The organism is Sphingobacterium chungjuense (assembly GCF_011316935.1).
GTDB classification, from domain to species: Bacteria; Bacteroidota; Bacteroidia; order Sphingobacteriales; family Sphingobacteriaceae; genus Sphingobacterium; species Sphingobacterium chungjuense.
In genome coordinates, this window is sequence record NZ_WLYS01000009.1 from 1 (window position 1) to 57,671 (window position 57,671).

38 protein-coding genes are annotated in these 57,671 nt (G+C 43.7%); 17 read left to right on the forward strand and 21 right to left on the reverse strand.

From position 1 onward, the window contains the following. Nucleotides 1-1,238: 1,238 nt before the first annotated feature. The 6 genes from GKO22_RS15840 to GKO22_RS15865 form a co-directional block, all read right to left on the reverse strand. Nucleotides 1,239-2,897, reverse strand: a complete 1,659-nt coding sequence (locus GKO22_RS15840; RefSeq protein ID WP_166336769.1) for a RagB/SusD family nutrient uptake outer membrane protein — start codon at nt 2,895-2,897, stop codon at nt 1,239-1,241. A gap of 12 nt (nt 2,898-2,909) precedes the next feature. Beyond that, nucleotides 2,910-5,936 (reverse strand): SusC/RagA family TonB-linked outer membrane protein, encoded by a 3,027-nt coding sequence (locus GKO22_RS15845; RefSeq protein WP_166336771.1) that lies wholly within the window; start codon nt 5,934-5,936, stop codon nt 2,910-2,912. 20 nt (nt 5,937-5,956) lie between these two features. Continuing rightward, complete coding sequence (locus tag GKO22_RS15850; RefSeq protein WP_166336773.1) at nt 5,957-7,084, reverse strand: FecR family protein; 1,128 nt, start codon at nt 7,082-7,084, stop codon at nt 5,957-5,959. 117 nt (nt 7,085-7,201) lie between these two features. Further along, the gene (locus GKO22_RS15855) at nt 7,202-7,726 is read right to left on the reverse strand and encodes a sigma-70 family RNA polymerase sigma factor (RefSeq protein ID WP_166336775.1); all 525 of its coding nucleotides are present in this window, start codon (nt 7,724-7,726) and stop codon (nt 7,202-7,204) included. A gap of 125 nt (nt 7,727-7,851) precedes the next feature. Beyond that, nucleotides 7,852-8,166 (reverse strand): hypothetical protein, encoded by a 315-nt coding sequence (locus tag GKO22_RS15860; protein WP_166336777.1) that lies wholly within the window; start codon nt 8,164-8,166, stop codon nt 7,852-7,854. Between the two features lie 54 nt (nt 8,167-8,220). Next, nucleotides 8,221-8,829 (reverse strand): hypothetical protein, encoded by a 609-nt coding sequence (locus GKO22_RS15865; RefSeq protein WP_166336779.1) that lies wholly within the window; start codon nt 8,827-8,829, stop codon nt 8,221-8,223. 318 nt (nt 8,830-9,147) lie between these two features. On the opposite strand from GKO22_RS15865, the gene GKO22_RS15870 reads away from it, so the two are divergent. The 4 genes from GKO22_RS15870 to GKO22_RS15885 all read left to right on the forward strand — a co-directional run bounded on the left by GKO22_RS15870 (nt 9,148) and on the right by GKO22_RS15885 (nt 16,303). Next, on the forward strand, nt 9,148-12,138 hold the full coding sequence (locus tag GKO22_RS15870; RefSeq protein ID WP_240920343.1) for a SusC/RagA family TonB-linked outer membrane protein: 2,991 nt from the start codon (nt 9,148-9,150) through the stop codon (nt 12,136-12,138). A 17-nt stretch (nt 12,139-12,155) separates the two neighbouring features. Next, a complete protein-coding gene (locus tag GKO22_RS15875; RefSeq protein WP_166336781.1) occupies nt 12,156-13,841 on the forward strand; it encodes a RagB/SusD family nutrient uptake outer membrane protein in 1,686 nt (561 codons plus the stop codon). 223 nt (nt 13,842-14,064) lie between these two features. Further along, nucleotides 14,065-15,690, forward strand: coding sequence for an ABC-F family ATP-binding cassette domain-containing protein (locus tag GKO22_RS15880; protein ID WP_166336783.1), 1,626 nt, complete (start codon nt 14,065-14,067; stop codon nt 15,688-15,690). Nucleotides 15,691-15,877: 187 nt separating this feature from the next. Beyond that, a complete protein-coding gene (locus GKO22_RS15885; RefSeq protein WP_166336785.1) occupies nt 15,878-16,303 on the forward strand; it encodes a GtrA family protein in 426 nt (141 codons plus the stop codon). Between the two features lie 74 nt (nt 16,304-16,377). On the opposite strand, the gene GKO22_RS15890 is transcribed toward GKO22_RS15885, so the two are convergent. The 4 genes from GKO22_RS15890 to GKO22_RS15905 all read right to left on the reverse strand — a co-directional run bounded on the left by GKO22_RS15890 (nt 16,378) and on the right by GKO22_RS15905 (nt 26,614). After that, nucleotides 16,378-19,776, reverse strand: a complete 3,399-nt coding sequence (locus tag GKO22_RS15890; protein WP_166336787.1) for a TonB-dependent receptor — start codon at nt 19,774-19,776, stop codon at nt 16,378-16,380. A 369-nt stretch (nt 19,777-20,145) separates the two neighbouring features. After that, on the reverse strand, nt 20,146-23,280 hold the full coding sequence (locus GKO22_RS15895) for a TonB-dependent receptor (RefSeq protein ID WP_166336789.1): 3,135 nt from the start codon (nt 23,278-23,280) through the stop codon (nt 20,146-20,148). A gap of 321 nt (nt 23,281-23,601) precedes the next feature. Further along, the gene (locus tag GKO22_RS15900) at nt 23,602-25,986 is read right to left on the reverse strand and encodes an endonuclease MutS2 (RefSeq protein ID WP_166336791.1); all 2,385 of its coding nucleotides are present in this window, start codon (nt 25,984-25,986) and stop codon (nt 23,602-23,604) included. A gap of 22 nt (nt 25,987-26,008) precedes the next feature. Beyond that, nucleotides 26,009-26,614 carry a DUF4296 domain-containing protein gene (locus tag GKO22_RS15905; protein ID WP_166336793.1) on the reverse strand — a complete coding sequence of 202 codons (606 nt, stop codon included), beginning with the start codon at nt 26,612-26,614 and terminating at the stop codon, nt 26,009-26,011. A gap of 75 nt (nt 26,615-26,689) precedes the next feature. Between GKO22_RS15905 and GKO22_RS15910 the strand changes: the two genes are divergently transcribed. Genes GKO22_RS15910 through GKO22_RS15925 form a run of 4 tightly spaced genes read left to right on the forward strand, consistent with a single transcriptional unit; the run spans nt 26,690 to nt 30,705 of the window. Beyond that, the gene (locus GKO22_RS15910; RefSeq protein ID WP_166336795.1) at nt 26,690-27,385 is read left to right on the forward strand and encodes a YggS family pyridoxal phosphate-dependent enzyme; all 696 of its coding nucleotides are present in this window, start codon (nt 26,690-26,692) and stop codon (nt 27,383-27,385) included. Between the two features lie 41 nt (nt 27,386-27,426). Then, nucleotides 27,427-28,248: a DUF3298 and DUF4163 domain-containing protein gene (locus tag GKO22_RS15915; RefSeq protein ID WP_166336797.1), complete on the forward strand. Its 822-nt coding sequence runs from the start codon at nt 27,427-27,429 to the stop codon at nt 28,246-28,248. A gap of 14 nt (nt 28,249-28,262) precedes the next feature. Then, nucleotides 28,263-29,531 carry an aspartate kinase gene (locus tag GKO22_RS15920; RefSeq protein ID WP_166336799.1) on the forward strand — a complete coding sequence of 423 codons (1,269 nt, stop codon included), beginning with the start codon at nt 28,263-28,265 and terminating at the stop codon, nt 29,529-29,531. After that, nucleotides 29,524-30,705 (forward strand): class I SAM-dependent methyltransferase, encoded by a 1,182-nt coding sequence (locus GKO22_RS15925; protein ID WP_166336801.1) that lies wholly within the window; start codon nt 29,524-29,526, stop codon nt 30,703-30,705. Before GKO22_RS15920 ends, GKO22_RS15925 begins: the two co-directional genes overlap by 8 nt. A gap of 29 nt (nt 30,706-30,734) precedes the next feature. On the opposite strand, the gene GKO22_RS15930 is transcribed toward GKO22_RS15925, so the two are convergent. Continuing rightward, nucleotides 30,735-31,679, reverse strand: coding sequence for a sugar phosphate isomerase/epimerase family protein (locus GKO22_RS15930; RefSeq protein ID WP_206367932.1), 945 nt, complete (start codon nt 31,677-31,679; stop codon nt 30,735-30,737). Between the two features lie 108 nt (nt 31,680-31,787). Here GKO22_RS15930 and GKO22_RS15935 point away from each other — a divergent pair, with 108 nt between their 5' ends. The 3 genes from GKO22_RS15935 (at nt 31,788) to GKO22_RS15945 (ending at nt 33,815) form a co-directional block, all read left to right on the forward strand. Beyond that, nucleotides 31,788-32,459 carry a DUF1349 domain-containing protein gene (locus tag GKO22_RS15935; RefSeq protein WP_166336803.1) on the forward strand — a complete coding sequence of 224 codons (672 nt, stop codon included), beginning with the start codon at nt 31,788-31,790 and terminating at the stop codon, nt 32,457-32,459. A gap of 104 nt (nt 32,460-32,563) precedes the next feature. Continuing rightward, the gene (locus GKO22_RS15940) at nt 32,564-33,568 is read left to right on the forward strand and encodes an LLM class flavin-dependent oxidoreductase (RefSeq protein ID WP_166336805.1); all 1,005 of its coding nucleotides are present in this window, start codon (nt 32,564-32,566) and stop codon (nt 33,566-33,568) included. A 1-nt stretch (nt 33,569) separates the two neighbouring features. Beyond that, nucleotides 33,570-33,815, forward strand: a complete 246-nt coding sequence (locus tag GKO22_RS15945) for a hypothetical protein (protein ID WP_166336806.1) — start codon at nt 33,570-33,572, stop codon at nt 33,813-33,815. A 187-nt stretch (nt 33,816-34,002) separates the two neighbouring features. Here GKO22_RS15945 and GKO22_RS15950 read toward each other — a convergent pair whose 3' ends face one another. Beyond that, a complete protein-coding gene (locus GKO22_RS15950; protein WP_166336808.1) occupies nt 34,003-34,686 on the reverse strand; it encodes a Sir2 family NAD-dependent protein deacetylase in 684 nt (227 codons plus the stop codon). A gap of 147 nt (nt 34,687-34,833) precedes the next feature. Here GKO22_RS15950 and GKO22_RS15955 point away from each other — a divergent pair, with 147 nt between their 5' ends. Together GKO22_RS15955 and GKO22_RS15960 are read left to right on the forward strand one after the other, a co-directional pair. Further along, nucleotides 34,834-35,406 (forward strand): Crp/Fnr family transcriptional regulator, encoded by a 573-nt coding sequence (locus tag GKO22_RS15955; RefSeq protein ID WP_166336810.1) that lies wholly within the window; start codon nt 34,834-34,836, stop codon nt 35,404-35,406. Between the two features lie 78 nt (nt 35,407-35,484). Continuing rightward, nucleotides 35,485-35,874 carry a RidA family protein gene (locus GKO22_RS15960; protein ID WP_166336812.1) on the forward strand — a complete coding sequence of 130 codons (390 nt, stop codon included), beginning with the start codon at nt 35,485-35,487 and terminating at the stop codon, nt 35,872-35,874. 36 nt (nt 35,875-35,910) lie between these two features. On the opposite strand, the gene GKO22_RS15965 is transcribed toward GKO22_RS15960, so the two are convergent. The 9 genes from GKO22_RS15965 to GKO22_RS16005 all read right to left on the reverse strand — a co-directional run bounded on the left by GKO22_RS15965 (nt 35,911) and on the right by GKO22_RS16005 (nt 47,645). Next, nucleotides 35,911-36,375 (reverse strand): acyl-CoA thioesterase, encoded by a 465-nt coding sequence (locus GKO22_RS15965; protein ID WP_166336814.1) that lies wholly within the window; start codon nt 36,373-36,375, stop codon nt 35,911-35,913. 109 nt (nt 36,376-36,484) lie between these two features. Continuing rightward, entirely contained in the window at nt 36,485-38,725 is a 2,241-nt protein-coding gene (locus tag GKO22_RS15970) for a S9 family peptidase (RefSeq protein ID WP_166336816.1), read from the reverse strand. Continuing rightward, a complete protein-coding gene (locus GKO22_RS15975) occupies nt 38,722-40,137 on the reverse strand; it encodes an APC family permease (RefSeq protein WP_166336818.1) in 1,416 nt (471 codons plus the stop codon). The genes GKO22_RS15970 and GKO22_RS15975 overlap by 4 nt, the downstream gene beginning before the upstream one ends. 18 nt (nt 40,138-40,155) lie before the next feature. Beyond that, nucleotides 40,156-41,904, reverse strand: coding sequence for a DUF885 family protein (locus tag GKO22_RS15980; RefSeq protein ID WP_166336820.1), 1,749 nt, complete (start codon nt 41,902-41,904; stop codon nt 40,156-40,158). A 25-nt stretch (nt 41,905-41,929) separates the two neighbouring features. Continuing rightward, nucleotides 41,930-43,204 (reverse strand): NAD(P)/FAD-dependent oxidoreductase, encoded by a 1,275-nt coding sequence (locus tag GKO22_RS15985; protein ID WP_317165721.1) that lies wholly within the window; start codon nt 43,202-43,204, stop codon nt 41,930-41,932. A 23-nt stretch (nt 43,205-43,227) separates the two neighbouring features. Beyond that, nucleotides 43,228-44,226 carry a 4-hydroxyproline epimerase gene (locus GKO22_RS15990; RefSeq protein WP_166336822.1) on the reverse strand — a complete coding sequence of 333 codons (999 nt, stop codon included), beginning with the start codon at nt 44,224-44,226 and terminating at the stop codon, nt 43,228-43,230. 28 nt (nt 44,227-44,254) lie between these two features. Beyond that, the gene (locus GKO22_RS15995; RefSeq protein WP_166336824.1) at nt 44,255-45,739 is read right to left on the reverse strand and encodes an aldehyde dehydrogenase (NADP(+)); all 1,485 of its coding nucleotides are present in this window, start codon (nt 45,737-45,739) and stop codon (nt 44,255-44,257) included. A gap of 9 nt (nt 45,740-45,748) precedes the next feature. Further along, nucleotides 45,749-46,663 carry a dihydrodipicolinate synthase family protein gene (locus GKO22_RS16000; RefSeq protein ID WP_166336826.1) on the reverse strand — a complete coding sequence of 305 codons (915 nt, stop codon included), beginning with the start codon at nt 46,661-46,663 and terminating at the stop codon, nt 45,749-45,751. Between the two features lie 118 nt (nt 46,664-46,781). Beyond that, entirely contained in the window at nt 46,782-47,645 is an 864-nt protein-coding gene (locus GKO22_RS16005) for a helix-turn-helix domain-containing protein (RefSeq protein ID WP_166336828.1), read from the reverse strand. Between the two features lie 200 nt (nt 47,646-47,845). Between GKO22_RS16005 and GKO22_RS16010 the strand changes: the two genes are divergently transcribed. The 4 genes from GKO22_RS16010 to GKO22_RS16025 all read left to right on the forward strand — a co-directional run bounded on the left by GKO22_RS16010 (nt 47,846) and on the right by GKO22_RS16025 (nt 57,398). Continuing rightward, nucleotides 47,846-50,569 (forward strand): DUF5695 domain-containing protein, encoded by a 2,724-nt coding sequence (locus GKO22_RS16010; protein WP_166336830.1) that lies wholly within the window; start codon nt 47,846-47,848, stop codon nt 50,567-50,569. Nucleotides 50,570-50,599: 30 nt separating this feature from the next. Continuing rightward, nucleotides 50,600-51,991, forward strand: coding sequence for an aminopeptidase P family protein (locus tag GKO22_RS16015; RefSeq protein ID WP_166336832.1), 1,392 nt, complete (start codon nt 50,600-50,602; stop codon nt 51,989-51,991). After that, complete coding sequence (locus tag GKO22_RS16020) at nt 51,984-54,158, forward strand: S9 family peptidase (protein WP_166336834.1); 2,175 nt, start codon at nt 51,984-51,986, stop codon at nt 54,156-54,158. The genes GKO22_RS16015 and GKO22_RS16020 overlap by 8 nt, the downstream gene beginning before the upstream one ends. 174 nt (nt 54,159-54,332) lie before the next feature. Then, a complete protein-coding gene (locus tag GKO22_RS16025) occupies nt 54,333-57,398 on the forward strand; it encodes a beta-L-arabinofuranosidase domain-containing protein (protein ID WP_166336836.1) in 3,066 nt (1,021 codons plus the stop codon). Nucleotides 57,399-57,671 lie beyond the last annotated feature (273 nt).

Here is a 57,671-nt window from a genome sequence, read left to right on the forward strand (position 1 = left end):
GATTATTTATGAGTAAAAAAATAACTTTTATATAATAAATGAACATAAAATGTTTTATTATCGATTATTTTACAATTATTTTTATGTCTTTTCATAAAAAAATAGAAAAACTGATCAATTGATGCTGAATTTTTTTTAATCTAACTTTTCTATACGAGTATCTTTAAGACCACCCCTGCATTTAATGAAAAAAAAATGATGGTTTAACTACGCTCGAACACAAAGTAGAGGAAACCGCTAAAGTGCTTGCTGAAATCATTTGACTTCCAAAATTATATTTCCATAGATATTCAGGAATAGGATGTACATCAAAACATCAGTTTTGTGAAAGCCCGTAGATAGCTTTGGAAAAAGAAAGCCAATCGGCTGTGAAAACTCGATCGCATTGACTACTGCTATCGACTGCTGTAGCCATGAAAGGCTAGTCAATCTACTATATGTTGCTTTCGGAAAGTGCGACATGTAGGATTTGAAAACGGAAAATCAAGTAAATATGAAATAGTATAACCTTTGAATCGGCTCCGTTAAATCACTATTTGATAGGCAGTTTGGAATATAAGGCGGTATACCTAGGGCAACCATATCCAAAAACCGACCTTTCCAACTGCGAGCCCTATTGGACAAAACACTGGTATTTTTCGTAAAAAAAGATAATAGTGATTGGAATCGCCAACTACTTATAGACTAATTGCCGATAGATTGCCGTCTACTTAACCTGTCACGTATCGTTAGTGTATTGCTAGTGTAACTCACATAGCCATTTTATGTATTAGTACAGTATCGGTACTATACCGAAACTGTACGTAGAAACACTAAAAAATGCCTTATTTTTGGCGAGACTTGCGCGAACTTTTGGGCAATGTCTAGTGACTCTTAGATACACAGGGCTGGCATTGAAATAGAACTACAAAAAAGTCCATCATCAAGAGATGAAGGACTTTTTTGTACGGTGCGAAAGTTAAAAAAAAACGCCATGCTGCTTCTGCTCATTCTATTGCAATTACTTCGCTATAATAGTCTCATACAGAAAATACCCTTGATAATCAATACATTGCACACCCAATCGCTTGCCGCGACAAAGTGCAAATCGTATCCGCCCATCGATATCCACACTTTTCAGATGATCGGAAGTTTTAGTCATGCCATTCACCAGCTGCACGATCGCTAGGCACGGCGCTCAGCGCCGTGCCTAGTGTACTTTTCCTAAAATCTCTTCTTTTCATAGCGATTTGCAGATCCTAATACCCGTTGTTTTGTGTCCAATTGGTATTGACCTCCATTACCGGACGCGGAATAGGAAATATGCGACGGAAATACTCATTATAGCCTGCGGAATAAAGCGATTTGAAGCCCCAATCTTGCTCAAACAAGCCGAATCGGATCAGATCATTTCGTCTCCACGACTCATCCGCAAATTCACGCCCGCGCTCATCCAGTAATTCAGCTAATGTTGGTTGCTGCGCCAGGTTTGGCGCTTTCACGTACGTACGGATTTGGTTGATCAGTGATTGTGGCGTTTCTCCCTGTGTAGGTACGGCACCACGAAGGATCGCTTCTGCTTTCATCAACAATACGTCGGCGTATCGAAAGATCGGTACATCATTACTTTGGCTACGCTGATTGGCAGCCGTTACATTGACATCCATATAGAATTTTAAAGAGCGATAGCCCATTGATCTTCCTTTTTGATCATTTCCCGCATTTAAGGTGGAGCCACCATCAGGACGTAAGGTGATTTCTCTCGAGGTTTCCATGTGCCAGTCAAACACCACATCGGCATCAGCACCGGTGTAATCCTGGTCGATGCCTTTTTTAGAAGTTCTGATTAAGAATGGTCGGGTAAGATCTGGTGCGTAATCCGACCAATAATATTGCAAACCGCCCATGTACGAAGCATTACGCTCATCACCGGGCAAATTAAATTTATCTAAAAAGGCTGGTAACACTCTAAATGTACCGCCCACACTTTGCGGTAGCGGTGCAAATTGATTTTGACTACTGCGATGTATCCAAAAACGGGCATAGGTCATCCCCTGCTGCTTCTCCCGATCAAAAGGCATCGCAAAAATAAAGTCTTTGATTTGCGGGCCATTATCTGGTCTGAACTTTTCGAGAAAACGATGGCTGCTCAGATTAAATTGCCCAGACTGAATGATTTCGTCACAGAAAGCGACCACTTCATTCAACTTCTCATTCGGCATCGCGGGGTTGTAGGTGGCTACATCATTGGCAGTATATACGCCCCAATTCAGATAGAGCTTCGCCAATAACGCATCGGCCATGTGTCGCGTCGCTTTGCCATACGTAGCTGCGGAAACCGCAACTGGCAAGCGTTCGCGTACCGCTAATAATTCGGACTCAATAAAGCGACAGATCTCGGCACGAGAAGTGCGTTCGGGTATCTGATCTACCTTAGAAACGATCAGCGGAGCCGCACCAAAATTATCCATTAGTATAAAATAGAAGTAAGCTCTCATGGCGCGCATAGGTGCGGCGTTTTCGCTCTCGTCGTCATTGAAGATAGCGAGTACATTATTGGCGAGGTTGATGCCAGACATGGCACCATTCCAGATTGTGGGCAAAAGTGCATTATCTGGAGTCCAATTATGCACATGCAACTCGCGAAAACGGCCGCCATCGTAATAATCCGTTCCTATCGCCAAACTGACCGCCTCATCAGAAGACAGCGTTTGCACCATCCAATGATTATTGCCCATGGCGCTACGATATGCCGCATATACATCAGCAGAAATCGCTTCAGCAGCGCGTTCCGTAGTTGGAAACTCGGTGTATTGTGATTTAATATCTACATCCAGATCTGTGCAAGACGACAACAATAAAGCCGCACCCACCGCACCAGATAGTAGTATAGAAATATGGAAAAAAGGTAATTTCATGATTGATTCAGATTATAAGTTAAAGTTTAGACCAAACATCCAAGTACGTGTACGTGGATAGGTTTGACGGTTATCGATACCAGGCATCAGGCCACCTAGATCCACTTCAGGATCTATTCCTTTGTATCCGGTAAGTGTGAATACATTATTTACCGTCGCGTAAACGCGGAGATTCTTGATCGATGTACCACTAGTCGGTATTTGGTAAGCCAAGGTGAGGTATGCTAAACGGAGGTAATCCCCTTTCTCCAAATAACGATCAGATAAATAATGCGCGTTGATATCTGTCATGCGTTCGGTCTCAAACACGCTAGCTAGTAGATTTTTTTGACCGGCATTACCGACTACGTTAGAGTGGCGTGCACGCGTCGCATTCATGATTTGATGGCCAAACACGCCTTGAAACATTCCCGTCAAGGCGAAGCCACGATACTGAAAGTTATTATTCCAGCCCAAGGTATAACTCGGTTGTGCTGTGCCTGTCCCTGCACGATCTTTATTCACTGGCGTAATCGTGGTGTTACCAGTACGTTCACCACTTTGCGCATCGCGTTCGTAAAACGTGGAAATACCATCTTCGTTGTAGCCAGCCCATTCCCAAGTATAGAACTGTCCGATAGGTGCACCTTCCATCAAGCGCTGCTGAAAAGCATTACTTTGTCCGGCTCCGCCAAGATTTGCCAAGTCGATATATGCCGTCGAAAATTCTTGATTCGATATGCGCGTCACGTCGTTTCGATTGTGTGAGGCCACGATATCGGTGTTCCAGCGCAAACTTCCTGTGCGCAACGGCGCGAAGTTTAGCGTAAGCTCTAAACCACGATTATTGATCTCACCCACATTTGCGGTTAATGAGCTATACAGGTATTTTGTAGTCGATACCGCGTAATCGTATATTAAGTCTGTCGTATTCTTGGTGTAATATTCTAATGTACCACTCAACCTATTGTCCAAGATGGCGAAATCCAACCCCAGATTGAGCATGCCGGTGCGTTCCCATCTCAAATCAGGATTTGCATTGCGTAAGGCAGCTAACGTACGAAGATCGCGCCCATTGGCATCCGTGTAGAAGCTGGATGTAGCTCCATACACACGGCGCGCTGTGAACACATCAAATCCTAATGAATTACCACTTACACCATAACCAGCACGCACTTTCAAGTCATTAAAAATGCCTAGGTCTTGTACGAAGTTTTCTTCGGAAAGGCGCCATGCAGCAGAAATAGATGGAAATGTTGCCCAACGATTATTGGCACCAAATGCGGATGAACCATCACGGCGTACCATTGCTTGGAAGATATATTTGCTATCGTACGTGTAGTTCAATCGGCCATAAAAAGAGATCATTCTTAGTGTAGACAGGTAATAATTCCCAAACCCCTGCAAGTCGACCACATTGGCCATACCGGGATTGTAATATCCTAGACCATCATCGTAATAATCGGACGTGGTGAGCTGAAAACCATCATTATTATTATTTTCTTCCCAAGAATATCCTGCAAGTGCATTCAGCTTATGGAGCTCATTAAATGTTTTCTCATAATTCAAATTCATCTCCATCACTTTACGTTCATCTTCTACCGCTGCGCGGATCGAACGACCGTTTTGATTGCGGGTGGCCATCGATTTGCTGGTATAGTATTGCGAAGGGTTAAACTGCCGGTTTTGCATGGAAAGATCCAAATTGTAGGTTAAACCAGAAAATAGCTGATACCCTAAACGCGCATGCGTCTGCAAGACTTTTGTTTTGGTGAAATTCGTATTTTCCTCGATCAATGACACGGGGTTGACGTATTGCGAGCGATCGGTTTTCTCAAACCATGATCCATCTTCGCGACGCATCGGAGAAACCGGTAAATAGTAATACATCGCATCATACACACTCAACCCATCGCCAAGCGCAAGTACATCGTTTTGCTTGGTAATACTGGCATTGACGTTGAACGAAGCGGTTAACCGATCGCTCAGTGCTTTGGTCTGCACAAAACCACGCGCAATCTGACGCCCCATATCGGTACCTTTAATCACGCCGTTGTTCTGAAACGTATTGATACTGGCGTTGTATTGTGTACGATCGGTAGCACCCAATAATGAAATATTGTGATTGTTGGATACACCGGTTCGTTCTACTTCCTTTTGCCAATCCGTATCGGCACCCAGATCGTCCGTAGGTTCCATACTGAAGTTGTTTTCATCGACGAAACGACGGTATTGCTCCCCATTCATCATTTCGTAGCGACGGGCTACTTTATCCATTGCCACATAGCCATTGTAAGAAATATCAGTTTGGCCAGCTTTGCCGCGTTTGGTCGTGACGATGATGACACCGTTGGCTGCTTTAGAACCATAAATTGCGGTCGCAGACGCATCTCTAAGCACATTGATGCTGGCGATGTCATCTGGCGCTACTAATGCCAGTGAAGCGCCCGGAACCCCGTCGATCACATAGTAAGGTTCCATCGCTTCACCTGTTCGTAGCGTGGATGCACCACGTAAACTGACAGATGGTGTAGCATTGGGATTACTATTGTTCGTAGAAATAGTCAATCCCGGAACTTTTCCTTGCAGCATTTGCGCAGGCGATGTCAGTACGCCGACATTCATATTTTCGGCCTCAATGGTGGTGATCGAGCTGGTCACATCCTTACGCGAAAGTCGTCCATAACCAATAACTACTTCTTCGATCGCGGTAGTGACTGGTCGCATTTTAATGCTTAATGCAACTACTTCTCCTGCTCTAATTTGGTAACCACGTAAGGTATCTGGCTCAAAACCGAGCGAGTTAAATATAAAGTGATAAGGCCCGCCAGTAGGCAAATTACTGAATGAAAATAATCCCTGATTGTTGGACGTGGTGGTATAACTCAATCCATCTTTGGAATGAACCGCATCAATAGTGACGCCGGATAAAAAGCCTCCGGATTCATTTTGTGTACCGCCTCGAACTTGTACTTGTTGGGCGTGGCTTCGACTGATCGTCGCGCCTAAGAGAACAAAAAGTATGATGACTTTTTGAAATGTGTGCAAATGGTGTAACATGTTAAGTATAGGTGTTTGGTTTATTGATCTAGTGTATCATTCGTATTGCTAGTTTCCGATTCATTAGGTTTTGCTTGACGAAGCAACAGATAGGATCCATCTTGCTGCTCTACATAACGAAGATCATTGATCAAGCAAATGATCGCCAAGACATCATGGAGTTTCTCTTTAGAAAGGTCAACCGTACCCGTGTAATGAATTTGTTGGAGCGATGGCTCCCCAAAATGGATTGCTTTGCCATACGCATGGCCCAACTGCGTCATGACTTGTGCCAGTGGAATATTGTCCATTTCTAGGAATACTTTGGCAGCGGCTTTGTCGACTTTCGCTACCTCTTCCTTGATCGTTTTTTGTACGCTTGGCGTTTGGTGCGCGATTACTTGAAATGCTGCATCAAATAAGATTCGTTCGCCTTTATTGCTCAAGATGGTGCGAGCCATAGCAGTCTGCATCGCTATAGGCGCTACTGCCACCTTACCACTATGTAAGATGACCGATGTGCGATTGTTTTTTTCGCTTGTATTGATGGTAAATGAAGTACCTAATGCCGTCGTTTTCGTCGCGCCTGCGTAAACGCTAAAAGGCCTCGCCGCGTCTTTAGCTACATCGAAATAAGCCTTTCCTTCTAAATGCAGTTCCCGACTGCTCGGGGAAAATGTGGCAGGGTAGCTTAGCTTAGCCTGTGCATAAAGCGTTACGCTAGATCCGTCGGGAAGGGTAAAATGCTGGGATTCTTTACTTGTATTTTCTAAGACAGTGGACGACGTATCGGGTGGCGGCATCACTTCGGCGACGTGGTTAGCCGTTTGGATATCCGGCGAACTGCCAAGCCATACCCGCCAACTAAATACGCCGCAGAAAAGAAGTACCGCTGCCGCAATAGCATATCGCGCTAATTGCTGCCGCCGATGCATGCGACGAATCGACCGTATTTTATTTTGACTATCTGTCGCAATCGCCTGCTGCAGGTCGACAGACATTCGCTCCGTAGGAATAGCTGACTGAGAAACATCGTCGGTATACGATTTCCATTCAGAATCAGAAAATAAACGTTCGACGATCCCGGGATCGTTCCAAAGATGTGCGCGCAATTGGCGTTCGCGATCGGTCAGATCCGGTTTCGGAGACGATCTCTTTTTAAACTTCATACTAGGAATACGCGGCTCGAGCCACCATCCCTATCTCCTTAACAATTATTTAATCTGGATCTGAAAAATTCGGTGTACCTGTACTTATACCTTGGATTCGACATAGGGCATATTGTGCTACAGCATTACAGAATATAGGTGTTGTTTTAATTGGCCTAAAGCCTTTCCGATGTGTTTTTCGACCGCTTTGGTCGAGATGGAAAATAGGTCTGCTATTTCTCGATGTGACATTCCTTGCTTTCGACTGAGGTCAAAAACCAACCGTCGCATCTTGGGCATATTCTCCATGTCTTTTTCTATGATTTGCAATAAATCTTTGCTCTCAATGGCATTGATGAGTGAGTTGGTCAGCGGCGTTTCTGCGGTATCACCTTCATACTTGAACCGAGTCGCCTCTTTTCGCAGCAAATCAATCATCACCTGCCTAGCCATACCAAAGAGCTGTATCTGTATCTCGAGTGTATGACTCAAGGTATGACGGCTCTTCCAGAATTTGATAAACGTGAGTTGCGTGACCTCTTCCGCCATGTAGTCGGATTTGGTTCGGTTCAGGATAAAACCGTAAATGCGCGGATGATAATCTTGGTAAATCCTATTAAAGACAAGCTCGTTATCCGATTGCAGTGCATGTATTTCATTCATAGGTCTTGCAAAGGTATTGGCTTTTGGAGGATTGTATTTTTAAGGAATTGTTATCCTTGTGTAAAACCACCCCAAAAAACGACACGCTTTCAAGAGAACAAATCGTTACTGCATAGACGTCTTTTTTAATTAGGAATCCAAACCATCAATCCTTTTTGCGGTTCTGCAGAATTTTCATTTTGTGCAATCACTGGCATTACATTTGGATTATCTTCTTCGATAGCGTACGTATTGCCATCTGCCGGAATATGCCAATTGTAATCGTTATCGGTAGTCGTTAGCAATGTCTTCACGCGAGTGGCCAGATCAATCTTCAGAAAACCATCAAAATTTTCATAATAAATAGTACCGGTCAGAGCTTCCGAATCGCCGGAAGGAAGATCATAATCTTTGGAACAGCCTACCAATGCAACAAATAATAATATAGCCCATATTCGCATATAAATCATATTATTTTTCACATCTAGATGGATGATTATCAAATTGTAAAGCACCTAGCAATCAGGAACCATACCCATTGTCATACCATTTGGTCCCCAAATGGGTACGACGCGTACCCCACAACCAGAATCATCATCATTCTCGGTTGGGATTTCGCGAGTTGTATTCAACTGCAGGTTTAAGGTCGAACCAGCAGGGAATGCACCATCCGTCTGTTTGAAATAAATACTCATGGCCAAATCCGCCTTGCCACGTTGAAAAATTCCGTCAAACAACATGCTTTGTGCCACATTTTCGATTTTTCCGTCTATCTTTTCTTGACTAATCACGAAATAACTTTCGCTCTCGGCTGCTTCTAGCCGTAAGTCAGATCCATGTATCTTCCCTCGGAATTTTAGGTTTATCTCTCCTTGATCATCAAAATCTGCCATAAACACCACTGATACAGAATCGTTTGTAGCTTCTATGACGGCTATACGGCCTTCACCATTCCATGTATAATCTGCCTCACCGGGCTGCGATCGTACACCGCGTGCCGTACCTTTGTACGGCTTACCACCATAAAGTTCATCAAAATCACCATCTGCAATAGGCGTAGAATCATCTTTCGAACAGCCAACAAATAATAAACTAACTATGAAAATTGTGAATAGCTTTTTCATCTTGATTTTATTTGTAATAATACAGAACTAAGTTACCAGTGAAAGTCGCATAGGTCAATCCCCGAAAACCAGTATTTTACAATCTAGGCGTAAATGTCTGCGATCAAGCAGACATAATGGTAGCACGTACATAACTGTAAAAACAACCAATTCAAATCACTAACAAACAATAAATTACAAAAAAAACAAGGCGCACCATCCCCTAATCAATGTGTAACAAATTCGTCTAAACTCCACGTTGCTTAGCTTAAAGCCCGATTGAAATAGATGATATCATCCATTTTTTCCTACCTTGGGACAACTAATAAACATAAACCTATGAATCGTAAACTTTTAATGAATTGCCGCCTCATCGGGGCGTCAAAAGTGGCATTCATGTGTCTATTTGCTATCCACGTTTCCAATCCACTGGAGGCAGATGCAAGATCTAGACTAACACATGTTGTCGAGCCAAATCAACAAAAAATCATCACAGGACAAGTGACCAATTCTGATGGAACAGAGAACCTCTCTGGCGCGACCGTAAAACTAAAAGGTTCTAGCACAACAGTCACGACGAATGTCGACGGATTTTTTGAAATCAGCGTGCCCAGTACCGAGGCCATTTTAGTGATTACCTACATGGGCTATCAATCCAGAGAAGTCCTAGTCGGAAACCAATCTGCAATTACGGTAAGAATGGTGGAAGATTCCAACAGCTTAGATGAAGTCGTCGTCGTCGGTTACGGATCGTTGGATCGCAGGGATTTAACCAGTCCGGTATCCGTTATCAAACAGAAAGATCTCATTGCGGGCGCAGTTTCACCGCTCATCGCTATCCAAGGAAAAGTACCCGGATTAACGGTTGCTTCTACGAATGGTACAGATCCAAATGCTGGCCTGTCCCTACAACTTCGTGGTGTGAATTCCATCAACGCTTCGCAAGGACCATTAGTCGTGATTGATGGTGTGCCGGGTGGCGATATCAACTCCGTGGTACGGGAAGATATCGAATCCATCAACGTTTTGCGGGATGCATCTGCGGCAGCAATCTATGGTACACGAGCTTCTGGCGGTGTGATTTTGATCACTACGAAAAGACCGCAAATTGGAAAAACAAACGTCACATTTACTTCCGAATACTTTACCGAGCGTGTTCGCAGACGCCCAGAAGTACTTACCGGAGATGAGTTTGTGGAGTATGGTTTGGGAGAAGATTTGGGGCATCGCACCGATTGGTACGACGAAGTAATGAATAAAAATCCGTTTTCACATCGCCAAGTAGTGAACATATCTGGAGGTTCGGAAAATGCTAACGTCTATACCACTTTCTTTAAACGGAAAGCAGAAGCTATTGCGATGGGATCCGAGCGTGGCGAATTAGGCGGAAGAATTAATTCAAATTTTAAATTTTTCGATGGCAGAGCCGAGCTGAGTACACAGGTCAGCTACAATCAGGTGGATGCTGACTTCACCAACAACGACATATTTAATATGGCTTTGGTACTTAACCCAACTGAAACTCCGTACAATACATCCGATATAACCGGATACAACGTACTTGTCGGCGGATACGATTATTGGAATCCTCTAGCCGAGGTCGCGCTACGTAGTGATCAGCGCCAATACCGCTATTTACTGGCTAATAGCGCGCTGAAAATTAATATTACCGATCAGCTATCCACCACGGCCACGGTTGGTATCAAGAGCAACAGTGAGCACGGACGCTTTTATCGTTCGGCGCAACATCGGGAATCTCGCTTAAACGGTATCGACGGTTACGCAAGTCAAAATTATGGACGCTGGGAAGATCGTATTTTTGAGTGGTCTGCCTCCTATGATAATCGTTGGGAAAGACATCACCTCAATGCCGTAGCAGGATATAGTTATCAAGATTTTAACGGTCAAGGATTTAATGCAAACAACTCTAACTTCCCGGTAGATGGTATCCGCGAACATGATCTCGGAACGGGTACATTTCTTCCGGATGGCCGTGCTGGAATGGGTTCCTACAAAAACCCTTGGGTAAAACTAGCAGCCTTTTTCGGTCGAGCCAATTATTCGTTCGACAACCGATACATTGCGACAGCAACAGTGAGACATGAAGGTTCGTCTAAATTTGATCCAGCGAATCGCTGGGGAACATTTGCCGGTATATCCGGTGCGTGGCGCATCTCCGAAGAAGCATTTATGAAAAATGTCGGCTTCATCCAAGACCTAAAACTTAGAGCTGGATACGGTGAAACTGGAAACGAAGGTTTTAGCGCCAATACGGCTAGACGAATGTATGGTGCCGATACTTGGTGGTTGTTTGCAGGAAACTGGAATAGAACCTATGGTGTAATGCATAACCAGAATAGAGATATCCGCTGGGAGGTGAAGAAGGAATACAACATTGGATTGGATTTCACCATTCTGAACAACAAATTGACTGGTCGCGTGGATTATTACAAGCGTTTCATTGATGATATGATCTATGACATTAGCGTATCGCAACCACCCGCTATTCATGATCGCACCCAAATGAATATTGGCGATATGCAAAATCAAGGGATAGAATTTGAGCTAAATTATAATGTGGTCAACAATGCAGACTGGAATTACACGACCACCTTTGTCGCTGCACATAATCGTAGTCGTTTGAACTCCTTGTGGGGAAGCCAGACTTTTGCTGATCGCAAAGGATTTCCTGCTCCAGGATCGCCAGGAAATGCGGTTCGATTATTCCCAGGAGAAGATATTGGCCGATTCTTCATCTGGCAGCATGCTGGTTTTACGGATGATGGTCAGTGGATGTTATACGATCAAAATGGCGAAGCATTTGACGTAACGGAGCGCAACAAGACGCTAGCCGACAAGCGATTTATCGGAAATGGAATTCCCCGCGTACAGCTTTCTTGGAATCACAGCATTGCCTACAAAAACTGGGATGCCGGTGTGTACATGCGTAGCTGGCTGGGGTACGATGTCTTCAACATGATTAATATGTATTACAGTTTGCCAAATGTACGCGGACAGAATGTACTGCGTACCGCTTTTGAAGAACATCGGGATATTGTTGGCGAGAAAGAACTAAGCGACTACTGGTTAGAAAAAGGCGATTTCTTAAAGATAGATGTTATCAGCTTAGGATACACCTTCAAAAAAGATTGGATCAAGCCGTTGAGCAATTTACGTTTGTATGCGTCAGGCAGAGATCTATTTGTATTCACCAAATACAGCGGTTTGGATCCCGAGGTTAATATCAACGGATTGGAACCTGGATTTGAGGAGCGCAATGCCTATCCAAAAACCAGAACCTTTATGTTTGGCTTACAAGCTAATTTTTAACCTAAAGCAATTTATAGATGAAAACGAAAAATATAGTATTAGGGATACTGACTTTGAGTAGCCTCATGATCGGATGTACCAAGCTAGATCAAGAATTCTACAGTCAAGTAACGCCAGAAACTTTCTTCCAAAGTGAGAAAGATATTTTGGCTGCGCTGAATCGTCCATTTACACATGCGCGCTGGTATCTGGGCGAAGATCGCTGGCGACTACAAGAATACACCGCAGATAATTTTGCCATCACCACAAAAGGCAGACATTGGTACAATGGTGGCGAGAACGAACGTTATCACTACCATCGGTGGACACAAGATGAAGGTTGGATTTGGGGCAGTTGGCGCGGTACATTGATGGGCGTTGCGCTAGCGCTGGATGCCAAGACAGATTTGGAGAAACTGGATTATACGCGTTTTGCGCTGACCGAAGACGATAAACAAGCGCACCTGAATCAGCTCAATACCTTGGCTGCTTTCTTCTACTTACGCGGACTCGATTACTTTGGCGGAATGCCCATATTCACCACACTGGAAGGCGAAAGCTTGCCCCGAAATACGGATGCAGAACTGTTCGCTCACATTGAATCGATATTACAGACAGCCATTCCACTCCTACCCAACAAAGAAGCCGGTGCAGCAGAACAAGGCGAACTGAAAGCTGCCGCCGCTGTCAGCATGTTGGCAAGGCTATACTTCAATGCGGAAGCTTACATTGGTAAACCTATGTATCAGGAATGCATGCAACTTTGCCAAGCCATCGTCGATCAGCAACATGGTAGTTATTCCTTGGATCAGAATTGGCACGGTCCACATGGATTTAGCAATCATCAATCGCCAGAAATTATCTGGTCGATTCCTTCGGAATTCAATAAATTACAGTACGACTGGTTTTATGCCGACTTTTACCACTACAATTCGCGGCAATTTTTCGATCAGGATATGGGCGCGAATAATGGGGCACACTTAACACCTTCTCGTCGGCCAGACAGCACGCTATATGCTGGAGCATTTAGATTAGGTTCGCCTTTCGAAAAATTTGCTGCTACGGATCTCCGAAAAAGACCTTATCGATACTTGGGGAACGGCACGTACGAAGGCATGTTTATCAACGGACCACATCGTACGCGAACCGGTGGTGCGATTAATGGTGGCGAAGAATATCGTGATCAGCCATTGATCTTCAGAGATCAAGTCGGTAGATTCTCCGAAGTTGGACCCGGCAAGCGTTATCCTACCATTGCTGATTTGCCTTCTACGATGGCTAATGGCGAAGAAAACACGGGCGTGCGATTGGTCAAAGTGCCCATTCCGACCTTAGCAGAAAACACATTACGTTGGGGGGCAGATAATCCAGCGATTCGGTTAGCCGAAATCTACTATATGCTGGCCGAATGCAAATGGCGAACCGGTGATATTGCGGGTGCAGCAGAATTGATTAATGCCGTGCGTCGAAGAAATTTCACCGGCGGAGCGGATCCCAATCCAGTAACCGTAGCCAATCTCGACAAATACCGCTTCTTAGACGAATGGAGTATTGAATTTCTGGGCGAAGGCCGACGAAGGACAGATCTGATTCGATGGGACGCCTTTGTTACGGAAGCTTGGTGGGATCATCAACCGTCCAACTCCCGACATTTACATCGCTTTCCAGTGCCGACCGAAGCGATATCAGGCAACAATAATTTGGAGCAAAACCCGGGCTATTAATACACTTTGTAAAATCGTTTGACAACTTAAAATCCTTTCTGAATTGGCCATTCAGAAAGGATTTTTTCATGAATATATCCTATCAATAGATAACACCCATCACTGGCTATCCAGCGAGCGCAGTATACCAATAAATTGCAATTTTAATCGTACCTTTGTACGCGATTTAGCATACAATAATTTATGGAGAGTAATCTCCTACAACACGTAAAATACATCATTCATGATTAATATATCAAACCTCTCCCTTCGTTTCGGAAAACGCATACTTTTTGAGGATGTGAATTTAAAATTCACTCCGGGCAATTGTTATGGTATTATCGGAGCAAATGGAGCTGGAAAATCTACTTTTTTAAAAATCATCTCGGGTGAGGTAGATCCATCGACGGGTTCTGTTGCCTTCACTCCGGGTGAGCGCATGTCGGTACTTAGTCAAGATCACTATGCTTTTGACGAATTCAGCGTTTTAGAAACGGTGATGATGGGAAATCAGGATTTGTACAAAATCATGAAAGAGAAAGATGCCATCTACATGAAGGAAGATTTCTCCGATGCGGATGGTGAGCGCGCCGGCGAGCTGGAAAGTCTTTTCGCAGAGATGGACGGTTGGAATGCCGAAAGTAATGCCGCTACCCTATTAAGCAATTTGGGAATTAGAGAAGAGCAGCATACCAAATTGGTGCAAGAACTGGATGGTAACGAAAAAGTTCGCGTGCTCTTAGCACAAGCCCTTTTTGGTAAACCAGATATCTTGATTCTCGATGAGCCTACCAATGATTTGGATATCAAAACCATTGCTTGGTTAGAAGATTTCTTAGCTTCTTACGAAGCAATTGTATTAGTCGTATCCCACGATCGTCACTTCTTAGATGCGGTGTGCACGCACATTGTGGATATCGATTTCAGCAAAATGACGATCTACACGGGTAACTATACCTTCTGGTACGAATCTTCTCAATTAGCATTGAAACAACGTTCGGATCAGAACAAGAAAATGGAAGATAAGGTGAAGGAATTGCAGGAATTTATCCGTCGTTTCTCGGCCAATGCTTCCAAATCCAAACAAGCTACTTCTCGTAAGAAAGCCTTGGATAAGATCAATATCGACGAGATCAAACCGTCGAACCGTAAATACCCTGCTATCATGTTCAACTCCATGGATCGGGAGCCGGGAGATCAAATTTTGCAGGTGGAAGGATTGAGCAAAACAGTAGATGGACAGGTCTTTTTCAAAGACATTTCCTTCATGGTCAACAAAGGCGATAAGATCGCGATCTTGGCAGAAAACAACTTAGTGACTTCCGCTTTTTACGACATCCTTTCGGGTCGTGATCAAGATTATAAAGGTGAATTCAAATGGGGTGTTACGATTACGCCAGCAGATATGCCGATTGATAATGCTGATTTCTTCGAAGGCAGCAAGGAAAATTTGGTGGACTGGTTGAGAACGTACTCAACGCGTCCAGATTCTGACGAACAGTTTATCCGTGGTTTCTTGGGCAAAATGTTATTCTCTGGCGAAGAGGTACTGAAGAAATGTTCTGTACTTTCCGGAGGAGAAAAAATGCGTTGTATGTTCTCTCGTATGATGTTGCAAGGCGCTAACTTCTTGATGTTTGATGAGCCAACCAACCACTTGGATTTGGAATCAATCACAGCATTAAATAACGGTATGACAGATTTTAAGGGTTCTGTTTTATTCACTTCGCGAGATCATGAGTTGACCGAAACGGTAGCGAATCGTGTGATTGAATTGACGCCAAACGGCATCATCGACAAATTGATGTCTTACGATGAGTACATTCAGTCGGAAGTAGTGCAAGCACAGCGCGAAGAAATGTATAAATAATACCTGACCCAATCACGTATTTTAAAACACCCTCGATAAATTTCTATTCATCGAGGGTGTTTTTTTGTGATAGGGTCGTTATCTTAGTGCCTTGATGAACTCCAACGATAGCAAGCTAAAATCTTTAAAACGGTATATTTCGGATACAGATGTTTCGATATCCGTCAGAAATCGAAAAGTAAACCTTTTGAATTACCAGAAATTCAAGTACGTTTTCTTTGGTGGTTTTAATGTTTTACTGAATTGGACACTGTTTTATCTGATCTTCCACTATGTCACCTTCAAAAACAATGTAGAAGTGCTCGGATTGATTACCATCAGCCCCTATATCTTTGCGCTATTAACGTCTTTTGTAGTAACTTTCTTCACGGGGTTTCTGTTTAATTTCTTTTTCGTATTTAAGCAAAATGAACACGCACCGAAATTTGGTAATCGGCTACTTCGCTATTTTGCTACCAATATGGGATCGTTGGTCTTGAATTATTTCCTACTCAAATTGTTTGTCGAGTTATTGCACTGGTATCCGACGCCATCACAGGTGCTATGTACTTCGCTCATCACCATATACAGTTACCTCGCACAGCGGAAGTTTACGTTTAGCAAGAAGTTTTAGCGCATTATCTACAAAATACCACTACCCCCATCTATATATGTCGGGAATAGTGGTAGTAAGCATAGCACTAAAATTTAGAAAATATATCGAATACCTAATTGCATCTGCCAAGTAGTTCCCAAAGTACTTGCATTCTGAAATGGCGTAGTTGGTAGCTCCCCATTAATCACATTCATATTAAATTCTGGAATACCAGACTGTGGCGTCCTTTGGGTATTTAAAACTGGTTGTCCTTGATTGTTTACGCCAGGAATTACATTATTTCCATACAAAAATTGTGCATTATTAAGCCGACTTTGTACACCCGAACTTTTACTAATTAAATTACCGAAATTAATGACCTCGGCACTTAACTGTAACGTATGTCTACGAGGACCAATATTCGTATAGATATCTTGCAAGACGCGCACATCAAATCGATTTAACCACGGCATTAAAAAACCGTTCCTTGGCATGTAACCACCATTATATTTCTCTAAACCGTTCTCTGCTATAAATAGACTCAACGCTTCGCGTTGTTCTTCTGCAGTGAACAATAATTGACCATTTGCGTTCACACGATCTACAAAGTTTAAAGAGTTTAGATCGCGCGGCAAGTAAATTAGATCATTACTAGCACCATCGCCATTTATGAATGATGTATAAACATAAGAGAATCGACCTTGGGATGATCCTGTGTAAACTATTCCCACCGTGGTAGCCAATGAGTTCGCATATTCATACCTATAGCTCAGATTTCCGACCAAACGATGCGGAATGGCAAAAGCCGATGGATGTAAAATCTGATCATTTGGACCGTTAATATTTGGAGATCCGCCCCATGCCGAGCTGGCACTAGATCCAGCATTAGCACTTACCTCTCGGGCATCAGAGTACGTATAAAAAATACCGCCGCTAAATCCCTGAAAATAGGGCACATTTAATCCTATTGTAGCGCTTAGCGCATGTCCTTTGACATTGGTATTCGTAAGTACGGTCGCATTATTAGCACCGATCAGTGGATTGAATCGTTGAACGCCATTTGGATAGAAAGTTCTATTATCGCCAAAGTCACCTTCTTCACCGGATGATCCATAATTTAGAAATGTATTTGAAGACGCTCTATTTGCACCAAATTGGAATACAGCATTAATGTCTCTGGTGTACAAGAAGTCTCCTGTTAGCGTAACCGGAGTATTGGGTATCTTGTAATCCCCACCAACACTGGTACGCCACACCATGGGCATTTTAAAATCACGATCCACCAACGCAAAAGAGCTTGGAGCCCCTTCTCTAGGTGTACTTATAAAGACATTTTCCGCACCTTGTGGTACATTATTTAAATGATAATATGGATCCGGATTAAATCGTACATTACCGATCCAACCTGCCACATCAGCATACGATCCTGGTTCGATCGTATTTTGCAGTACGCCAGCACCAGTAGGCATATTGGTTAGCCATACAAAAGGTACACGTCCTGAGAAGAAACCAGTACCACCACGAAGCACTAAACTACGATCGCCGAACACATCATAATTCACACCAAAACGAGGAGATACCAGCAATTGTGATTTTGGCCATAAACCTGAATTGTAATTCGTTGGCATACCATTCACATCTACTAAACGCATGGCATCAATAGATGGGTTTGGAGTCAAACTATTCATATAAATAGGCAACTCTGCTCGAACGCCATATGTAATGGTTAGTTGATCAGTTGCTGTCCACCGATCTTGTGCATATAGTGAGGCTAAGCCAAAATTAATGCGTGAGTAAGTATCCTGTCCTTCGTATGGATATGTTAATCCAAACATGATTGGGGCGATTTCATTCGGGCTGCCTGTCGATAAGAAATCTTCTACGGAAGCATATCTATAATAAGATGTACCCATTCTAGTAAAGCTGTTGCCGAAATTTTGAATTTCAAAAGCTGCACCAAAAGTGAAAGTGTGCCTGTCAGCTGATAGGGTTAAGTTATTGATAAACGAATAGTTATTATTAATGACATCATTGTTATAAGAAAATAGTTCTGTGCCAAAACTCATGTAGTTTTGATATGGAGAATTAGTATTGCTATGTGTACCATCTCCTATATCTACGAAAGGAAATAGCTGATTGCTTGGCGTGGTACGTGTATCTTGAATACGCGTATATGTTGCTAGAAATTGATTGTTCAGCCTAGCATTAAGATTACTATTCAATTCAGCAGTTAGCGATCGTACAACATTCCTAAAGGCATAATTTCCGTTTTCAAACGTTATCGAATTTTGACTGATCCGCCCGGTCTGACTTCGAGGAAATGGCCCTGAATTTCCATTGGCACCTTGCATCGATGATCCAACAACTTGATTATAACGAACGGCCAATTTATGTCTTTCATCGATATTCCAATCTACTCGAGCCAAAAATTTGGTACTTGATTCTCGAGCTTCTTCGGCATATCCTTCATAACGACCTGGATCCCAACCCCATTGATTGATCAGATGCGCACGAACCGCTTCCAAATCGCTTCGCGTTGTTCTGGCAATATTTTCTTCGGGTACAGCTAGACCGTTTTCAGAAGCACGCCAACGATTTGAACCAGAAGCATTCCCGCCGGTAGCTTCTTCTCGCTCTGCGTTTACAAAAAGAAATAATTTGTCTTTGAGAATGGGCCCACCTAGTCTAAATCCATAATTACGTTTAGCAGCATCAATTCGTTCTATAGTAACATCCCCTATTCGCCTTCCCTGCAGATCTTGATTTTGTAAAAAGTAATAAGCGGAACCTTCCACTCTATTCGTCCCGCTGCGAGTAACTGCATTAATGCCCGCACCTGTGAAACCTGATTGTGTCACATCAAACGGAGCGATGTTCACACTAATTTCTTCAATGGCATCCAGAGAGATCGGTTGCGAATTACCGCCCGGCAATGGGTTAGTACTCAAACCAAAACCGTTATTGAAGTTTGCACCGTCGATTTGTAAGTTGTTGTAACGCGCGTCACGACCCGCAAATGAGTTGCCATTTGCCTGTGGTGTAAGTCGCGTAAACTCTGTCACACTTCGATTGACCTGCGGTAATTCATTTAATTGCTTTAGTCCTACACTAGTCGAAGCGCCCGTGCGTGCAGTATTGATACGCTGGCCAGCTGCGATTGCGACTTCTTCAATATTCCTACTACCATCGGTAAACACGGCGTTTAACACGAAAGGTTGACCTAACTGTAGGTATACATTTTCGTAAATGACAGGATCTTGCCCAACATACGTAACCTCGATACGATAAGGACCACCGACACGCATGTTTGCTAGATTGAAACGTCCGGCGTCATTCGCAGCACTGGAATAAGTTGTTCCAGATAGCGTGTGAACGGCACGAATGGTAGCACCTGGTGTTGCCTGTCCCGATGATCGGGTTACCATACCCGTAATACTACTTGTTGTAACCTGCGCTTGGACAGTGCCATAGCTTGCTAGAACTAAGGCAAAGAAAGGTAAACATCTCTTCATAATTTAGTTTGTAATTATTATCTATTGCTCGTTTAGTGATAAATACCCCAATAAGTATTACCCAAATAATACCATGCAGAAGAACTATCTTTGAAAGCACTATTAAAAGTAAATATAATTTCGACTGAAAAAATAATAATTAATAAAAGATTAAATATTAACTAAATATTAACTTTGGTTCGATTTATAAAACAATTAAAGAAACACATAAAGCATTAGAGGAATTGCATACAAACTATAGTTTAATTCCACAATTACACAAATTTGTAGAACTTTTATTGAGCTCACACCAACAATATCAGCACCTTTTAAAACACAAAAATCCCCGAGCGATTGCTCGGGGATTTGAAAGTATCAACGATTCGACTATTAGTTGAAGATATAACGAATACCGAATTGTCCTTGCCATCTTGACGCTAGGTTAGATAAGGTATACGGACGATTATCTGTTGGCGCAGAAAAAGTGTAACCACCAGCAGTTCTATTGTAACTGATCAATTGGTAAGCATCGTTCGTAATAAAGTTGCTTCTTCCCCAATCTTTATTTAATAGATTACCTACATTGAAGATATCGATAGTTAACTGTATTCTGTTTTTCGTATTTCTAAACATACCGCCAATGTCCTGTGCGATACGTAGATCAAATTGGTGCTGCCAAGGCATAGTTGCTCCGTTACGTTCTACGTACTGACCTCTCATTTTACTTAAGTACGCATCTTGATCGATGTAAGCATTTAATGCTTCCCACTGTTGTGCAGGTGTTGCAGTTACTTGACCACTACTATTACTGATAGGAAGCAAGTTGATCTCTGCAGCGCTATTTGGCACGTACAACAAATCATTACTGTTACCGCCATCACCATTCACATCACCATTATACAAGTAAGTAAATGGACTTCCTGATCTTCCAGCGTAAAAGATATTGATTGATGTTGCGAACAGATTATCACGCCCATAATTTACGGTATAACCAGCATTACCTACTAAGCGATGACGCAAATCAAAGTTTGAGTTTGCCAATGGTGGGTTGTTTGGATTATCCACCATTTGAACAAATTGCCAGTTAGAAAAAGCTGTACTGCTCGCGCCATCGTTTACTGATCTAGCACGTCCATAAGTATAGGCAAACATCGCATTAAAGCCATTACTGAAATTCTTTTGTAATTGACCTGTCAAACTATAAGTATACCCCTTATTAGTATTGTCAATCAAGATTACATTAGTAAAATCATCCGTATTAACTCGACGTCCTCCATATGATGGTCTCTGATCAGCTCCACCAGAAAGACCTGGTGCAATAGGCGCTACAGATTCGGACACATTCAAGTTAGAATAGACAATATTGTTAATGGTTTTAGAGTAAATACCTTCTACCGTAGCCACGATGCCATATGGCAATGTAAAATCTGCTGCCAAATTAAAACGAGCTACTTGAGGGATTTTAAAGTCCTCTGAAATTAAGTTGACCTCAGCAGTAGATCTGCTTGGCCCAAGGTCTTGTAAGTTTTCTGTAGTTGGAACAAAACCTCTACCACCATTAATAGTAGCAGCCGTATTGGCAAAAACGCTACCGAACATTAAGCCATCATTAGAAAACTGATTAGACAACCACACAAATGGTACACGTCCTGTAAAAATACCGGCACCACCACGGAGGATAATAGAACGATCGCCCATCGCATCATAGTTAAATCCAACACGTGGCGCAAATAACACTTTGCCACTAGGCGTTCTATCCGTACGATAACCTGGGAAAGATGCTTCGATAGCATTATTTCTTCCCGGTTTATCACCGATAATTGGCACATCCACACGAAGACCATAAGTTAACTTCAAGTTTTGCGCAACTTCAGATTCACCCTGTGCATAAAGAGCTAACTGTGCAGCCGAGAAACTAGCTGCAGGAGCATTATCTCCTTCAACTTTAGAATAAGTAGCTTCAAATTGAGAAGGACGATTTGCTAAGTAATCATTTAGATTATTAAACTGCCAGTATCCATTAGCATTATTGATAAAAACATTTTCAAAGGTAAAAAACTCATTATGCGTTCCGAAAGTGAAGGTAGTATTACCAACATTCCATTTCACATTGTTCGTAAACTCAAAAATATTTTGATTAAGTGAGTTTGCGGCCGAACTGCGTTGTGTACCAAGATCGGCTGTGTTTCCAGAAACGCCGTCTATATTACGAATGGTGATTTGCGGGAAGAGATTTCCTGCAATGTCACGGCTATCTCTGATAGCCGTATACCCAACAATTAGATTATTCGACCATTGATTATTAAAATTACTACGTAATTCCGCAACTAGCCCGTGTTGTTTATTAGCAAAACGGTATGCGTTATTTCCAAATCTAAAAGATGATGCACTTCTACTAATGTTGTCGTCAAAGGCGTCAATAAAATTGTATCTCGCAGAAAGTTGGTGTTTTGAATTAATATTCCAATCCAACTTAGTAAAGATCTTATTGTTTTGGGTCTCTGTATCTTGTGGACCATAAGATCCTACGTCATATCCGTAGGTATCTAAAGTATGTTGAGCAATTCTTTCCGCTGTCTCTAACGATATTGCTGAACCTGCTTCGCCAGCATTGTTAAACAAAGGGGCAGTCCGTCTGCCCATTTCACCGTTAACAAAAAAGAATAACTTATCTTTTACAATAGGGCCACCTACACGGAAACCGAATTGATTATCGCTGAAATTTGTTGATTTCAACCTTGTTTGAACATCCTTTCCAATCGTATTTTGGTTACGACCGAAGAAGTATACAGATCCTTCTACCGTATTTGTTCCTGATCTTGTAACTGCATTTACGCCACCACCAGTGAAATTACCTTGCGTAACGTCATAAGGAGCTAACACAACTTGAATCTCTTGAATTGCATCTAGAGAAATCGGCTGTGTACTAGCTTGACCACCAGGTGTACCTGAACCAGATAATCCAAATACATCATTATTAACAGCACCATCAATAGTGATGTTATTATAACGGTTATTTGCTCCACCAAAAGAGTTACCGTTTGCTTGCGGCGTCAATCTGGTAAAATCTTGTAAACTACGACTCAACGTCGGCATGCTTTCTAACTGTCTTTTTGAAACAGTAGTTGATGCGCCTGTTCTTAATCCACGAGTTTGACCTGTTCCTGTTACTGCGATAGCTTCCAAAGCTCTAGCAGAATCACCAAACACCGCGTTTAATACGAAAGGTTGACCTAATTGTAGGTATACATTTTCGTAAACAACTGGATCTTGCCCTACATAAGTAACCTCGATAAGGTAAGGACCACCAACACGCATGTTGGCTAAGTTGAAACGTCCAGCGTCGTTGGCAGCGCTGGAATAAGTAGTACCAGTTGGCGTGTGAACGGCACGAATGGTAGCACCTGGTGTTGCCTGCCCCGATGATTGTGTTACAATCCCCGTAACACTACTCGTCGTGACCTGCGCTTGGATAGTACCATAGCTAGCTAGGACTAACGCAAAGAAAAGTAAAGATCTCTTCATAAGTTGTTGTTTGATAAAATAAATGCACCGCAAAATTAAGAAGAGAGAGCAGTATATCAACGGCTTAACATAAACTTAATGTTAGATTTATACTATCCTTACATGTGGATAAGTACGTTTTGAAAATTGGATGACTTCAATTTGGAAATATTCACAACAACTCAATCCAAAATGTTAAAGATATGTTAAAATAATACCGATCAAATTATCAATATGGAAAAAGTGACTTTTTAAAAATGTGGAAAAAAAAATGGCGATACTATCGCATCGCCTGTAATTTATAGTGAGTCTAAAGAACTCTATTGTACGTACTTATGCGGTTTATTTGATATAGGCATAGGTAATTCCATCTCCGCCTCGATCTGCATGTTCGTCCTCAAAATGAGAGATATGGCTGTATTTGCGTAAATATTCACGTACAAACTTTCTTAAAATACCATCACCTTTGCCATGTACGATCTTCAAAGATGGGTATCCAATCATCACGGCGCGATCCAATACTAACTCCAGCTGATTCATCGCATCGTCGGTACGCATGCCACGAATATCCAGCTCCGGACTAAAATCTGCCGCATCACCTGTAGATACCGAACCAATCCGCTTCACCGCTTTTTTCTTCTCCTTGCCTTGTAACTTCTCCACCTTAGCAGGTTTCACTACCGTGCGGAGCTCTCCTAAAGCTAGGATCAAGTTTTTGTTTTTAGCAATCTCTATAATTTGTGCTTCATTGCCAGAATCAAGTAAACGTACCCAATCTCCTACTTGAAGATCCTGATCAACTAGTGCATCTGATTTTGCTACTACTTTCTTAACAGGAGCTTTAGCTGGGCTGTGCTTATCAATAGCTTGATGTAAGGTAGATCGTATTTCTCGTGTTTTCTCCTTATCTGCTTGTACCGATTTGATCTCAGCGATCGTATTTTCGACCAGTTTATTGGCGTCTTTCAGGATCTGCCGTGCTTCCTCTTTTGCCTGCTTGAGCAGTTCTCTCCTATTCGTATCCACATAGTCACGCAGCTCTTCGTATTCTTGCTGCTTGATCAACAGCTCCTTCTCGCGTTTCAGAATGGCCGCTTTGGTATCGACAATTTCCTTTTTATCGCGCTCCAGATTAACCAATAGCGATTCCACATTTTGCTGGTGTTCCCCAATCTTCGTTTTCGCCAAGCGAACGACCTCCTTGGGCAACCCAATATTCTGGGCAATTTCCAAGGCATACGAACTTCCCGGCTTGCCAATCTGCAAAATATACAAAGGCTTCATCGCCGCATTATCAAACAGCATGGAAGCATTTTCTAATCCGGCGGTATCGCTCGCGAACACTTTGAGATTCGAATAGTGTGTGGTAATGACGCCGCGCACATTTTTGTTATTCAGCACTTCTAGAACAGCTTCCGCAATTGGGCCACCAAATTGTGGATCGGTACCCGTACCAAATTCATCGATCAGCACCAAAGTACGTGCATTTGCAAACTGCGTAAAATGCTTCATCTTCGACAAGTGCGCGCTATAGGTACTCAAGTCGCTTTCGATCGATTGATCATCACCAATATCGGCAAATATTTGCTTGAAAACCCCCATTTTGGAGTTGCCATCGGCTGGGATCAACAAGCCAGATTGAAACATCAATTGCAATAGACCGACAGTCTTCATGCAGACGGATTTACCACCAGCATTCGGACCAGAAACTAAGATCACGCGATCTTGCTCGTCCATCTTGATATTTAAAGGCACAATCGTATGCGTACCTTCCGCCTTGGCATTCAAGAACAATAAAGGATGGCGTGCATTCACCAGATGAATTTCGGCTGTCTTCAGAATCTCCGGCAAAGCCGCTTCGATATCAATCGCAAACAAAGCTTTGGCACGTACAAAATCCAGCTTCGTGAGTAAACCATGGTAGGATTGCAATAGCGGAATATGCGGACGCAATGAATTGGTCAGCTCCGTCAAAATACGAATGATTTCACGACGACGCGCAAACTCCAAATCCCTTACCTTGTTATTCAAGTGAAATACTTCTTCGGGCTCTATATAAGCCGTTTGTCCCGTAGCCGATTCATCATGAATCAAACCTTTCAGCTTACGCTTATTCTCCGCTAAAATAGGAATACACAGCCTCCCATCGCGGATGGTTAGATTACCATCGGCCGTCCATCCATTGTTCTGTGCCGTCTTAAACACGGTCTCCAAACGCTTGCGCGCTTCCTGCTCGCTTTTCTGAATCTGCTGACTCACATCCAACAAGAATCTGGAGGCATTCTCCTTCATTTTACCACGATCATCGATAACTTGCTCTATCGAGCGCACGATGCTATTTTCAATCGTCAGATGCTCGAATAACATATCGAGATGCGCATACTGCCCTTCCCGCTCTTTGAAATAGCGGATCAGCGCAAAAACCGTACGAAGTGATAATAGGACGCGGTGAAACTCCTCCTCTAACAAAAAAGTACCTTCCACGCGTGCTTTTTCCACCAAAGGGCGAATCGGATACAAGTGGTCGATCGGCAACGGATCGTCCGTTTGCAATAAAGTTTTAAACTCTGCGGTCTGATTTAAAAACTTTTGGATTTGTTCTGGATTGACCTGAGGTTGAATCTTAGTCACCAAGTCACGCGCTGGTTCACTCAAGCATTTCTGCCTAACCAACTCTTTGATCTCAAGAAAACCCAGCTTATCAGCTGCATTAAGAGGATATATCATAGATAATAATGCTCAATATAATTTAGCGCGCTTCTGTTGGTTCAACAGGCTGGTTTTCCACTTTAACCGAATCTGCTTGGATTGGCTTCGGAGCAACAAGTGGTATTAGCTCTGTACGTCGCCATAGATATCCCAAACCACTTGGTCGGTATACGCTCTCTTTGTAACCTTCATAGTCGAAACGAAAATTCGAATCTGGATAGAAAGTCCAGAGATTCTGTTTTATGTCCAACAAACGCTGATAGTAAGCTACGCGATTCAAACTATCCCGCTCTACGGCATAACGCAAAGAATCGGCACGGTTGAAATCTCGCTCGGCATCTGACAATTGTTTCTGGATATTCGTGTAAATTTTCTCCGTCAGTACCGGATCCGCATAATAATAATCCAGATTGTGCTCGAAAGCGACCGAATCAAGACCATAACGTGATAGCAACTGCCTGTAGAGCGTATCGATCACCTTTTGCGAACTATCAATCGGCAATGTCTGCAGGTATCCGTCCAGCATATGCACATCCGTAAGCAATTTAGTCACTTGATCTTCCTTCAATATTCCTTCTGGCCTTTTCTCTAAACAGGAGGCCAATAGTAAAATCAGTGGAATCAACACAAAGAATGAAGCACGCATTTTGTAAATTTGTACAAATTTAGCAATTCGGGTCGATAATGCCTACGTTATCACCCGTTAATAAATGCAAAGAAGATGAGTATACGTAACAATATAGAAGGTTTACAACAGGAACTACAGGCACACGAAGTGACTTTGATAGCCGTATCTAAAACAAAGTCGAACGAAGACATTCTGGAAGCTTATGAAGCCGGACAGCGACTGTTTGGTGAGAATATGGTGCAGGAATTAGTCGCGAAGCAAGAAGCCTTACCAAAGGATATTGAGTGGCACTTGATCGGACATTTACAATCCAACAAGGTCAAGTATATCGCACCATTTATCGTTATGATCCAATCGGTTGACTCACTCAACCTCTTGAAAGAGATCAATAAGTATGGGGCAAAGAATAATCGTGTGATCGATTGTTTATTGCAAGTGCATATCGCTGATGAAGAAGCGAAGTTTGGCTTCGATCACGCGGAGCTGATCGAAGTATTGCGCGATGAGGCATTGAGCGATTTGAAAAATATTCGCATCCGCGGACTGATGGGCATCGCGACCAATACAGACAACGAAAAACACATCAAGGAAGAGTTTTACGAACTAAAAATGCTTTTTGATGGCATCAAAGTTAGTTTCTTTCGTAAAGAAGATTCTTTCGATACGCTCTCCATGGGCATGTCATCGGATTACACCATTGCGATCGAGCAAGGAAGCACGATGATTCGCGTCGGCAGCACGGTGTTCGGCAAGCGCGTGATCAAACATTTTAAAGCCTCAGAGGGTTAGAAACGGTATACGCTTTCTGCGTTTCACCAAATGTATATGCTATGATTCACCATTTTGTACTATTTCTTGCCGCTACGATGATGACTTTCACTGCTTGCCAATCTCCTACTGGACAAAGGCAAACGGAACAATCGGACACGACCCGATCACTAGATACAGCCGCGTATCGCACGACGGAGTATTTTCAAACGAGTCCGTACTATCAATCTCGTGGTGATCAGTACGATACGGCGTATTTTCGGGCAAGCTATCCGACTTCTGATGATACGCTGTTTAATGCCTTGATCATGCAGTCGATGGCGGTCAAAAACAGAGCTGATCTAGAGCAGATGGGAGAATCTTTCTTAGCAGATTATGATAGTTATGTAGAAGAAGCGCAGCAGCCAGAACTCACCCATGCTTGGTTTCAAGATATTCGTGGTCGCGTGATGCTATACACGCCCACCCTGTTGGTGATTAGTAAAACATTGATCGAATATACGGGCGGAGCGCATGGTAACTTTGCGGAACTGTATGATAATTATGATCTACAAACAGGAAAACCTTTAACGCTAAGTGATATTGTGACAGCAGAGCGTCATCAGGAGTTTATTGCGCTAGCAGAAGCACGTTTTCGCCAAGTGGAAGGCCTGGCACCGGATGCGCCACTCACCGATCACTATTTTTTCGATGAAGGCGTATTTGCGCTGCCCGACAATTTTGCGTTCGACAAGGAAGCTTTAGCCTTTCAGTACAACCCTTATGAGATCAAGGCTTATGCAGAAGGTGTCACGCAATTTCACATTCCGTACGATCAGTTGAAAGATTTGCTGACGGATAAAGCACAGAAATTCATTCAGGATATAAAAGTAACACACCCCTAATTCTTTCAAGATTCATGCAGGTATTCAAATTTGGTGGCGCTTCCGTCAAAAGTGCAGAAAACATTCGCAACGTTGCTACCATTATCGATACATATAAGGTAAACGGATTATTAGTCGTGGTATCGGCCATTGGCAAAACCACCAATAAGCTATCTGAAGTAGTAGACCGTTATTTTCATCGAGAAGGCGACGCATTCGAGGCATTGGAGCAAGTACGTGCCGAGCACCTAACTATCTTGCATGAGTTATTTACGGACAAAAACCATCCAATTTTTGATGATATCATCAATACCTTGGTAGAAGCCGAATGGATTTTGGAGGAAGAACCACAAGATGCGTACGATTACTTGTATGATCAGATTGTCTCCTTAGGCGAGATCTTATCTACTAAAATCATTGCTGCATATTGCCGAGATGTCGGTTTTGCCGTACGTTGGGTAGATGCAAGAGATTATATCTTTACCGACAATCGCTATATGGAAGGTACCGTAGATTGGGCGAAGACGGAAGATAAAATTCGCCGCGATATACCGACAATTCTAGGAAAAGAGATCATTATCACGCAAGGATTTATTGGATCTACTTCCGAAAACTTCACCACGACATTAGGTCGCGAAGGTTCTGACTACAGTGCTGCGATCTTTGCATCGTGCCTGCGTGCGCAAGATCTTACGATCTGGAAAGATGTACCGGGCGTACTCAATGCCGATCCAAAGTGGTTTAATGAAACGGAGTTAATACCGGAGTTGTCGTATACCGATGCGATCGAGTTGACGTATTATGGCGCAACGGTCATTCACCCAAAAACCATTAAGCCACTGCAAAACACGCAAATACCGCTTTATGTACGCTCTTTTTTAGATCCTACACAGCCGGGCACACAGATTCGCGCAACACATCAAACGTTGCCCGTTCCTTCCTTTATCTTTAAGGTCAATCAGGTATTGGTCAATATACAGCCCTTGGATTTTTCATTTATCGTGGAGGACAATTTGGGACATATTTTCAATACCTTTCATCAGAACCGTATCAAAGTGAATATGATGCACAATAGTGCAATTAGCTTTTGCGTGAGCATTGATGATACGGGTGAAAATGTATGGCAACTGATGGAAGATTTGCAAAAACGCTATAAAGTGAGCGTCTCCGCCGGATTGGAACTCATCACCATTCGCTATTATAATCAACAAACGATTGATCGCGTATTGGTGGGTAAAGAAATCGTTAGAGAATTAAAAGACAGTTATACCTGCCAGATGCTGGTGAAGAAAAGAGATGAATAATCGACTGCTACAGCCTGATGTACAAAACTATATCCTGACGCATCGTCAGGAACAACCGGCTGCTATTGCGCTAAAGAAAAGCCCGTTTCCGGATGTGGCTTCTAGCGAATTGGCGGCTCAGGTAGATGGTTGGCAGCGCTGTGTATCGAAGTTGCCGACTTGGGCTTTCAGCGAAAAGATCTTCTATCCTCCAAAGCTTAATCTGGAGCAATGTTCTTCGGAGCACACCGCCTTGATCAAACAGCAGCTTATTCGCAAAGGAGCCCGCGTGATTGATCTTACCGGTGGTTTTGGTGTAGATAGTTGCTATATGGCGCAGCCTGCCGAGCTAGTTATGCATTGTGAGTTGAACGAAAATTTGTCGGAGATCGTGGCACACAATGCACAGGCTTTAGGGGTAAAAAATCTGACTTGCATCGCGGGAGATGGCATCGAATATCTGCACCAACAAGCCGATGATAGCTTCGATTATATTTACATCGATCCTTCGCGGCGGGTAAGCCAGAGCAAAGTTTTCTTATTAGAAGACTGCGAACCAAATATTGTGGCTTTGCAGGAGCTTTTTTTCACCAAATCAGAACGAGTTATCACGAAGGTTTCGCCGCTTTTAGACATCACGCAGGCATTGCGCTCACTCAAACACGTAACTAATGTATATGTTATTAGCTTGGATAATGACTGTAAGGAACTCCTATTTATTCAAAAACGTGGTTTTGAAGGTGAGCCATTGATATCCGCTATCCGCTTGTTTAAGGATCAATTGCAGGAATTTTCTTTCACGCTTGCTGAGGAGAGAACCCTACGTAGCGAATTTCGCACGCCGCAAAAGTATTTGTACGAGCCTGATGTGAGCGTGGTAAAAGCGGGCGCATTCAAATCCGTGGCAAAGGAACATCAGTTAGGAAAATTACACCTTCACTCCCATCTGTATACTTCTAATCAATTGCTGTTTGATTTTCCGGGAAAAGCCTTTGAGATTATAGAATCATTTCCATTCGGAGATTTGAAGCGCAAAAAGACATTTGCAAAAGCCAATATCACCACGCGTAACTTTCCACTGAAGGTCGAGGAAATCCGAAAGAAATTTAAGATTCAGGATGGAGGTCAAATACACCTCTTCTTTACCACTGATCTAGAAGATGCACTTACGGTACTAGTCTGTGAAAGACGGTAAAAAAGAGGTGTACTGATAAAGTCTGGCTTTTATTTAGCGTAGCTGGCTTTTACAAAGTCCGCTTGCTGCAAGTAATCAATGCTTTCTTTCAAGCCCTGCTCTAAGTCGCCACTCACCTCTTCTAATTCTACGAAAATGTGTTTCAATCCAGCCGCATCTGCATGGCGAAAGATGGCATCGAAGCCGACCATACCACTTTGACCAATCTCTTTATGATCTTTGATGTGTAGCGTCGTAAAGCGATGAGGATATTTCTTGAAATACTCGACCGGACTCGCTTTTCCAATCACCGCCCAATACACATCCATCTCATAGAATACGTATTCTGGGTTCGTATTCTCGATCATATAATCGTACATCACCACCTGATCTTCTACTTTTCTGAATTCGTGCGCGTGATTGTGGTAACCATATTTGATCCCCTGCTCTTTACATAGTTTCCCCACTTCGTCAAGGTAACGGCAGTGCACAGCTAATTCTTTTACGGTCTTAGGAACGTCCATCCATGGCGTCACGATATAGCTCATGCCAGCAGCTTTGTGTGCTTCAATGGTCGTTGCCCACCACGCTAACGCTTTGGTAAAATCTTCATTAGCCACTTCTTCCGCAGATAGTGGTCTGGCTACGTGCGAAGACAATACCTTCATGCCAACTGATTCTACTTTTTGTTTGAAATCTTTAGGGTCTGTATTGTAAAATTTGCCGTCGCGAAATCCAGCCGTTTCTACCGAGGTGTAGCCCATATTCGCTAATTTTTGCAATACATTGACGTAATCAGCATTGTATGATTTTGGGTCTACATGGCTTCCCATCATACTGCGCACAGAGTACAATTGTAATCCGATCTCTTTTTTTGGTTGTTGTTGTTGTTGTTGTTGTTGTTGTTGTTGTTGTGCGAAAGTGTTGTTTGGAGAGATGCTCAGCATGAAAAGCACGGTTCCCAACACCGATGATTTAATCATTTGTTGATACATGTTACTATGTTAGTGTTCTTATAAATTTTCGGCTCATAGGGCATCAAGACTTGCTTTACTGTGCAAATTTCGATATCATCGTAAATATATCAAACTATCTATAAATACATGAACAAAATCGGAATTATTGTCAAACTGACTATTGTTATAATACTCGCGTCCTTCTCCATGGAAGTTGCTGCTCAAAAATTGGAAAAGATGACTTGGTTTAATGAACCGAGCCATTGGGAAATAGAAAATGAATCCTTGCAAATGTTTGTGACGCCAAAAAGCGATTACTGGCGAATTTCTCACTACGGTTTTACGGTCGATGACGCACCGTTCTATTATACCGAACGCGGTGGCGAGTTTGAAGTGAAAGTCAAAATATCAGCCGATTATAAAGCCAGATTTGATCAAGCTGGATTGATGTTGCGTATCGATCACGAAAACTACATCAAAGCAGGAATCGAATTTGTAGATGGCAAGTATAATTTGAGTGCCGTAGTAACGCACAAAACAAGTGATTGGAGCATCGTACCTATTGATAAAGCCATACCGTTTGTATGGATCAAAGCAGTGCGCCGTCTGGATGCAGTAGAAGTGTTCTATTCCTTTGACGACAAAACGTATACCATGATGCGTAACGCGTGGCTCCAAGACAATCATCCAGTCAAAGTTGGTGTCATGGCCGCTTGTCCAGATGGTGATGGATTCGATGTGAAATTCGAGCAATTTAAAATTACGCCGTTAGCAGATCAACGCCGTACAGAATGGTTACAGAAGAATGCGGGACATTAAGCTAGCAGCGAGGTTAAGGTATTTACATTTCGCTGACCGACAGGAAGGGCAATTGTGACGATACCGAGACGGTACAAGGCGCTCGTGGCACGTATCTTTGAATTATGAAAAACGTAAAATATTCGACGCTCGAACTAGCGACCGTAGTAAAAGGCGATAATCTCGCTGGTGCTATGGCGCGCACGGTAGAAAGCGCACAAGCCTCAGAACAATACGGATTCGAACGGATCTGGTTGGCCGAGCACCATAATATGGAATACATAGCGAGTTCGGCTACTTCGTTACTAATTCAGCATATTGCTAGCCATACGAAACAGATCCGTGTAGGATCTGGCGGTATTATGCTCCCGAATCACGCACCTTTAGTTATTGCAGAGCAATTCGGTACACTGGAAACACTTTTTCCAGGCCGTGTAGAAATCGGGTTGGGTCGTGCGCCAGGCACAGATCAGCAAACAGCCATGGCATTGCGTCGCAATAATCTCAACACTTCTTTCTATTTCAAAGACGATGTACAGGCTTTGCAACAATATTTGAGTACTAATAACCAAACAGCAAAAGTACGAGCATTTCCGGGTGAAGGTTTAGAAATTCCATTGTGGATTTTGGGATCGAGTACCGATAGTGCGTATCTGGCGGCAGAGTTAGGTTTGCCTTATGCCTTTGCGGCACATTTTGCTCCCGCAATGCTTGGACAAGCGATTGAAATTTACAGAGCCAATTTCAAACCTAGCGAACAGCTGCAAGAGCCCTATGTCTTGATTTGTGCAAACGTGATACCCGCTGATACCAATGAAGAAGCCCAACTTTTATCCACCAGTTTGTTTAATATGTTTTGCGGTATTATTACCAATCGCCGAGCACCACTTTCTCCGCCTACGGCGGAACCAATTTATGCAGGTATTCCAGAAATTGAGCAAGCTGTACAGTCTATGATTAGCTGCACTTTTATAGGAGATACGCAAACATTAGTCAGCGAGCTTACCGATTTCATAGAGGAATATAAACCTGATGAAATCATGACGACAAATTACATCTTCGACAATCAGAAACGTTTGGATGCTTTCCGTTTGACGGCAGATATATTCCAAAAAATCAACAAAAATTAGCATGCGCGTACTAGCAGAATTACCCCATCCGTCTTTTAAAATTAGCCTGTTTGGCATGAACCAAAAGTTCATTATCAAATTTGAACAAGGGACCTTAGAGCAGTCGTATAAAATTGCGGAAGCAGATGTTATCGGAGGAGTAAATGGTGTCTTCGAATTAATTGATGAAGCATTTTTAAAGACGGTCGAAGAGACCTTTCAGCAGATGCGAAGCAATTTTGTAGAAGCTTACAAACGATATGAATAAATAGTTCATATCTTTCAAAGTAAAAACCTGTTAAACAATACGTTGTTTAACAGGTTTTTTTATTTCAGAATATTATTTGGCAATTAATGATTTACAGATATCATTAGACATTATTTATATAAACTATCTGTAAATATAAATAACATAAAGTACTTATAAACAAAACTATAATTATAGTCACCAAATATTATTTGGCAAGCATATTTTGCAAAAATGGCACACTATTCACCGCAGTTTCCTCAATTAGGATAGTTTGTGCCGGAACAGCATATTCCGTAGCATTTGGATCTATAAAAATAAGCTTACAGTCGCTCTTCAAGTGGTACAAAAGATTGGCCGCCGGATACACTTGTAGCGAGGTACCAATCACTATAAACACATCTGCTTCTTCTGCAATAGTAGTTGCTTCATCCATTGCCGGCACGGCTTCGCCGAACCAAACAACATGCGGTCGTAATGGTGCGCCACGCTCACAGCGATCTTCCATCGTGAGTGTATCGCCTATTATTGGATAGACGGCCGAAGGATCAATGGAAGATTGCGATTGGGTAATTTTTCCGTGCAAATGTAACACGCGATCACTGCCAGCACGCTCATGGAGATCATCTATATTTTGGGTGATGATTTGCACGTCTTCTACCTTTGCTAAATCGGCCAGATATTGGTGTGCCGCGTTCGGCTGTGCTGCCAAACACGCTTTCCGTCTTAGATTGTAAAAGTGTTGCACCATTTCTGGATCGCGATGCCAAGCCGCTGGCGTAGCCACATTTTCGATACGATAACCTTCCCACAAACCATCCGCTCCGCGAAAGGTTTGCAAACCACTCTCCGCAGATACACCCGCTCCTGTAAATACCACAATCTTTCTCATAAATGAGTTCTAATATATCTGTAAAAATACGGGAAACTTTATAAATGATATCCAATAATCCTACACCCAGTTCATCGTATATTTTCCAAGCATACCTATATTCAGATTGCAATGTTTACTTTTGACTATAAGATTTTCACGCTATTTATGATCGATCTTTTACGAAACAACATCGAAGATTACGTTAAGATTACGGACGAAGATTTCTTCGCGATTCGACAACATTTTGATCAGATGGATTTTCGCAAAGGCGATTTCATCATTAGAGCACAAGACTCGGTTTCGGCAATCTACTTTATACAGTCGGGATTAGTGAAGCTTTCGTATTGGGGTCAGGATGGCAAAGAGCACATTGCCTCTTTTGCTATGGAGAATTGGTGGGAAACGGATTTCAACGCCTTTTATCTTCAGAGGAAATCCTCGTGCACATTGCAATGTCTGGAAGCTACCACGGCCTATTGCCTCTCGCTAAAGAATTATCAAAACCTCTGTGCTAGATTTCCCTACATGACGGGTTATTTTTTGGATAAATCCATCCGTGGACATATTGCCAATCAAAATCGTATCCTATCGCTGCTTACTTTAAGTCCCAAGCAGAAATACGAACAGTTTCTTCAACTGTATCCATCCTTAGTACAGCGTATTCCTAAAACCATCTTGGCGGCTTACTTAGGCTTATCACGGGAAACATTGAGTAGACTCTACCGGCGTAAAAAATAAATTATGTGATTCAAGTCACAGCCCGGCGACACGCTCATCAGCGATCTTTGCTCCATCGAATTTAAACAAAAAATGAAAATGGAAAAAAAAGCAATTAACCCATGGACATGGAGTGCATCAAGAAGCTATTCGCAAGCTATCGAAGTAAAAAATGCTACAGGAACATTATACGTTTCTGGGCAGACCGCAATTAATGATCAAGGTATATCCAGTGATGCAGACATGAAAACACAATTAGTAGAAAGCATCGCTAACCTAGAGAAAGTGATACGTACTGCTGGTTATGAGCTTAAAAATATCGTCCGCCTAAATATCTATACAACGTCTACAGCCGACTTATTTCAGCACTTCGAGCTATTGCAGCATTGGATTGCCAAACATGAGATCCAACAAGCGTCGACTGTATTGGAAGTGAACGCCCTGTTTGAAACATTGACCGTAGAATTGGAAGCAACTGTGGTGAAGTAAGCACTATCCTGAGGATATCGGAAAAGTATCGTATATCTACAAAAAAGGCTTCATCTCCTCTTCGATCTGCTTACGGTGTACCATCAAGCGTTTGGCGTATTCTTCCTGTTTCTTTTCTTCCTCGGTATGAGGAACCCATTTGGGTACAGACACCGATTTGCCGTCATCATCGGTCGCGACGAACACGATGATGCAATGTGTTTTCTTCTCGAATGTTTCTTTTTTCAGATCTCTTGCGTACACGTCGATCGCGATGTGCATACTTGTTGATCCCGTGTAGATAACGTGCGCTTCTACTTTTACGATTTGGCCAATTTTGATGGGTTGATAAAAGCGAATACCACCGACGTACACCGTCACACAATACCGTCCGCTCCACGTACTCGCACAAGCATAACCTGCTTGGTCGATCCATTTCATCACGCTGCCACCATGTACTTTGCCACCGTAATTAACATCAGAAGGTTCGGAGATAAATTGAAATACTAAGGGTGTGTTCATATTACGTCGGTATGATGATGAATAGTTATAGTACTACAATGTAAGCAAAAAAAATCGGCCAGCTTTTAGGATAGATTAAACTATCGTTAAAGCTGGCCGATCTGAGTCATTAACCTTGATTCCAAGCAGGTGGATCCGTCTTTAAGAGATGTTTCACGAAGTAATCACGGCGTTTGCGTTCGCCAAAATCACCACCGGAGGAATGCCCCATGCCCGGCACCATAATGAAATCATGATCTTTGCCATGTTTAATCAATTGATCAACCAACTGGTAGGTTGAAGCTGGATCTACGTTGTCATCCAACTCACCCACGATCAGTAGTAATTTGCCTTCCAGTCGATGTGCGTTTTCCACGTTGGAGCAAGCAATGTACTCCGGTCCTACAGGCCAACCCATCCATTGCTCATTCCACCAAATCTTGTCCATCCGATTGTCGTGACATCCACAAGAAGAAACCCCAACTTTGTAGAATTCTGGATGGAAAAGTAAGCCTGCGGTAGACGATTGTCCACCGGCCGAAGTACCGTAGATACCGACACGATCTAAGTCCATATACGGATATTGCTTTTGCGCTGTTTGCATCCAAGCAATGCGATCAGGGAAACCAGCATCTTTCAGGTTTTTCCAAGCCACATCGTGAAATGCTTTAGAACGGTTGGACGTACCCATACCATCAATCTGCACCACAATAAAGCCTAATTCAGCCAGCTCATGCATTCCCGAAGGATTCGCATAGAAAGATTTCGGTACGAAAGCACTGTGTGGACCAGCATAAATATATTCGATTACCGGATATTTTTTCTGTGGATCAAAGTTGGATGGACGAATAATGACGCCCCAAATATCCGTCTGTCCATCGCGACCTTTCGCTTGGAATACTTCCGTTTGTTGCCAACCTGTTGCTTTCAATTCACTGATATCCGATTGCTCCAATTCCATGAGCGTTTTACCGTCTTTCGCATCGCGCAACACCGTAATCGGCGCCTGATCTACCCGTGAATATACATCAACAAAGAGTTTATGTGAATCATTAAAATAGGCATGATGCTGTGCATCTTCTGGTGTAATCTCACGCAAACCTTTGCCATTCATGCCGATCACATAATAATGAACTAAGTAAGGATCCTCTCCTTTCTTCATGCCGCTGGCTTGGAAATAGATTTCGCGTGCTTTTTCGTCTACATACTCCACGCTGCGTACCACCCAATCTCCTTGGGTAATCTGGTTTTTGATTTTGCCGCTTTGCGCATCAAATAAATATAGATGATTCCAACCATCACGCTCGGATGCCCAAATGATCTCGCCCGCCTCTTCCAGATCTTTACGGTATTTTTTACCGCTGTAATCGATAAAGGTAGGGCTTACTTCGGCAATCACGCTTCTGGTCGCTCCTGTAGTCGCAGACAATTCTAAGATTTCATAGCGCTGATGACCACGTTGGTTGTACTCAAAAGTGATTGCCGTATTGCTTTTGTTCCACACCGGTGGTGTAATGGAAAACTGATTACCAATCTTGGTGGGATCTGCGGCCTTGATATCGGCCGTTTCCACGTCTACAATAGTCGGAAGATATTGTGGCAGCGCATCACCCGGCTTCACATAATCTCTGGTTTGCAACTTGGGTTGCAACTGATCGGAAGGCGAAGATTCCAACAACGTGAGCTGACGTACTTCTGCTTTTCGTACGCGATAAACCGCCAACTTGCGGCTATCGGCCGACCAGTAAAGGCGCGAAGAATAATAATCGCCCGGACTGCCATCATACGTCAGCCTACGCTCGGCATCTTTACCGGTTTCGTCCTTTTTGCGTACGTAGACATTATTGTTTTTGATGAAAGCGACATAGTTGCCATCTGGAGAAGTAATTGGTTCTCCGGCCGTATCGTCCCAGCGACGACCCCAATAACCGCCATTGCGGTCGTTATCTGCATCTTTTAGCTTCGTTAAATGCTTTTGCTGATTATCCCACTGCCAAATGATTTTGCCAGCGGAGAAGCTTAATCTCTGTGCGTCGAGCACTTCAAAATCCCGCTCCGATATATCTTCTAGACGAGTGGCTTTACCCAATTCCTTTGAAAGCGCTGTTGTCAATGCAGCGGCGTCCACATTCATCTTGGTTTTACGAGCGGCATCGACCAGTACATAGGTACTTCCGGCATCACGTAATCGCACGCGGTAAGCCAAGGCATTTCCATCTTTGGACCAAGTGATTTGTTGTGGAATTTGGTAGACCTTATTCCGAGTATTCTCTCGTACCTCCTTCGATCGAGCATAGTCTGCCGCAGTACCTTGCGCAAGGCCTGATGCGATGTAAAAGGTAGATAGTACGGCAAAGAGTGTTATTTTCATAGTACTTGATTCTTCTTTTTTATTAAATAATACAGGGGAATGCCTGCTAGCGTGATACCGATGCCAGGCCACGTGAATTGTGGTTTGTAGATCACGAGCAAAACGATAAACGACAATCCCATCACAATATAAATCGCCGGCAGAACAGGATATCCGAAAGCCCGGTATGGTCGCTCTATATCAGGTCGTTTTTTCCGAAGGATAAAAACGCCGATGATACATAGCATGTAGAAAATAACCACCACGCAGGTAATCATATCCAGCAGATCACCATAACGACCAGTAAGACACCATGCGGCAGCGACGAATCCCTGTAACCACAGAGCATAAGCCGGTACGGCATTCTTATTTAGTTGTCCGGTTTTCTTAAAAAACAAACCATCTTGCGCCATGGAATAATAGATACGCGCTCCGGCGAGGATCAATCCATTATTACAACCAAAGGTGCTCACCATAATCATAACGGCCAATATGGTAATGCCAACTGGACCAAAGATTTCCTGTGCTGCCACCATCGCCACGCGATCTTTTGGTGCAGCCGCCATTTCGGTCAAAGGCAACACGCCGGTGTACATTAAGTTAGTAAGCAGGTACACCACCGTAACGATCATTGTACCAAGCGCTAAGCTCAATCCAATATTGCGTTTCGGGTTTTTAATTTCACCCGCAACTGCCGACGAAGTATGCCAAGAATCGCTACTAAACAAGGCCCCCACCATCGCGGCAGAAAGCGCGCCCAAAGCTCCAATCATGGTATAGTCGCTATACGCCCCATCTTTCGATAGGTTTTGTAACTTCCACGTATTTTCACTCGCCCAGTTAGACTGCCATACTTCGCTGTCAAATGCCCAAAAACCAAAGCTTACTAACAAAATAAGGCTTAGCAATTTTAAGATGGTAATGATGGTTTGTACTGTTTTTCCATTTTGCACGCCCAACGTATTGATGAACGTAAGTAGAAATATGACAGCTATTGCCAACACTTGCGCATAGGAAATCTCATACGTACCCAGCGACCAGAGGATGACGTCTTCGTCGAGTATGGGAAATAAATAGGCCGTAAATTTGGAAAAGGCGACGCCTACGGCAGCGATCGTCGCGGTATGGATGACTGCAAAAAATGTCCAACCAAAGGTAAAACTCACTAAGGGGCTGTAGGCTTCTTTGAGATAAATGTATTGCCCACCTGCGCGCGGAAACATGGCGCTCAATTCACCGTAACTCAGTGCGGCAGTCAAGGTCATAAATCCGGCGATTAACCACACGACCATCAGCCAACCGGCTGATCCGGTATGTCGAGCAATATCGGACGATACAATAAATATACCCGATCCGATCATACTGCCGGCCACCAACATGGTCGCATCAAGCAGACCTAGGGATTTTTTAAATTCGGGAGATTCGTTATTCATAATGAGGTGCGTTAGTCGTTAGTTAGCTGAATAGAATTTCCAGACGGGTTTATAATTGAGTGGTACTTTTTGATCCGTTAAGATAGCTCTTAGCATCTCCATCGGCAAGTAATTCTCTTTGATTACGCGATCATGAAACTCGGCGTACGACATCTTCCCGCCACCGACGAGTTCGTCGCTAATGCTGAGCAATTGCAAACCACCGATCATATACGCCAATTGATATAGCGGATCATACGATCCTTCAAAAGAGCGCTTCACCTCACCGTGCGCATTCGCCGGTTCGTGCCCTACCTCATTGACCAAATAATCGATACATTGCTGTGGTGTCCATTCCCCCAAATGGAATTTGATACTAAAGGTGATGCGTGCACAACGGTGCATGCGCCAAAAAAGCATACCAATGCGTTCTTCTGGCGTTTTGGCAAATCCCATTCTATACAGCAATAATTCCCAATACAAAGTCCAGCCTTCGGTCCAGAATGGTGTATTGAAATGCTGTGCACGATAAGGTTTGTACCTGCGATTCATAAAATACTGCAAATGATGCCCAGGTACCAATTCGTGCTGTACTGTCCCTAATGAGAAGTACGGATTGTTACCACGCATGCTCATCATCTTCTGATCGTAGGTCATGGTGTTTGTGGGATACGAAATACTAATCTCCCGACCACCAGTAAAGAAAGGATTGACTAATTGCCTTTCCGGCGTCATCATAATCATGCCCCAGGTTTCATCCGCCAACGGCGGAATATCCATCAATTGATTTTCTTTGATGAAGGCTTGCGCCTTATCATACAACTGATTGATGAGTTCGGGTTGCTTTCCTACTGGAACGTAGGTATTTTTTACTTTTTCCTGCGCTGCCTGCCAATCGTCGCCAAATCCCATTTCTCTGGATGCTTTCAGCAACTCTGCCACGCACCATGCCCATTCCTTATCGGCAATAGCCAATAGTTCATCGGCCGTGTAGGCAATCATTTCATCTTGGAGTTTCTGGTTGAGCATTTTCTTGCCGATTGGTTGACCGCCAATATTGCTACCATCGTCATACACTTTCCAATCGCTTTTGGATGTTAATGCTTCTTTGTAGTGATCCAATTGTGTATTAACATCAGCAAACGTAGTCGGCATCCACCACGTGAACTCGACATCGTACCCATTATAAAAGTCAAAAGCGCTAGCCAATCTCTGCTTCACGCTTTCTATCATTTCTGTCAGGAATTGTACATCTGCCGATGGAATGGCTTTTCCATTCTTCACCTGTTCGCTTTGCTGTTGTATTTGCTTGACGGTATTTTGCAGATCTGTCGCCAGCTTCTTCGCATCTACTTCATGTCCACGACGTCTTTTCTGCTCGAAATCGTAGATCACAGCCGCAAAAGGCAGGTAATGTTCTAAGCGTTTATAGGTTTCAAGATCAGCATTAAGATCTTCGCTATGGCGTGCTATCTTGCGCTTTAGCAATTGATAATCCACTTGTCCGCCCGTTGGTAGATTGTTGTAATCTACTTCTTCCAGCTCTTTGAAATAAGAGCGATCCAATACCAGCAAGCGATTCATCTGTTCGGGCGATGGCGCCAAACGCTGAAAACCCCATCCCTTGGGCATAGGGCCGTAAAAATAATTGATAGCCTGCTCATCGTGACCATATCGAATCACGTAAGGTTCTAACGGCGTAGTATGTTCGTTCATATGTTGAGCTTGGGCAAGCGCGGTTGCTAAAGAGCAAAGACCGATGATTAGTTGTGAGCGAATTGTTATCATAATAAGGGAGGTATTTTTTTGGATTTTAGTGAAACCGCTCGGGTCGAAATCCTTGAATATTCGTCTGAGGAGTATGACCATCCAAGAGATCAGCAATGGTTTTACCAAAAGCGGGTCCGAGGCTGAGCCCCATCATACCAGCGCCACCGGCAATCGATACATTTTGATAGCGCGATGAACGACCCAGATACGGCAAACCATCTGGCGAACAAGGGCGGTATCCATACCACACTTGCTCGGGGTACGATACGTGGAGATCTGGGAAATAATTTGGAATCGCTTCGACAATGCCTTTCACACGGTTGGTATAAATTCGGTCGTTGGCGGGGCCGAGTTCCATCGTACCGCTAAAGCGAATTTGTCCGTTCATTGGCGTCACCGCTACGCGAGCTTCTACAAGCAGCGCCGCGTGCTGCATCGCCGTATTTTCAGGCGGCTCTACCATGAAGGAATAACCTTTGCCCGGCATTAAAGGCGTTTTGATACTTAGGCTTCGCACCAAACTAGGCAAAGAAGCACCGCCTGTGACCACCACTTCATCAGCATCAAACGTGCCTTTCGATGTTTTTACAGCGGTTACTTTATTTCCCGAAACTTGGAATCCTTCTACTGCTGTTTGGTAGTTAAAGGTAACGCCTGCTTCTTTCAACAAGACAGTCAAGCCGTGCATTAATTTTGATGGCGAAAGGATGCCATCACAGTTGTACAAGACACCACCCACAGCATCCAAACGCAAATTTGGCTCTAAGGCTTGAATCCCTTCTTTATCATATGGAACGGCATCTAGTCCTAATGCGCGTGCACGTTCGGCCAATTCTTGTTCTTCATGTGCTGCAGCTTTGGATTTGTAGAGCATCATAATGCCATTTTGCCGCAATTCAAAGTCGAATCCGACCTCATCTTTGAGTATATCATAAAGCTGACTACTGTACAAGTTCAAATCGCGAATCGCTTCGGCGTGGGCATCCACATGCTTTTGGTTGGCATGGCGCAGGAATTTCAATCCCCAATTAATCAACTCCGGATTGAGTGATGGCCGTACATAAAATGGACTTTTGCTATCGAGCATCCAGCGAAGACCTTGCGCGACAATTCCGGGAGCGGCCAATGGGGTAAAATGGCTGGGTACGATCATACCGGCATTACCGATGGAACAATTATTCTGTCCATCTTCCTTATCCAGCACTTGCACTGCCCAACCTGCTTTATGTAGATAATAAGCACTGCATAAGCCCGCAATTCCAGCGCCTACAACAAGCACTTTCCCCTTATTCTTATTTTCTGTAGTAGTTATAGACACGTTGTTCTTGGTATTAAATGTAGTTACATGACTTGAAATCCTTCGAAGTAAGGATCCTCATCGTCGATAATAATTTGGCTGTAGCCCGTAATGCGCGCCCAACCTTCTATAGAGGGAATAATGGCGGCACGGTCTACGATACTCGTTTCTTGCTCAATCCGTCCAATAAATTGGGAACCAATATAGCTTTCGTGGACGAAGACATCACCTGCTTTTAGTTTGCCTTTGGCATACCATTGTGCCAAGCGCGCCGAAGTACCCGTACCACAGGGCGAACGATCCAAGGCGTTCTCTCCTACAAGCACCGCATTTCGTCCGTGCGAGTTCTCCTTTAACGGTTTTCCTGTCCACTGAATATGAGTCAGGCCGTGAATGAGTGGATCTTCTGGATGTACAAAATTGTATTTTTCGCGCAGCAAAGTGCGAATGATCTTGCCATAATGAATGAGCTGGCTAGCACTGTAATCGCTGATGTCTTTAAAGTTCTTTTGCGGATCGATGATGGCGTAGAAATTACCCCCATACGCCACATCGGCCACGATTTCGCCCAAGTCTGGACAATCCACCGTTAATCCTTCTGCATATAAGAAGGATTTTACATTGGTCAACTTAACCGTTTTTACTTTAGGGCCTTCTTGGGTGTAATCGATATGAATCAAGCCAGCTGGCGTTTCCAAACGCAATTTGCCTGGAGTTTTGGGCTGAATGAGACCTTCTTCAATAGCAATGGTCACCGTACCAATCGTACCATGACCACACATGGGCAAACAGCCACTCGTCTCAATATATAACACGCTTACATCATTGGCAGGATCGGAAGGTGGATACAACAAGCTTCCGCTCATCATATCGTGTCCGCGCGGCTCAAACATGAGTCCTTTACGAATCCAATCGTATTCCGCCATAAACTGCAATCGTTTTTCCATGATCGTATGACCAGATAGAAAAGGTACACCACCAGTTACCAGACGCACAGGACAACCGCAGGTATGCGAGTCAATGCAAAAAAAAGTCTTTTTCATTTACATATACTACAATGTAGACAATATTTTATAAAGCGGCAGCGGTAGAAACACCATCTACCACACGTGTTAATTGCAAAGGATTACTGGATTTCAATTCGGCTGGCAAGCTGTTTTCGGGCCAATTTTGAAAAGCAATCGGTCGCACAAATCGTTTCACGGCATCAGGACCGACAGAGGTGAATCTAGGATCGCTGGTCGCTGGAAATGGACCACCATGCTGCATCGCATACACCACCTCTACCCCAGTTGGCATACCATTAAATAGCAAACGTCCTACCTTGTCTTGCAAGATGCTGACTAAAGCTGTATTCGCTTCCAGATCTTGTTCAGTACCTGCGATCGTTGCTGTCAATTGTCCTTCCAAGCTTTTGGCAATAGCTAATAGTTGCTCAGTTGATTCCGCTTCTACCAGCAAGGCAAATGGCCCGAAAACTTCCTCAGACAATTGCGAATCATTTAAAAACGCTTGTCCAGAAGTCCAAGCTACGGTCGGCTGTCCTTGCGAATCTTCGGCGTCTGTTGCTGATTGTGCCAATACCGTGACCTCTTTGTGCGTGGTGGCAGCTTGTTTTTTCTCCACGTAATTTTTAGCGATACCGCTATGGAGCATGGCGGTTGGTTTTGCTGCCACAATAGCTTCTTGCACGGCTTCTTTGAAGCGGTCGAATGCTTGACCAGCTAATGCAACGACGATTCCAGGATTGGTACAAAATTGTCCGGTACCTAAAGTCAAAGAGCCTACGTATTGCTGCGCAAACTGCGCTGCATTTGTTTCGAGTAATTGTGGTAGCGCAAACACCGGATTAACACTTCCCATCTCTGCGAATACAGGAATAGGCACTTCGCGTCCAGCGGCCACAGCCACCAAAGCTTTTCCACCTTGTTGTGAGCCGGTAAAGCCGACAGCTAGAATGCCGGGATGCGCCGTGAGGTAAGCTCCCAAAAGCGTTTTTGTACCGGCAACGTACTCACCAGCAACATGTCCAAAAACGCCTTCTGGCCAGCCAAAGTTTTTCACGGCTTCGCTAATGGTGTCTGCCATCAATTGGGAAGTTTTCGGATGCCCAGGATGTGCTTTCACCAATACCGGACAGCCAGCGCCGATAGCGCTGGCGGTATCGCCTCCAGCGGTAGAAAATGCAAACGGAAAATTACTTGCTCCAAATACCAGCACAGGACCAAGTCCTATGCTGTATTTGCGGATATCGTTTTTACCTTTTTCAGCATCTGCACGATCAATGCGGGCATCTAGATAAGTTCCTTTGGCTACGGCATCGCCATAGCTACGCCATTGCCCTACGGTACGGGCTTTTTCGCCTTGCAAACGCGGCATCGGCAAAGCCGATTCTTCGTGTGCCAGATTCAATAATTGATCGTCTAGCGCTTCGATCGCATCGGCTACAGCGTGCATCAATGCTGCACGCTCTTGTACCGTCGTTCCCTTTAAAAATTGAAACGCGTCGACGGCTTTCTGCACATACGCATCTAATATCTCCTTCGTTTGATCCATTTGTTTTTGTTATGCATGCACGGCATCCAACACCGGACGTTTGGCAATGCTATCTTGAATAATTTTTTTTACACGATCCGCTTCTTCACCTACCAATGGCAATCTTGGTGCACGCGTGTGTGGTGTACTGATTCCTTCTGCGGTAGCAGCCAATTTGATGTATTGAATTAGTTTCGGATGAATATCTAGTTCTAATAACGGCATAAACCAACGGTATATTTCAACTGCTTTTTCAATTTCGCCCTGTTGCGCGTAATTGTACATGGCCATCGTTTCGTTCGGAAAGGCATCCACTAGTCCAGCAACCAATCCATCTGCTCCTAAGAAAAGTGTTTCTAGAGAAATCGTATCGACGCCACCCAAGATGCTGAAACGATCGCCAAAGCGATTTTTCATACGGGTAACATTTGCTAAGTCGCGTGTTGATTCTTTTACCGCTTGTACGGTTGGGTATTCTGCTAGTTCAGCAAACATCTCCAGATTAACAAAGGTGCCATAATCTACCGGATTGTTGTAAATCAAAATCGGTAATTCAGTGGCTTTGGCTACCGCTTTAAAGTACTCGACCACTTCGCGATCATCAGCCTTGTAACGCATCGGAGGTAAAAGCATTAAGCCATCAGCGCCCAATTCGTATGCTTTCTTCGCAAAATTAACGGCGTTACGGGTGGTGTTTTCCGCGATATTGAGGATCACTGGAATTTGATCACCCACGATCTTTTTAGCGTATTTCAGAAGTTCAAATTTCTCTTCTGTGTCTAATGCTGCAGCATCGCCTAATGTGCCCGCTACGATAATACCATGCACACCAGCTTTGATCTGAGCTTGGGTATTTTTGGCAAACATATCGTAATCAATATCACCGTTCTCGGTAAAAGGTGTCAACACCGCGGGATAGATTCCCTTCCAATTTAAATCGGCCATAGTCAGTCTATACTAAGTTTTAATGTTTGTAATTTATTAAAATCAAAACTACAAACTTATCCGTCGGGCGACTAACCACCTTTTAATCATTCCTTACTTGATATTAACCATCGGCATTTTACTGGTGTAAAATATTTTGATAACTTAAGAGATATTCCTTCGGTGAAAGACCGATAATACTGCGAAATACGCGGTTAAAATTCGTAATGCTGTTAAAACCACAATCGTATGCAATACCCGCAATAGAATCGTAACGAGATGATCCTAATAAACGACAGGCTTCTCTTACTCGAATCTCATTAAGATAAGAGACAAAGGTTTTTCCCGTACTGCGTTTGAAGAAACGACAGAATGCCTGTGGGGTGAGGTTGGCCTTATCCGATACGGTTTCTAAGCTGATATTTTCCCGGAAATTGTGCTCTATATAACGACAAAGCGTATGAATACGAATAGATCCTACCTCTTCTGCTTCGCCGATGGATATGCCTGACAAAGGTTTTAGTTCTGAAGAAACAGAATTAAGTGCCCGTAGTAAGTAACAGAAATTGATCAACTGATCCATGTGATCGGACTTTTTCAAGATATCAAAGCGGCGACGTACCCTGGAAAGTTGTTCTTTCGGCACTTGAAATCCACGCTTATTTTTGCTGATAAAATCCAACAATACACTCAATTCGGGTAAGTGCAACATATTGGCTAGCGCGCCTTTGTCACTAAAAAATACCGACACCGATCTGACGCGCTCGCCCAAGGGACGACTTTTGAAAACATGCGCTTGGTTAGATCCTAATAAAAAGATATCGCCTTCGTGGAAATCGTGCAGATTATCGTCGACGAGCAATTGCCCATCCCCTTCTACTATCCATATGAGTTGATGCTCCTCATGTCGGTGCATGTACGGATAAAACTTGTCCAAAACGTCTTCTTGGATAAAAACAGTCCTATCCTTAGGTACTGGAACGCTGTATTGAATCGGTTTCATAAGTAGAAGTTTGTGTTAGTTATTAACACTAAGATAAACTTAAAAAGTATTTCTTCACAATAATTTTCCCAAAAAATAATAAAAAATTTACACGACCAAAAAGTGATTAATTTTTGAATAGTATGCGGTAAAATCCGGTTTACAAATTGCGATGGTAGCTTTTATATTTGTTGGCTCAAATGACCAACACTCCCACAATTATGCTTACAAAGATATATTCCACCACCTTATTGGTATTATTGCAAACGGCCGTATTTACCTTACAAGCACAACAAAATGAACATCCTGTTTGGAAAGCCGTGCGCGAGCAACCTGCCACGCTGCATGTGGATCGTGGCGAACAAAAATTCTCACTACCTAAATTGAAAGGTGCGATTCTACAATCTTCTCAAACCATTTCTTCGCTACAGCAAACAGATGGCGACGCAGCATTTGACTACACACCAATAGAATTATTGAATAAAAGAGATCGTAACCTATTCTATCATCTGGGAGACATCAATCTTAGGATCAAAAAAGCATCCGACACAGAGTGGACCAATTACTCCACCGCGGCAGATCGACACGATATCAAAGCCTTGCCGACAGGCCAAGATATATTAGCGGCCGCAGATTTAACGCCGACATTACCGAATATACCATTACATGTTAGCAGAACTTGGAAACGCAAAGGCGATGATCTGATCTTGCAATTTGATATACATAATCCGTCCGATCAGGCGATCGAAATTGGATCTTTGGGCATACCGTTGCCTTTCAACAATAATTTGGACGGCAAAAATCTGGATCAGGCACACGCACACAACGTATTTATGGATCCATACATTGGTATGGATGCGGGCTATATGCAGGTCAACCATTTGCATGGCAAAGGCGTCAGCTTATTGGTCTTGCCAGAAGAAAATGCGCCATTCGAAGCCTACAACCCACTCAATACAGATCCAACACCACGCGGAATTACCTTCGAAGGTTTTCATGAATGGATGATCCACAGTAAAGCACATGCCGAGACCGACTGGAAAGGTGTAGAACAATGGAATAAACCCACTTCCAGGATCTTGAAACCGAATGAAAAGGCTACGTTTGCCTTGCGCTTTGCACTAGCGCCAAGCATCCGCGAAATCGAGCAAACATTAGTGCAAAACCAACGTCCTCTAGCCGTTGGTGCGCCAGGCTTTGTGGTACCATTGAACAATCCAGCGAAGCTATTCGTGCAATACGGTTCTGACATCAAAGACATTGCGATATATCCAGAAAATGCGCTAACGATCACAAAAAACAAAAATGCTAGCGGAAAATGGTCTGGTTACCAAGTGAAAGGCAATCACTGGGGGCGCGCGCGTGTAACGTTAACCTACACCGACGGAAAACAACAAACCATACATTATAAGGTGATCAAACCCGAGCGTGATGTGGTCAATGATTTAGGAAATTTCCTCACGACCAAGCAATGGTACGAAAACCCGAATGATCCCTTCCATCGCTCACCTTCCATCATTACCTATGATAATGAAGTGCAAAGACAAGTCACGGAAGAGCAACGCGCGTGGTATGCCGGCTTGAGCGACGAGGCTGGTGCTGGAAGTTGGTTAGCCGCGATGATGAAACAAGTGGTACAACCGAATGCGGATGAAATCGCCAAACTGAAACGCTTTATGAATGAAACTTTGTATGGCAATATTCAACATAAATCCGGCAAGGATCAGTATGGCGTAGTCAAAAGCTTGTTTTACTACGAACCAGATTTGATGCCAGCTGGCACATATAGTGATAGCATCAATTATACGTTGTGGTCGGCTTGGCCTAAGAAAGAAGCGGACAATATTGGTCGCTCGTACAATTATCCGCACGTGGCGGCTGCACATTGGGTATTCTACCGATTGGCGCGGCATTATCCGCACTTAGTTTCGGAAGAAAGCTGGGATACCTATTTAGATCGCGCATACGAAACTTCGGTTGCGATGGTAGAAAAAGCACCGCACTATGCACAATACGGACAAATGGAAGGCAGTATCTTTTTGATTATCCTGCAAGATTTGCAACGCGAAGGAAAAACACGAGAAGCAGCAAAGTTGGAATCTTTGATGCGCGAACGCGCCGAGCACTGGCGCACCTTGAATTATCCATTCGGCAGCGAAATGCCTTGGGATTCTACCGGACAGGAAGAGGTATATATGTGGTCTGATTATTTTGATTTTGATGATAAAGCGACCGTAACATTGAATGCAATCTTGGCGTATATGCCAACCGTTCCACATTGGGGCTACAATGGTAGCGCGCGCCGTTACTGGGATTTCGTGTATGGTGGCAAATTGTCACGCATCGAGCGCCAATTGCATCATTATGGATCGGCTTTAAATGCTATTCCAGTTTTAGATGCCTACCGTAATAATCCAGAAGATTACCATTTGTTGCGTATTGGACATGCAGGAATGATTGGCGCGCTGGCGAATGTCACGGAAGAAGGTTTTGCGCCAGGCGCGTTCCACTCCTATCCTTCTACCTTGGCCAATGATGGGATTACCGGCGATTATGGCTCTGGATTTTATGGCTATGCCGCGTATGCGGGCACATACATCGTACAACATCCAGAATTTGGCTGGTTGGCATTTAGCGGTAACTTAACCGAACACAAAAAAGGTGTTCAGGTCGAAATCACCACAGCTGGGCGAAATCGCATTTTTGTAGCGCCTGAACAACTAATGATTCATGCAGAATCTGGTGAGATAGCACAACTAGATTACCAACCTAAAAATGGTGACATCACGCTAACGATCGCAGAATCAGCAAATAACAATCCGGCGGCACATTTGCGCCTACAACAAGATACGTACGAAGTAGTTGGCATCAAAAAGGATGCGCAAGGCGGATACACCATTCCTGCGGCAACGAAACAGGTAAAATTGAAGCGCGTAAGTCGGTAAATTTTAGCTAAATCAATACATTTGTACACTATGTTTACGACTTCAACCTATCAAAACCGACGTCAGGCACTCCAGAACAAAATTCTTGGGGGCATCCTGCTCTTTCCGGGTAATATTGAAAATCCGATTAATTTTGAACACAATACCTATCCTTTTCGTCAGGACAGCACCTTCCTTTACTATTTCGGATTAGCCGTTCCTGCTTTGGTGGGATTAATTGATTTGGATGAAAACAAAGAAATCATCTTCGGTCGCGAAGCGACCATCGACGATCTGGTATGGACTGGTCCGCAGGAATCGCTGAGCGATCGCGCGGCACGCGTTGGCGTAGCGGAAACCGCGCCTATCAGCAGTTTAGCGGAATATATTGGGCGAGCGATCGCGCAAAATCGCAAGATTCATTTCTTACCGCCTTACCAATCGGCCAATAAATTACTGTTGAGCGAATTACTGAATCAGACACCAAGCCAGTTGCAACCTTCGGTGTCATTGATTCGTGCGGTAGCACAACAACGATCGATTAAGGAAGCGCAAGAAGTAGCCGAAATCGAACGTGCGGTGGCGGTATCTACAGAAATGCACCTATTGACCATGCAACTGGCCAAAGCAGGCATGAAAGAAAGTGAACTGGTGAATGCCGTACAAGCATTCGCTGGCAATCAAGATTGTGCTTTGGCTTATCCGCCCATCATCACGATACATGGGCAAATATTGCACAATCAAGTCCGTAGTAACGCTTTGAAAAACGGCGATATGGTCTTGGTAGATGCCGGCGCAGAAACTGCCATGGGTTATGCCGGAGATTTGACGCGGACTTTCCCTGTAGCTGCTGCATTTGATAGTCGGCAGCGCGACCTATATCAAATTGTGCTTGATGCGCTTGAAGGTGCGAGAGCGCAATTGCGTCCAAGTATTTCTTTTAAATCAGTACACTTACATGCGGCGAAGATATTGGTCGAAGGCCTAAAATCCGTCGGATTGATGAAAGGTGATCCCGAAGAAGCGGTGCAAAATCATGCACATACGATGTTCTTTCAATGTGGTTTGGGGCATTTAATGGGCTTGGATGTACACGATATGGAAGATCTGGGTGAGCAATATGTGGGCTACAGCGAAGACAATCCAAAAGATACACAAACCTTTGGTTTGAAATCCCTGCGACTGGGCAAATCGCTGGAAGCTGGTTTTGTGCTGACGGTAGAACCGGGCATTTATATTATTCCAGAACTGATTGATCATTGGAAAGCCAGCAATCGACACGGCGATTTTGTGAATTATACCGAGTTAGAAAAATTCAGAAACTTTGGTGGTATCCGTCTTGAAGATAACTTCTTAATCACCCCAGAAGGTCATCAACTTTTGGGCCCCGATTTAATCAAAACCATTGATGATGTAGAATCTTACCGTGCACGCTATGTATAAACTTCTTCGCTTATTCCTTGCTTGGATTGCCCTGTTGGCATTACAAGTTCAATGTACTCGTTTACGCGCGCAAGAACAATGGTCGGCCGATGGCAATGCGTACTATGAATTCTCCGATGCAGGCATCAAACTGGTGCATTTGTTAGATGCTAAAAAGTCATCGACTTTTCTTGCAGCAGAACAATTGATTCCGGCTGGTCAGCAAGCACCTTTGAATGTGCAATCCTTTGTGGTATCACCCAATGGGCAAGATTTATTGCTTTTTGCCAACACCAAAAAAGTATGGCGCGACAATACGCGTGGGGAATACTGGATCTTCAACCGGAAGACTAATAAGCTGACGCAATTGGGCGCTGACTTACCTGCAGCATCGCTGATGTTTGCGAAGTTCTCGCCGACAGGCGATCAGGTTGCCTACGTTTCTCGGAACAATATCTATGTCGAAAATCTAGCCAACAACCAATATGTAAAAATCACGGAAGATGGTTCGGATCGTATGATCAACGGTACATTTGATTGGGCATATGAAGAGGAATTTGGCACGCAGGATGGATTTCGTTGGTCGCCAGACGGGCAGCGCATCGCGTATTGGAAACTCGATGCGAAAGAAACCCGTCATTTCCTAATGATTAATAACACGGATAGTTTGTATGCCTTTACGATCCCGGTAGAATATCCAAAAGTAGGGTTGAATCCTTCGGCGAGCAGCGTTTGGATGTACGATCTGAAAGCCAAAAAGCAAGTCAAAGTCCAAGTTGACGGCGATCCGGCGCAACATTATATTCCACGCATGGAATGGTTGACGGACGGATCGGGTGTGATATTGCAACGCTTAAACAGAAAGCAAAACGAGAGTGCAATTATTACAGCAAGCGCTATAGATGGTTCAACCAAAACCATTCACCGCGAAACGGATGCCACATGGATTGATATCAAATCTCGATGGAACGGCGGTGACCCAAGCGGTTGGGATTGGTTGGAAAATGGAAAATCATTCATCTGGGTATCCGAAAAAGGTGGATTTCGCCAGATTTACAGCATAGACCTGAATGGAACAGAAAAGTTGATTACGCAAGATGCTTTTGATGTGATCCAGATCGATCACATAGATCAAGAACGCATCTTCTTTTCGGCTTCGCCGGATAATGCGACGCAAAAATACTTGTACGAAATCGCGATCCGCGGTGGCAAAGCCAAACGGGTGACACCGCAATCCAATGCCGGAACAAACACGTATCGCATTTCGCCGAACGGGAAGTTGGCCTTTTACACGAGTAGCAGCAGTAAACATATGTACTCGGAAGCGCTGGTAGCGCTGCCTTCGCACAAACAGATTCAAGCGGCAAAACGTAGTTACGATGCGCCAGCAAATGCCAATACCGCGACTTTTTTCCAAGTAACAACGATTGATGGCGTGGAATTGGACGGTTGGATGGTGAAACCCAACAACTTCGATCCGAAGAAAAAATATCCAGTCGTATTTTACGTATACGGCGAACCAGCTTCACAAACGGTGGTAGACAATATCTCCGCCGGACGGAATCGTTTATACGATGGTGATATGGCCGAAGATGGTTATGTCTACATTTCATTGGAAAACCGCGGTGCTCCAGCGCCAAAAGGACGCGAATGGCGTAAATCCATCTATCGTAATATCGGTTATTTGAATATTCGCGATCAAGCCATGGGTGCCAAAGAAGTCCTGAAATGGGATTTCATTGATCCGACGCGTGTGGCTGTATGGGGATGGAGCGGCGGTGGCGCTACGACCTTGCACTTATTAGGTCAATATCCAGAAATTTACCAAACGGGAATTTCCATTGCGCCAGTCACCAATCAATTGCTGTACGATAATATTTATCAAGAGCGCTACATGGGATTACCACAAGAAAATGAATCAGACTTCATCCGTGGTTCTGCCATCACGTACGCCAAAGATGTGCGTGGTAATTTGCTGCTGATACATGGTACGGGAGATGATAATGTACATTATCAGAATGCGGAAGTGTATATCAACGAATTGGTGAAACATGGTATTCCATTTCAAATGATGTCGTACCCCAACCGCAGTCATTCTATTAATGAAGGCGAAGGTACTTCCGAGCACTTAGCAAAAATATACACAAAATTCTTGCAAACTAATTGCCCAGCAGGCGGTCGTGATTAGCCGCAGCAAACTAGCGATCTCGGATTATTATGAACGTCAAAAACGGTTAAACTATTCGGCGAAGCCATTGCAAAAAGCGAATGGTTAATATCCGACACGGAAACAGCAAAATAAGGGGGAAATTTCATCGCTAATCTTTCTAATTTACCACAAATTAAAGAGTATATGATGAACATGCTAAAACGACTCCCCCATTTACTTGGATACATGATGATGGGTTTGCTATTGCAAACCCATCATGTTCTTGGCCAAAGTGGCGACCAGATTCTGGACGGCATCGGCGAAACGGATATGATTGCTCGCTATTTATTTCGCGGTGATCTAAGAGATTGGTCCAGAAATAACTTACATGCTCGCTATCTCGGCGAGAAAGCACCTGAATTTAAAGATCAAAAAGGGGGCAAAGTATTGTCTCTGCCGGGAACCGGCAAAAACTACCTGCAATTACCAAACGAGGCCTTAAATGACCTCGAATCCCTCAGTATCTCCACTTGGATTTTTATTCCGGCGCAGCCGGAATCTTACCTATTTGATTTCTCATTCGACGCAAAACACCGCGTGACAGGTCGTATCAAAGGATCAGGCGATAAACCTTCTTTCGAAGTAACAGTGCAAGGTGAGAAAGAAAGTAAAAGCGCCGTGCTAAAAACCTTGCCGACCAGCGAATGGGTACACCTTGTTGGTACGGTAGATCTTTCAACCAAAACCCTATCTGTTTACGTAAACGGCGCAAAAGCGGGTGAAACTAAACCGGTAAATTTAGATTTCAGCACTTTATCACAAAGTAATCAGGCAGCGAGCAGAAAATTGACCCTCGGACAATCCAACAGCGGCACCGGCAATCCGATTGCATCCTTGTTGAAGGATTTTCGCATTTATCGCGTAGCGCTAACTCCGAGACAAATACAGACGATTTATACAAACGCAAAAAACGGCGGGCAAAGTGCCAGCAGCACGGTGAATCAAGGTGCTAAGGCAGAAGATAATTTACAGTCTTTTCCGATGACGCAAGCGCAATTGTACAATGCGTACTTGGAAAAAGTAGCTGACGTGGAAGTGAAAACTACCGTGGGCGATGCACCACGTTTACCCAGTTTCTTGGAAGGTACCTATCGCCACGGCATGCAAGGACCAAAAGTGCGCGTTATCTGGCCTGCTCCTACCGACAACTCGGCGGTGGAAGCTGCTGGAAGCTATACTATTATTGGTCGCGTACCGGGAACTGATTTGCAACCAAAAGCATTCGTCACGGTAAAAGGAAGAAAAAAATCCGCTGCGCCGCGTCGCAGTTTATCGGCATTTGCACTGAATGAAGTCACCCTAAATAATACCTCGGCAACCGATAAAAACCCATTTGTATCCAACCGAGACAAGTTTGTCTTGACCTTAGCTGAAACAAATCCCGACGATTTCCTATATATGTTCCGCAATGCTTTTGGCGTTGCGCAACCAGCTGGCGCAAAACCTTTGGGCGTATGGGATAGTCAAGACACGAAATTGCGTGGCCATGCAACGGGCCACTACCTGACGGCCATTGCACAAGCATATGCGAGCACAGGCTACGATCCTGCACTCAAAGCAAACTTTAAACAGAAAATCGACCAAATGGTAGAAACGCTGTATACGCTGTCGCAATTGTCTGGAAAGCCACAAAAAGCAGGCGGTGCTTCAGTGGCAGATCCACGCGCTGTACCAACTGGTCCGGGCAAGAACGAGTTTAATTCGGATTTGAGTACGGAAGGTATTCGTACCGATTATTGGAACTGGGGCGAAGGATATATCAGCGCCTATCCGCCAGATCAATTCATCATGTTAGAGCAAGGTGCGAAATACGGTGGTCAGCTCAATCAAGTTTGGGCGCCTTATTATACCTTGCATAAAATCCTCGCTGGTTTGCTAGACATCTACACGCAGACGGGAAATAAAAAAGCCTTGGAAGTCGCGACGGGCATGGCCGATTGGGTTGAATATCGCTTGAGCGCGCTGCCACCAGAAACTTTACGCGCCATTTGGAATACGTACATCGCGGGTGAATTTGGCGGTATGAACGAAACCATGGCTCATTTGTATCAATTGACTGGAGAAAGCAAATACTGGAAAACAGCGCAGCTGTTTGATAATGTCGATATGTTTTTTGGCAATGCAGCACGTACGCACGGATTGGCCAAAAATGTGGATACGTTTAGGGGATTACATGCCAACCAGCATATTCCGCAGATCGTTGGTAGCATTGAAATGTACGGCGTGTCGGACGAGTTGGATTACTTCAAGATTGCCGACAACTTCTGGTACAAAGCGGTCAATGATTATATGTATAGCATCGGCGGTGTGGCTGGTGCACGCAATCCTGTTAATGCGGAATGCTTCATCGGTGAGCCATCTACTTTATATCAAAATGGATTCTCCGCGGGCGGACAGAATGAAACCTGTGCGACCTACAATATGTTGAAACTGACCAGTAGCTTATTTATGTTTGAGCAGCGACCAGAGCTGATGGATTATTACGAGCGCGGTCTTTACAATCATATCTTGGCATCCGTGGCTGAAGATAGTCCGGCCAACACCTATCACGTGCCCATCAGACCGGCTTCTGTGAAGCAATTTGGCAATCCGCATATGAATGGTTTTACGTGTTGTAATGGTACCGCGATTGAAAGCAGCACCAAACTACAACACGCTATTTACTTCAAAAGCAACGACAACAAGGAGCTGTATGTCAACCTATTCATTCCTTCTACCTTAACGTGGACAGAACGTGATGTACGCATTGAGCAGACTACCGAATTTCCTAAAACAGACCAAACGAAGTTGACCGTACATGGTAAAGGTAAGTTTGCCATCAATCTACGTGTACCATCCTGGGCAACCAAAGGTGTACAAGTGAAAATCAACGGAAAATTGGAAAACGTGAAAGCGGAAGCTGGATCGTATGTGAAATTGGCGCGCAACTGGAAAGAAGGCGATGTGATCGAATGGCAGTTGCCATTTCAGTTCCGTTTAGAACCGGTGATGGATCAGCAGAATATCGCCAGTTTGTTTTACGGGCCGATACTTCTGGCTGCGCAAGAGCCAGAAGCGCGTAAAGATTGGCGCCCTGTAACGCTGAATGCGCAAGACATCAGCCAATCGATACAAGGCGATCCAAGCCAATTGAAATTCCAGATTGATGGGATCGACTTCAAACCTTTCTACGAAAGTTATGGCCGCCATTCCGTGTATTTGGATGTGACATTGAAGTAGGAATTACTAACGTTAGTAATTATACAGAAACGGACTTTATACTAAGGTATAAAGTCCGTTTCTGTATGATAAGTGTCCAACAATAACTTTCGGAAAGGGCAGCACTATATAGCAAAGTATAGCGACACCTTTGATATATATATCCTTCGTTTGTCTTTCCGAATCATAGCCGTTATCTTTCCTATCGCCAGTAGATGAATATCAAGGCAATGAAACCTAGCGCCTACAGCAATCTCAATCATCTACCTTTTTTTAATAGCACCGCACTAAAAG

Bases quoted from the DNA above. Each gene is read 5' to 3' on its own strand.
- GKO22_RS15840 (WP_166336769.1), bottom strand. From the start codon at position 2,897: ATGAAATTACCTTTTTTCCATATTTCTATACTACTATCTGGTGCGGTG.
- GKO22_RS15845 (WP_166336771.1), bottom strand. From the start codon at position 5,936: ATGTTACACCATTTGCACACATTTCAAAAAGTCATCATACTTTTTGTT.
- GKO22_RS15850 (WP_166336773.1), bottom strand. From the start codon at position 7,084: ATGAAGTTTAAAAAGAGATCGTCTCCGAAACCGGATCTGACCGATCGC.
- GKO22_RS15855 (WP_166336775.1), bottom strand. From the start codon at position 7,726: ATGAATGAAATACATGCACTGCAATCGGATAACGAGCTTGTCTTTAAT.
- GKO22_RS15860 (WP_166336777.1), bottom strand. From the start codon at position 8,166: ATGCGAATATGGGCTATATTATTATTTGTTGCATTGGTAGGCTGTTCC.
- GKO22_RS15865 (WP_166336779.1), bottom strand. From the start codon at position 8,829: ATGAAAAAGCTATTCACAATTTTCATAGTTAGTTTATTATTTGTTGGC.
- GKO22_RS15870 (WP_240920343.1), top strand. From the start codon at position 9,148: ATGAATCGTAAACTTTTAATGAATTGCCGCCTCATCGGGGCGTCAAAA.
- GKO22_RS15875 (WP_166336781.1), top strand. From the start codon at position 12,156: ATGAAAACGAAAAATATAGTATTAGGGATACTGACTTTGAGTAGCCTC.
- GKO22_RS15880 (WP_166336783.1), top strand. From the start codon at position 14,065: ATGATTAATATATCAAACCTCTCCCTTCGTTTCGGAAAACGCATACTT.
- GKO22_RS15890 (WP_166336787.1), bottom strand. From the start codon at position 19,776: ATGAAGAGATGTTTACCTTTCTTTGCCTTAGTTCTAGCAAGCTATGGC.
- GKO22_RS15895 (WP_166336789.1), bottom strand. From the start codon at position 23,280: ATGAAGAGATCTTTACTTTTCTTTGCGTTAGTCCTAGCTAGCTATGGT.
- GKO22_RS15900 (WP_166336791.1), bottom strand. From the start codon at position 25,986: ATGATATATCCTCTTAATGCAGCTGATAAGCTGGGTTTTCTTGAGATC.
- GKO22_RS15905 (WP_166336793.1), bottom strand. From the start codon at position 26,614: ATGCGTGCTTCATTCTTTGTGTTGATTCCACTGATTTTACTATTGGCC.
- GKO22_RS15910 (WP_166336795.1), top strand. From the start codon at position 26,690: ATGAGTATACGTAACAATATAGAAGGTTTACAACAGGAACTACAGGCA.
- GKO22_RS15915 (WP_166336797.1), top strand. From the start codon at position 27,427: ATGATTCACCATTTTGTACTATTTCTTGCCGCTACGATGATGACTTTC.
- GKO22_RS15920 (WP_166336799.1), top strand. From the start codon at position 28,263: ATGCAGGTATTCAAATTTGGTGGCGCTTCCGTCAAAAGTGCAGAAAAC.
- GKO22_RS15925 (WP_166336801.1), top strand. From the start codon at position 29,524: ATGAATAATCGACTGCTACAGCCTGATGTACAAAACTATATCCTGACG.
- GKO22_RS15930 (WP_206367932.1), bottom strand. From the start codon at position 31,679: ATGTATCAACAAATGATTAAATCATCGGTGTTGGGAACCGTGCTTTTC.
- GKO22_RS15935 (WP_166336803.1), top strand. From the start codon at position 31,788: ATGAACAAAATCGGAATTATTGTCAAACTGACTATTGTTATAATACTC.
- GKO22_RS15940 (WP_166336805.1), top strand. From the start codon at position 32,564: ATGAAAAACGTAAAATATTCGACGCTCGAACTAGCGACCGTAGTAAAA.
- GKO22_RS15945 (WP_166336806.1), top strand. From the start codon at position 33,570: ATGCGCGTACTAGCAGAATTACCCCATCCGTCTTTTAAAATTAGCCTG.
- GKO22_RS15950 (WP_166336808.1), bottom strand. From the start codon at position 34,686: ATGAGAAAGATTGTGGTATTTACAGGAGCGGGTGTATCTGCGGAGAGT.
- GKO22_RS15955 (WP_166336810.1), top strand. From the start codon at position 34,834: ATGATCGATCTTTTACGAAACAACATCGAAGATTACGTTAAGATTACG.
- GKO22_RS15960 (WP_166336812.1), top strand. From the start codon at position 35,485: ATGGAAAAAAAAGCAATTAACCCATGGACATGGAGTGCATCAAGAAGC.
- GKO22_RS15965 (WP_166336814.1), bottom strand. From the start codon at position 36,375: ATGAACACACCCTTAGTATTTCAATTTATCTCCGAACCTTCTGATGTT.
- GKO22_RS15970 (WP_166336816.1), bottom strand. From the start codon at position 38,725: ATGAAAATAACACTCTTTGCCGTACTATCTACCTTTTACATCGCATCA.
- GKO22_RS15975 (WP_166336818.1), bottom strand. From the start codon at position 40,137: ATGAATAACGAATCTCCCGAATTTAAAAAATCCCTAGGTCTGCTTGAT.
- GKO22_RS15980 (WP_166336820.1), bottom strand. From the start codon at position 41,904: ATGATAACAATTCGCTCACAACTAATCATCGGTCTTTGCTCTTTAGCA.
- GKO22_RS15990 (WP_166336822.1), bottom strand. From the start codon at position 44,226: ATGAAAAAGACTTTTTTTTGCATTGACTCGCATACCTGCGGTTGTCCT.
- GKO22_RS15995 (WP_166336824.1), bottom strand. From the start codon at position 45,739: ATGGATCAAACGAAGGAGATATTAGATGCGTATGTGCAGAAAGCCGTC.
- GKO22_RS16000 (WP_166336826.1), bottom strand. From the start codon at position 46,663: ATGGCCGATTTAAATTGGAAGGGAATCTATCCCGCGGTGTTGACACCT.
- GKO22_RS16005 (WP_166336828.1), bottom strand. From the start codon at position 47,645: ATGAAACCGATTCAATACAGCGTTCCAGTACCTAAGGATAGGACTGTT.
- GKO22_RS16010 (WP_166336830.1), top strand. From the start codon at position 47,846: ATGCTTACAAAGATATATTCCACCACCTTATTGGTATTATTGCAAACG.
- GKO22_RS16015 (WP_166336832.1), top strand. From the start codon at position 50,600: ATGTTTACGACTTCAACCTATCAAAACCGACGTCAGGCACTCCAGAAC.
- GKO22_RS16020 (WP_166336834.1), top strand. From the start codon at position 51,984: ATGTATAAACTTCTTCGCTTATTCCTTGCTTGGATTGCCCTGTTGGCA.
- GKO22_RS16025 (WP_166336836.1), top strand. From the start codon at position 54,333: ATGCTAAAACGACTCCCCCATTTACTTGGATACATGATGATGGGTTTG.